General features: G+C 38.3%; 37 protein-coding genes, 2 tRNA genes and 4 pseudogenes (2 of these 43 running past the window's edge). 12 read left to right on the top strand and 31 right to left on the bottom strand.

The features are described from left to right. From ACYIAR_RS04270 to ACYIAR_RS04310, 9 genes and pseudogenes are all read right to left on the bottom strand, one after another. Positions 1-2,883, bottom strand: partial view of a SusC/RagA family TonB-linked outer membrane protein gene (locus tag ACYIAR_RS04270; protein WP_480332293.1) — the 5' portion only. 138 nt of this gene lie to the left of the window's left edge; the window shows 2,883 of its 3,021 coding nt (coding positions 1-2,883); its start codon is at positions 2,881-2,883; its stop codon lies off the left edge, out of view. A gap of 301 nt (positions 2,884-3,184) precedes the next feature. Further along, on the bottom strand, positions 3,185-3,619 hold the full coding sequence (rpiB, locus tag ACYIAR_RS04275) for a ribose 5-phosphate isomerase B (protein WP_480332294.1): 435 nt from the start codon (positions 3,617-3,619) through the stop codon (positions 3,185-3,187). After that, positions 3,619-5,646, bottom strand: coding sequence for a transketolase family protein (locus tag ACYIAR_RS04280; RefSeq protein WP_480332295.1), 2,028 nt, complete (start codon positions 5,644-5,646; stop codon positions 3,619-3,621). Before ACYIAR_RS04280 ends, rpiB begins: the two co-directional genes overlap by 1 nt. A gap of 80 nt (positions 5,647-5,726) precedes the next feature. Further along, positions 5,727-6,419 (bottom strand): NUDIX hydrolase, encoded by a 693-nt coding sequence (locus ACYIAR_RS04285; protein ID WP_480332296.1) that lies wholly within the window; start codon positions 6,417-6,419, stop codon positions 5,727-5,729. Positions 6,420-6,586: 167 nt separating this feature from the next. Then, on the bottom strand, positions 6,587-7,738 hold the full coding sequence (galK, locus tag ACYIAR_RS04290; RefSeq protein ID WP_480332297.1) for a galactokinase: 1,152 nt from the start codon (positions 7,736-7,738) through the stop codon (positions 6,587-6,589). Between the two features lie 211 nt (positions 7,739-7,949). Further along, positions 7,950-9,221, bottom strand: coding sequence for an MFS transporter (locus tag ACYIAR_RS04295; RefSeq protein ID WP_480332298.1), 1,272 nt, complete (start codon positions 9,219-9,221; stop codon positions 7,950-7,952). Between the two features lie 70 nt (positions 9,222-9,291). Next, positions 9,292-9,855, bottom strand: a pseudogene (locus ACYIAR_RS04300) (aldose epimerase family protein); the annotation flags it as partial. Further along, positions 9,856-10,626, bottom strand: coding sequence for an IS5 family transposase (locus ACYIAR_RS04305; RefSeq protein WP_270592782.1), 771 nt, complete (start codon positions 10,624-10,626; stop codon positions 9,856-9,858). It lies immediately after the preceding pseudogene. Positions 10,627-10,717: 91 nt separating this feature from the next. Next, positions 10,718-11,248: pseudogene (locus tag ACYIAR_RS04310) on the bottom strand (aldose epimerase family protein); the annotation flags it as partial. 455 nt (positions 11,249-11,703) lie between these two features. On the opposite strand from ACYIAR_RS04310, the gene ACYIAR_RS04315 reads away from it, so the two are divergent. The 3 genes and pseudogenes from ACYIAR_RS04315 to ACYIAR_RS04325 all read left to right on the top strand — a co-directional run. Then, positions 11,704-12,483: a hypothetical protein gene (locus tag ACYIAR_RS04315; protein WP_480332299.1), complete on the top strand. Its 780-nt coding sequence runs from the start codon at positions 11,704-11,706 to the stop codon at positions 12,481-12,483. Continuing rightward, positions 12,458-12,838, top strand: coding sequence for a GtrA family protein (locus tag ACYIAR_RS04320; protein WP_480332300.1), 381 nt, complete (start codon positions 12,458-12,460; stop codon positions 12,836-12,838). Before ACYIAR_RS04315 ends, ACYIAR_RS04320 begins: the two co-directional genes overlap by 26 nt. Before the next feature lie 19 nt (positions 12,839-12,857). Next, a pseudogene (locus ACYIAR_RS04325) lies at positions 12,858-13,085 on the top strand (helix-turn-helix domain-containing protein); the annotation flags it as partial. 26 nt (positions 13,086-13,111) lie between these two features. Here ACYIAR_RS04325 and ACYIAR_RS04330 read toward each other — a convergent pair. The 12 genes and pseudogenes from ACYIAR_RS04330 to ACYIAR_RS04385 form a co-directional block, all read right to left on the bottom strand. Beyond that, the gene (locus ACYIAR_RS04330) at positions 13,112-13,552 is read right to left on the bottom strand and encodes a hypothetical protein (RefSeq protein ID WP_480332301.1); all 441 of its coding nucleotides are present in this window, start codon (positions 13,550-13,552) and stop codon (positions 13,112-13,114) included. Between the two features lie 84 nt (positions 13,553-13,636). Further along, positions 13,637-14,272 (bottom strand): hypothetical protein, encoded by a 636-nt coding sequence (locus ACYIAR_RS04335; protein WP_480332302.1) that lies wholly within the window; start codon positions 14,270-14,272, stop codon positions 13,637-13,639. 180 nt (positions 14,273-14,452) lie between these two features. Beyond that, positions 14,453-16,078, bottom strand: a complete 1,626-nt coding sequence (locus tag ACYIAR_RS04340) for a hypothetical protein (RefSeq protein ID WP_480332303.1) — start codon at positions 16,076-16,078, stop codon at positions 14,453-14,455. Positions 16,079-16,295: 217 nt separating this feature from the next. Then, positions 16,296-18,608: pseudogene (locus ACYIAR_RS04345) on the bottom strand (GH92 family glycosyl hydrolase). 136 nt (positions 18,609-18,744) lie between these two features. After that, positions 18,745-18,817, bottom strand: a tRNA-Lys gene (locus ACYIAR_RS04350). A gap of 22 nt (positions 18,818-18,839) precedes the next feature. After that, a tRNA-Lys gene (locus tag ACYIAR_RS04355) sits at positions 18,840-18,915 on the bottom strand. 102 nt (positions 18,916-19,017) lie between these two features. After that, positions 19,018-19,821, bottom strand: coding sequence for an MBL fold metallo-hydrolase (locus ACYIAR_RS04360; protein ID WP_480332304.1), 804 nt, complete (start codon positions 19,819-19,821; stop codon positions 19,018-19,020). 36 nt (positions 19,822-19,857) lie between these two features. Continuing rightward, the gene (locus ACYIAR_RS04365) at positions 19,858-20,913 is read right to left on the bottom strand and encodes an asparaginase (RefSeq protein WP_480332305.1); all 1,056 of its coding nucleotides are present in this window, start codon (positions 20,911-20,913) and stop codon (positions 19,858-19,860) included. A 99-nt stretch (positions 20,914-21,012) separates the two neighbouring features. Next, complete coding sequence (locus ACYIAR_RS04370) at positions 21,013-21,621, bottom strand: trimeric intracellular cation channel family protein (protein ID WP_480333552.1); 609 nt, start codon at positions 21,619-21,621, stop codon at positions 21,013-21,015. Between the two features lie 379 nt (positions 21,622-22,000). Next, complete coding sequence (eno, locus tag ACYIAR_RS04375) at positions 22,001-23,281, bottom strand: phosphopyruvate hydratase (RefSeq protein ID WP_480332306.1); 1,281 nt, start codon at positions 23,279-23,281, stop codon at positions 22,001-22,003. A 233-nt stretch (positions 23,282-23,514) separates the two neighbouring features. Then, positions 23,515-24,120, bottom strand: a complete 606-nt coding sequence (locus tag ACYIAR_RS04380; RefSeq protein ID WP_480332307.1) for an OmpH/Skp family outer membrane protein — start codon at positions 24,118-24,120, stop codon at positions 23,515-23,517. 20 nt (positions 24,121-24,140) lie between these two features. Next, positions 24,141-24,359, bottom strand: coding sequence for a hypothetical protein (locus tag ACYIAR_RS04385; RefSeq protein ID WP_480332308.1), 219 nt, complete (start codon positions 24,357-24,359; stop codon positions 24,141-24,143). Between the two features lie 298 nt (positions 24,360-24,657). On the opposite strand from ACYIAR_RS04385, the gene ACYIAR_RS04390 reads away from it, so the two are divergent. From ACYIAR_RS04390 to ACYIAR_RS04415, 6 genes are all read left to right on the top strand, one after another. Beyond that, positions 24,658-26,115 carry an aminoacyl-histidine dipeptidase gene (locus ACYIAR_RS04390; protein WP_480332309.1) on the top strand — a complete coding sequence of 486 codons (1,458 nt, stop codon included), beginning with the start codon at positions 24,658-24,660 and terminating at the stop codon, positions 26,113-26,115. A 164-nt stretch (positions 26,116-26,279) separates the two neighbouring features. Next, positions 26,280-27,764: a hypothetical protein gene (locus tag ACYIAR_RS04395; RefSeq protein WP_480332310.1), complete on the top strand. Its 1,485-nt coding sequence runs from the start codon at positions 26,280-26,282 to the stop codon at positions 27,762-27,764. A 7-nt stretch (positions 27,765-27,771) separates the two neighbouring features. After that, on the top strand, positions 27,772-28,800 hold the full coding sequence (locus ACYIAR_RS04400; RefSeq protein ID WP_480332311.1) for an endonuclease/exonuclease/phosphatase family protein: 1,029 nt from the start codon (positions 27,772-27,774) through the stop codon (positions 28,798-28,800). A gap of 173 nt (positions 28,801-28,973) precedes the next feature. Beyond that, positions 28,974-30,710: a M23 family metallopeptidase gene (locus tag ACYIAR_RS04405; RefSeq protein WP_480332312.1), complete on the top strand. Its 1,737-nt coding sequence runs from the start codon at positions 28,974-28,976 to the stop codon at positions 30,708-30,710. A gap of 84 nt (positions 30,711-30,794) precedes the next feature. Next, entirely contained in the window at positions 30,795-32,543 is a 1,749-nt protein-coding gene (locus tag ACYIAR_RS04410) for a phospho-sugar mutase (protein WP_480332313.1), read from the top strand. Between the two features lie 225 nt (positions 32,544-32,768). Beyond that, positions 32,769-33,236: a cytidine deaminase gene (locus ACYIAR_RS04415; RefSeq protein ID WP_480332314.1), complete on the top strand. Its 468-nt coding sequence runs from the start codon at positions 32,769-32,771 to the stop codon at positions 33,234-33,236. Here ACYIAR_RS04415 and ACYIAR_RS04420 read toward each other — a convergent pair. Then, positions 33,204-34,118: a helix-turn-helix domain-containing protein gene (locus tag ACYIAR_RS04420; RefSeq protein ID WP_480332315.1), complete on the bottom strand. Its 915-nt coding sequence runs from the start codon at positions 34,116-34,118 to the stop codon at positions 33,204-33,206. The genes ACYIAR_RS04415 and ACYIAR_RS04420 overlap by 33 nt on opposite strands. Positions 34,119-34,339: 221 nt before the next feature. Here ACYIAR_RS04420 and ACYIAR_RS04425 point away from each other — a divergent pair, with 221 nt between their 5' ends. Genes ACYIAR_RS04425 through ACYIAR_RS04435 form a run of 3 tightly spaced genes read left to right on the top strand, consistent with a single transcriptional unit; the run spans position 34,340 to position 39,759 of the window. Then, positions 34,340-35,419: an efflux RND transporter periplasmic adaptor subunit gene (locus tag ACYIAR_RS04425; RefSeq protein ID WP_480332316.1), complete on the top strand. Its 1,080-nt coding sequence runs from the start codon at positions 34,340-34,342 to the stop codon at positions 35,417-35,419. A gap of 12 nt (positions 35,420-35,431) precedes the next feature. Further along, complete coding sequence (locus ACYIAR_RS04430) at positions 35,432-38,473, top strand: efflux RND transporter permease subunit (protein WP_480332317.1); 3,042 nt, start codon at positions 35,432-35,434, stop codon at positions 38,471-38,473. Positions 38,474-38,475: 2 nt separating this feature from the next. After that, positions 38,476-39,759 (top strand): TolC family protein, encoded by a 1,284-nt coding sequence (locus tag ACYIAR_RS04435; RefSeq protein ID WP_480332318.1) that lies wholly within the window; start codon positions 38,476-38,478, stop codon positions 39,757-39,759. Between the two features lie 347 nt (positions 39,760-40,106). Here ACYIAR_RS04435 and ACYIAR_RS04440 read toward each other — a convergent pair whose 3' ends face one another. The 9 genes from ACYIAR_RS04440 to ACYIAR_RS04480 form a co-directional block, all read right to left on the bottom strand. Next, positions 40,107-41,372 (bottom strand): cellulase-like family protein, encoded by a 1,266-nt coding sequence (locus tag ACYIAR_RS04440; protein WP_480332319.1) that lies wholly within the window; start codon positions 41,370-41,372, stop codon positions 40,107-40,109. 9 nt (positions 41,373-41,381) lie between these two features. Next, positions 41,382-42,848: a glycoside hydrolase family 28 protein gene (locus ACYIAR_RS04445; RefSeq protein ID WP_480332320.1), complete on the bottom strand. Its 1,467-nt coding sequence runs from the start codon at positions 42,846-42,848 to the stop codon at positions 41,382-41,384. 175 nt (positions 42,849-43,023) lie between these two features. Next, complete coding sequence (locus tag ACYIAR_RS04450) at positions 43,024-44,349, bottom strand: family 43 glycosylhydrolase (RefSeq protein WP_480332321.1); 1,326 nt, start codon at positions 44,347-44,349, stop codon at positions 43,024-43,026. A gap of 218 nt (positions 44,350-44,567) precedes the next feature. After that, positions 44,568-48,509, bottom strand: a complete 3,942-nt coding sequence (locus tag ACYIAR_RS04455; RefSeq protein WP_480332322.1) for a hybrid sensor histidine kinase/response regulator transcription factor — start codon at positions 48,507-48,509, stop codon at positions 44,568-44,570. Between the two features lie 285 nt (positions 48,510-48,794). Further along, positions 48,795-51,380 carry a glycosyl hydrolase gene (locus tag ACYIAR_RS04460; protein WP_480332324.1) on the bottom strand — a complete coding sequence of 862 codons (2,586 nt, stop codon included), beginning with the start codon at positions 51,378-51,380 and terminating at the stop codon, positions 48,795-48,797. A 323-nt stretch (positions 51,381-51,703) separates the two neighbouring features. Continuing rightward, positions 51,704-52,474 carry an acyl-ACP--UDP-N-acetylglucosamine O-acyltransferase gene (gene lpxA, locus ACYIAR_RS04465; protein WP_480332326.1) on the bottom strand — a complete coding sequence of 257 codons (771 nt, stop codon included), beginning with the start codon at positions 52,472-52,474 and terminating at the stop codon, positions 51,704-51,706. A 19-nt stretch (positions 52,475-52,493) separates the two neighbouring features. Continuing rightward, on the bottom strand, positions 52,494-53,882 hold the full coding sequence (locus tag ACYIAR_RS04470) for an efflux transporter outer membrane subunit (protein WP_480332328.1): 1,389 nt from the start codon (positions 53,880-53,882) through the stop codon (positions 52,494-52,496). A gap of 5 nt (positions 53,883-53,887) precedes the next feature. Further along, the gene (locus ACYIAR_RS04475) at positions 53,888-57,115 is read right to left on the bottom strand and encodes an efflux RND transporter permease subunit (RefSeq protein WP_480332330.1); all 3,228 of its coding nucleotides are present in this window, start codon (positions 57,113-57,115) and stop codon (positions 53,888-53,890) included. Positions 57,116-57,156: 41 nt separating this feature from the next. Then, on the bottom strand, positions 57,157-57,671 hold the final stretch of the coding sequence (locus ACYIAR_RS04480; protein WP_480332332.1) for an efflux RND transporter periplasmic adaptor subunit. It continues 697 nt past the right edge of the window; only the last 515 of its 1,212 coding nucleotides appear in the window; the start codon falls outside the window, past its right edge — the gene reads right to left on this strand; it ends in the stop codon at positions 57,157-57,159.

Raw genomic sequence — 57,671 nt, forward strand, 5'->3', positions numbered from 1 at the left:
ACCTACTGTTCCATAAACTCTCAAGTTATTTACCCACTTGGTATATTTACTCATATTTAAAGAATATCCAAGAGTGATAGCATCAATCTTCAAGAATGTTCCATCTTCCAAATAATAGTCGCAAGACTGTTTTTCTCCACGAACTTCATTGAATTTTCCATAAGCATCCTTCAACACGTTACATTCGTCAACACCCTGAATACCGAAATACATATTGATAGTATTGTATACATCGAAGTCGATCCAGCTACGCATGTTGATACCTAAATCCCAGTTCTTGTATGTGAAAGTATTATTCCATCCCAACATTATTTTAGGCACATAATTACCCATATACTGCTTGTCGGCTTCAGTCTTTTCATCTGCAGGAATTACTTCGCCATCCTTATTATAAAGCAAGAAGTTTCCGTCTTCATCAAATCCTGCAAATTTCCAAATATAGAAAGATCCAATAGTAGAACCTTCTTCCATACGGGCAATATCACCAGGGCTACCAGGAGCAGGAAGACCATTACCATTGTAATAAGTATTGTTACCCCACAATGTAAGAATCTTACCTGTGTTGTGGCTTAAGTTCAGATTTGATGTCCATGTGAAATCTTTAGTCTGAATTATATTAGCACCGATTTCAAATTCCCAACCTTTACTTTCCATAGCACCAATATTCTGCCATTGTGTATCAATAGTATGAGGTGGCTGCGGAACTTTAACGCTATAAATCATATTATCGATTTTACGGCGATAATAGTCGAACTTACCATAAACTCTGTTGTCAAACAAAGAATAATCAATACCGACATTCCACTCTTTCTTCTCCTCCCATCCTAAATTAGGATTGATATTTTGGCTCTTGCCATATGAATATGCCCATGTACCATCAGGCAACATCCAATAAACATCAGAGCCTAAAGTATTAGCCATATATGACGAGCTGAAGTTATTGTTACCGGTAACACCATAACCAAAACGAAGTTTCAAGTCATTTACCCATGAAATATCTTTCATAAACTCTTCGTTGGAAATACGCCAACCACCAGACAAAGACCAGAAGTTTGCCCAACGGTTATCGGCAGCAAACTTTGAAGAACCTTCGTGACGGATTGAAGCTGTCACCATATATTTATCTTTATATGAGTAATTTGCACGTGCAAAGAATGATAGCAAACGTTCAGTAATGTTCTTACCAGAGCCCATACTTGCCTTACCATCACTCAAATAAGAACCCTTACCCAAATCCCAGAATTTTACACCTTCTACTTCGAAATTATAGTTTTCTGCAAAGAAATTCTCTCCATTTGTTTCAAAATAAGAATAACCAGCTGTTGCATTCAAACTATGATCTTCCGAGAATGTTTTCAAATATGAAAAATATCCTTCTGAAGTAAGGTTTTCAGTCTTGCTGAAAGCAAGTTTTGCCCAGCCATTACGCTTATTATTAACTTCATCAAGGTGGTATCTTGAACGGAATCCATGATATTCCCATTGCCTGTTTTCATAACCCAATACTTGAGTATATGTTAAACCTTCAATAGGTTTGATATTTAATTTCATTGAAACTTCCGGTTTGAACCATTTGTCAAGCGCTTCATTTGTTGTAAGTTTTGAATTAGCTACAACGTTATAGTCCAAAGTTTCACCAGTCCAAACGTTATATCCGCTTTCACTATCAGGATCATATGGAGAACGTGTTGGATTATTTCTTAGTGCCTGCTGGAAATTAGGATAGTTATCATTTCTCCATGCCTGACGATAATCAATATTTGGACGGATTTCCAACCAACCATCAAATAGCTTAAAGTTTGCATTTACACGACCCCCATAATCCTGTCGTGAATCTTCAATTGCTATACCCTGGTTGTCTTCATAAAAGAAAGAAGTATAAATCTGTGCATTCTCAGTACCAGCTTCCAATGCCAGGTGATGTTTGTGAGAGAAATTGTTATGATTGATCATTTCATCCCACCAGTCAACATTATCTCCATAATCCTTACCGACCTTATATTGGCGATATTCATCAGGTGACAACATTTCAGGTTTACCATAATCCTGTTTTTTACGCAATTCTGTACTATAAGTAAGCTTAACTTTTCCGTTAGTATTTGATCCACTTTTTGTAGTAATCAAAATCACACCTGAAGCAGCACGTGTACCATAGATTGCTCCTGCAGAAGCATCCTTCAATACATCAATAGACTTAATATCATCCTGATTAAGTGAACGAATATCACCTCCAGGGAAACCATCAATTACAATAAGAGGAGATTTTCCGGCATTGATTGAAGTCATACCACGAAGCTGAATTGTTGTACCAGCATTGGCACTACCATTATTCTGAATTAGCAAACCGCTGATACGACCTTGCAAGGAAGCAGTAACATCTGAGCCTCCAACACCTTTCATCATATCTCCAGCAGAAAGTGAAGTTACGGCACTTGTAACCTGTTTCTTTTCCATTGTACCATAACCAACAACTACAACTTCTTCCAAAGACTGTGAATCTTCTGCCAAAGAAACATTCAAAATTGATTTATTTCCAACTGGAACTTCTTTTGTCTGGTAACCAATATAAGAAATTTCAAGAATTGCATTCGCTGGAACATCCTGTAAAGTGACCATACCATTCATATCTGTCACATTTCCATTCGTTGTCCCCTTTACAATTACATTAGCACCAATCAACGGTCCAGCTTCATCAGAGACAACGACCTGAATGGCTTTGTTCTTCTGCGTAACAGACTCATTTACAACAAAATACCCCCCCCGATTTGATTCTGAGGCAAAAGTACTTAAAGACGTAGTTAACAACAATCCTGAGGTTAGCAAGACAGCATTTGTTGCTAGTAATACTTTACGTCCACTCTCTTTTTTACAATAATTTTCCATTCTCTTACTAAAAAATTAGATTTGGATTAACTTAAAAATTTAAGGTATTTTCACAGCATAAATGCTGCACTCTTTTTTGATGCCGCAATATTAGCGAAATTATTATATATGGACAAAACTTTTATATCGTTTTTTTAATAAACTTTTCAATAATACAAGTTAAATATAAGAGTTACAATATATAAGCTTAACAAGTTTAAAAATAAAAAAACACACACATTCAAGGCAAAGCCATTAAATGTATGTGTTTTCTGAAATATTGATTTATGCCCAAAACGGCACAAATTATATCAAGACCTTTTTATTTTACAGGTATCTTATCAATTCTTCTCTGGTGTCTTCCGCCTTCATAAGGAGTCTGGAAAAATGCGTCGACAGCTTTTACAGCCTCTTCGTTGGAAATAAAGCGACCAGGCATAACCAACACGTTAGCATCGTTATGTGCACGCGCCAATCCCGCAATTTCTGCATTCCAGCAAAGAGCCGCACGAACTCCCTGATGCTTGTTCAGAGTCATGCTGATTCCATTACCTGAACCACAGATTGCAATTCCCGGATACACTTCTCCTGCCTCGATTGCAAAGCCAAGAGGATGTGCGAAATCAGGATAATCACAACTTTCTGTAGAATGTGTTCCAAAATCTTCAACTTCTAGACCTCTGTCCAAAAGCAACTGCTTTACATATTCCTTCAGTTCGAAACCTGCATGGTCACAACACAAACCTATTTTCTTCATTACAACATTTCTTTTACTTGTTTATAAACATTTGCAGCTGTGAATCCAAGTTTCTCATCCAAAACTTTATAAGGAGCTGAGAAACCGAAAGAATCCAATCCCCAAACTTTTCCGTTAGGTCCAACCAAACCTTCCATATTCATTGGCAATCCGGCTGTCAAACCAAATACTTTGGCTCCTGACGGAATGATTGATTCCTGGTATTCCTTGCTCTGGCTGCGGAACAAACCTTCTGAAGGAACTGAAACAATACGCAACTTAACACCTTCGGCACGCAACAAAGCTGCACCTTCGAACAATGTTGATACTTCTGAGCCAGAAGCAACCAAAACTACATCAGGATTTGCATCATCGCTAACAACATAAGCTCCTTTTTCGGCTTTCAATGCTTCTGCATATCTGTCGCCTTCGCAAGGAAGGTCGTTTACGTTCTGTCGTGAAAGAATCAAACCTGTTGGAGTTGACATATTTTCCATTGCCATTTTCCATGCAACAATTGTTTCTTTTCCATCAGCAGGACGAAGAACCAGCATTGAGTTATGTCCCTTATGATTCTTAAGTTTTTCCATCAGACGAACCTGAGCTTCCTGTTCAACTGGTTCGTGAGTAGGACCATCTTCACCTACACGGAAAGCATCGTGAGTCCAAATAAATTTAACAGGCAATTCCATCAATGCAGCCATACGGATAGCAGGCTTCATATAATCAGAGAATACAAAGAATGTTCCGCAAGCGGCAATAACACCACCATGCAATGTCATACCGATACAAATACAAGCCATTGTAAGTTCGGCTACACCTGCCTGGAAGAATGCTCCAGAGAAATCACCTTTTGTGAAAGCATGAGTTTTTTTCAAGAAACCATCTGTCTTATCAGAATTTGACAAGTCAGCAGAAGAACAAATCATGTTTTCTACCTGTTCTGCAAGAACGCCCAAAGCAGAAGCAGAAGCTACACGAGTTGCAGCATTTGCTTTTGTTTCAATCTTTGACCAATCAATGTCAGGTAACTTGCCAGAGAACCAAGCTTCAAGTTTTGCAGCTTTTTCAGGATTAGCCTTCGCCCATTCAGCTTTTGCTGCATAACGTTCAGCAACGATTGCTTCGAGTTCTTTTTCTCTTGCAGCATACAACTCTGCAACTTCAGGGAAAATAGTGAATGGAGCTTCAGGATTTCCTCCAAGATTTTTGATAGTTTCCTCAATAGAAACACCAGCAGCTGAAAGAGGCTGTCCGTGTGTAGAAACCTTATTTTCGTAGCTACTACCATCAGCGCCAAGAGCACCTTTACCCATCAAAGTGTTACCGATGATAAGAGTTGGTCTTTCTTTTTCAGCTTTTGCTTCAGTAAGAGCCTGGCGGATTTCAGCGACATCATTACCGTTGATTGTGATTACCTTCCAACCCCAAGCTTCATATTTTAATGCTACATTTTCTGTAGTAATTTCTTCAACAGTTGTAGATAACTGAATATTATTAGCGTCATAGAACATAATAAGGTTATCCAACCCTAATGTTCCAGCAACACGACCGGCACCTTGTGAGATTTCTTCCTGAACTCCACCATCTGAGATATAGGCATAGATAGTCTGACCCATCACTTCTTTACCCAAACGTGCTTCAAGGAATTTTGCGGCAATTGCAGCACCAACAGCATAAGTATGACCTTGTCCCAACGGACCGGAAGTGTTTTCGATACCACGCATAACATCAACTTCAGGATGTCCTGGAGTGACACTTCCCCACTGACGGAACTGCGCCAGTTCTTCCAACGAGAATTTACCTGTCAATGCAAGAACAGAATAAAGCATAGGAGACATGTGACCCGGATCCAAGAAAAAACGGTCACGTCCTTCCCACTTAGGATTCTTTGGGTCGTAGATCATAAATTCTGAAAACAGAACATTTACGAAATCTGCTCCACCCATAGCACCGCCCGGATGTCCGGATTTTGCTTTTTCTACCATTGATGCAGCCAAAATACGAATGTTATCAGCTGCTTTGTTCATTACTTTAATGTCGTTCATCTTGCTAATATGTTGTTTTCTTTTGCAAAAATAGGGATAATTCGTGTGTTTAGCAAAACGATTATATCAGAATTAGCCTATCAAAGTGAAAAATAATATCCTTGCTTAAGCAGTTTCTGGTATTTATCCACATTAAACGTATAGTAGTAAGCTCCTCGTTTTGAACCTGTTCTATCTTTTTCATCCAGTTTTTCCAAAATATCCATCGCATATAATTTCTTTCTGAAATTACGTTTGTCCAATGGAGTCTGATAAATCACTTCGTAAAGACTTTGTAATTGTGGTAAAGTAAATTTTTCAGGAAGCAAACGGAATCCTATTGGAAGTGTTGCTGCTTTTCGACGCAATATAGCAAGAGCATCTTCTATCATATTCTTATGGTCGAAAATCAGTTCAGGCAATTCTGTTATCTTAACCCATTGTGCATTGTGTTCTTTCAATAATTCTTCATTGAAATCGACCATATCTACCAATGCATAATAAGCTACCGATATTACTCGTTCGCCTAAGTCTCTGTTTACTTCGCCATATGCTCCTACCTGTTCCATATACAAATCATGTATTCCGGAACAATCATTCAACACTCTTATTGCTGCATCATTTACACTTTCGTCTGCCTTAACAAATCCTCCCATTAGCGACCACTGGCCCTGCATAGGTTCAAATTTTCTTTTATACAACAGCACATTCAAATCTTTACCGCTAAATCCGAGAATAATACAGTCTATTGCTACATGAAATTTTTCTTCACCTTGATAAAACGCTGCTGACATACTTAATAGGTTTAAATTTAAGTTTTTAAGTTTTAAGTTTGAGATGATGACTAGAGATTAAGTTGACGAGCTGACAAATTGATGTCTCAAAATCTCTATCAACTAAAAAAAGAGGCTTCAGTGTGCTTCTCTCAAAAAGGCACCCTGAAGCCTTGTATTGTTTTAATTTAATGTAGTTTTCTAGCACCGTCGCTAATTACCACATTATATAATTTTGGTTCATGACCGAATTTTTCTTTATATGCACTGAATGCTTTTTCGATGAATGCCTCATATTTGTCGTTCTTAACGAGGTTGATTGTGCATCCGCCAAAGCCTCCACCCATCACTCGTGAGCCTGTAACTCCACACTCTTTTGCGATATCGTTCAAGAAGTCCAATTCTTCACAGCTAACTTCGTAAAGCTTACTCATACCATAATGAGTGCCATACATCTTTTCGCCGACTGTTTCGTAATCACCTTTTTCCAAAGCGTCACAAACGTCGAGAACTCGCTGAACTTCTTCAATCACATATTCTGCACGCATGTAATCTTCTTCGCTTACTTCAGCCTTGACTTCTGCAAGCATTTCCATTGTTGCGTCACGAAGGAATTCTACTTCCGGATGTCTTTTCTTGATTGCTGCAACAACGTGTTCACATGACTGGCGACGTTTGTTATAGGCAGAAGAAGCCAATTCGTGTTTAACAACAGAATCCAGAAGGACAAGCTTATATCCTGCAGCTTCAGGATTAAATGGGAAATATTTGTATTCCAAAGAACGACAATCCAAACGGATAAGGCTACCAGTCTTTCCGAACACAGAAGCGAACTGGTCCATAATTCCACAGTTCACACCTACATAATTATGTTCTGTTGACTGACCTATTTTTGCCAGTTCGAATTTATCTATATTTAATGAGAACAAATCATTCAAAGCAAAAGCATATGTGCTTTCCAAAGCTGCTGAAGATGACATTCCTGCGCCAAGTGGAACATCACCGGCAAAAACAGTATCGAATCCTGAAATTTTTCCCCCGCGTTTAATTATTTCACGACAAACTCCGAATATATATCTTGCCCAACTTGCCTTTGGCGCATCTTCTTCATTAAGGCCAAATTCTGCATAATCATTCAAATCTACTGAAAAAGCACGAACCTTGTCTGTTCCATTAAGTTTGATTTCGGCAATCATACCCTTGTCAATTGCTCCAGGGAAAACAAAACCGCCATTATAATCAGTATGCTCACCGATTAGGTTAATTCGACCTGGTGAAGCATATACACTTCCTTCACAATTAAATAACTCCTGGAATTTATTTCTTATTTTCTTCTCCATGGTGTTTTTCTACATTTTTAAGATTAAACATATTGGCAAAGATAAGAAAGTGTTTTGATTTTCAAATAATATAATATGTAAAATTAACACTCGAAGACAACTGTTGAATTATAAACATAAAAAAATCCGGTAACTTTTTGTGTTACCGGATTTTTAGTAATTTAAAGTTGAAATAATTATTTATCTCTGAGAACTTCCAACTATCAGAATATTATTCAACAGGAATATCCTTGTTTACATTGCGGCTTCCTACCAATGCATAATACAACAGGTAAGCCAAACCCAACAATACTACGAAGTAGCTGTTCTGGAAACCTGCAGCATCTGCAACAGCACCCTGAATCAATGGTAGAATACCACCACCGCAAACCATCACCATGAAGAAACCTGATGCAGCAGCAGTGTATTTACCCAAACCTTCAACTGCAAGGTTGAAAATACCACCCCACATAATTGATGTACACAAACCGCAAAGTGCCATGAACATGATTGATACAGGAACTTCAACCATACCGAATGAAAGGCTAGCCAAGAACACAGGCATACTTACTGTAACATCTGTTGGAGCGAAAATTGCGATAAGAATAAAGATCAAACCTACTGTTGAAGCAGAAGTCAACATTGTACGGCTTGAAACCTTAGCACCAATTGAAGCACCGCACAAACGGCCAATCATCATCAAGAACCAGTATGTACCAACCAAACTACCAGCAATTGTCGGGTCAATACCCAAATCTGATGTTGCAAACAAGTTCATAAAGTTAGGAATACCAACTTCAACACCTACATAGATAAAGATACCGATTGTACCCAAGATGAAGTGACGGAATGAGAAAGCACTGTGTGTATCTGGTGTAGCTGATTTTTCTTCCTTAACCATGTGAGGTTCCGGAATTTCCATTGCAAACAAAACAACAAATACCACTGCGAAGATACCCATTGCAAGGAACAATGCTGGACTAGCGTCATTAATAGTTGCTTTTGCAGCATCACCCATCAAATAACCAACCAATACAGGAACGATTGTTGCACCGATTGAGTTTACAGAACCTGCAATCTGGATAAGCTGGTTACCTTTGTTACCACCACCACCAAGAGTGTTCAACATTGGGTTTACAACTGTATTCAACATACACATTGAGAAACCTGAGATAAATGCACCTGCAAGATAAACAGCATAGCTACCTACCTGACCTGACAAATAAGAAATTGCCACGCCAACAAAACCTACAATAATAGCAGCCAAAGCTGTTTTCTTGTAACCAATCTTCTGCAAAAGCATACCTGCAGGCATACCCATAAATGCATAAGCAATGAAGTTAGCAGCATTACCCAACTGAGACATAAAGTTGCTGGCTGCAAACTGATTCTTAACAATGACCCCCATTGGGTTCTGCAAACCCGTTACGAAAGAGATCATGAAAAACAATGCCACCATCATAATGATAGGCAATGTGTAATTTTTCTGATTTGTTGATTCCATGTTTTTAGGTTGTTTTATGTTTATATTTATAATTACTTATTCTTTACTATAGTTAACCGTCAACTTACGCTTACGCTTCGTTAACCGAAAACTTATACACTGTCTGGCTTTCAAATTCTTCGCCCGGACGCAAAATTGTAGAAGGATATTCAGGTTTGTTAGGGCTATCCGGGAAATGCTGTGTTTCAAGACACAATGCCGCACGTTCAGGATAACGCTGTCCATTCTTTCCCTCGAAGTTTCCTGTCATCCAGTTTCCTGTATATAACTGAACACCTGGCTCAGTTGTATATGTTTCCATAACAATACCTGTTTTCGGAGACTCACAACGAGCGCAGAAAGAAAATTCATTTCCTTTCTTATTTAATATATATGTATGGTCATATCCTTTTCCAAAAACAAGCTGTTCGAAAGAATCATTTATTCTCTCACCTACAGTATGTGGAGTACGGAAATCCATAGGAGTTCCTTCCACCTTTTCTTTTGGTCCGTAAGGAATTGCCACATCATCAGTCGGGAGATAATAATCTGCATTAATAGTCAGCAGGTGGTCGCCAATATATGGATCACCGGCACCAGACAGATTAAAATATGAATGATTTGTAAGATTCAGAACTGTAGGTTTAGAAACTGTTTAAATTTTATTCAAAAATAATTTTATGGCAGCGATATGCATCATGGCTTCGTGCGTATCGGCCCTGTATTCATAGTCAATGGTCAGTCTCCTGAAGTTCTCGAGCCATGAGAAAGTGCGCTCGACAATCCATCTTTTTGGCATGGGGACAAATCTGTCCGTCCGTTTGTCGGACCTGAGTACGACATCCAGGTCGCAATGCAGCAGTCTCTTGACCGTGTTCCTGACAGTCTCGCCCCTGTAACCTCCGTCCGCCAGAATCCGTTTCAGCCCCGGGAATTTGTATCTCATGGATTCGAACACCTCTTCCGCCCCTACGCTGTCATGGACATTTGCCGGATGGACTCTCACTGACATGGGCAGCCCCAGTGTGTCAACCACTATGTGCTCCTTCCTGCCCTTTATCTTTTTGTTTCCGTCTATTCCCCTTTGACCATCAATATGATGGGAGGTCCTGACACTCCTTGAGTCGATGATCCCAAGGCTGGGACTCTCCGCCCTGCCCGAAAGACGGCGGACAATGCCGCGGAGGGTGTCGAAGATCTCTTCAAGCAGGCCCTCGTTCTTCCACTTGCTGAAATAGTAATACACTGTCTGCCACGGAGCGAAATCCGATGGGAGCATTCTCCACTGCACGCCGGTCTTCACGATGTACAGGATGCCGTCAAAAACAGAGCGCAGTGAATATTTTCTGAATCTTTCTTTGGGGTCTAACATATTTTTTATAACTTGCCACTGTTTATCAGTCAGGTTGGTTGGGTACTTATGCATAACTTTAATGTCTTGATAATCATAAAGTTACGAAAAAAATTCCAATTAACCTACTGATTTACAACTAATTATAAATAAATTTAAACAGATTCTTAGTAGTAGTTGCCTTATAACGTATATAAACTTCGTTATCATCTGAGAGATGATATACAACAGTTACAGAAAGCTCACCAGGAAAACCCTCTTCACCATCAGCAGAGACATAATTAAGTTCTACTGTCTGTGCATCAATCTGTTTCATATCCCATACCACGGCGTTGAAACCTTTCAATCCACCATGCAGACTGTTAGGACCGTTGTTTATGGCCAGCTTATCATACACAACACCATCTATTTCAAAACGTCCTTTTGCAATACGGTTACCATATCTTCCGCAAATCGCACCGAAATAAGGTTCTTCTGATGTAAGATAGTCGTCAATTGAAGCATGTCCTGTAACGACATCAACCATTTTACCATTTTTGTCCGGAACCATCAAAGACACTATCTTTGCGCCATAGTTAAGGACTGCGACTTCAGCCCCGGCTTTATTTACCAAAACACATAATCTGGTATCCTTGCCATCAATATGTTTCTCATAATTTGCCAATGACAAACCTGAGTTTGTATATTCGTTTTCCATGTATATTACCTTAAGTTATTTCTAAAATTGTGTGTAAAATTAATAACTTCCTCGATTATGCAACAATTAAAAATCATGTTTTAGAGCATTATTTTCACAACATCACGAGCCAACGATACAGTAGTAAATACATAAACAAGCTGATTTTAGCTTAGATACAATATACATTACACTTGAATAAAAAAACACGTATTTTCTATGATTTTTATCTAATTCCAAAGAAAAACGTATCTTTGTTATGAATAATTATACTATAACTGAAGTTTCGTAAGCTCTACTTACAGCTAACGAGTTGGCAAGATTACAAGTTTACTATATTTCTTATATAATTATGTAAGGAGTAATAAGTGTTTACCTTGTCAACTTTTGAATCAAGTAACTTGCGAAAATTAAGTTAACTTCTAATATAACTGCTGCATGTCATATAATATGCAGAACTTAATATAATAATATATATGTCAGACCAGGAATATTCTTTCAAACGTTTCAACGAACTATTCTCAAAAGAGAAGCATATACACATACTGGAGCGTCGTGTTTCTTTGGAGACACAAATGGATTATTTCAAGCATTCAGAGATTACCAGAATTGAGGCAAAAAAAATTCCTTTTCCCGACAGCCAATGCGAAGAGTTGAATAAAGAGTTGTATGATGAGCTTGAAATAAAACCTCCATATACAGAAATAGATCAAGAATACATAAAATGTATCTTATCGGAGCTTGCCATATCCAAAAATCCTTTGGCATATAATTTTATCAAAGAATTTCTTAAACATACTGATGACGATGAAATTCTGGACTGGGGTTCTCTTGCCTTGATGGAATGTAAAATAAATCTGGCATCTGACTTGACCGGAGAAAAACAAGTGTACATATCAACAGGACTGGGCGGACGAGGCAAAAGCCTCCGCTTCTGTATATTACTTATGTCTGCCGACAAAAAAGATTTACAGGATTACGAAATACAGATTGTGGAACGTGAAGCTTCTTTTGCAATGAACCACGCTGAGTCGGAAATCGAATATATAAGAAACGGACAAAAATATATTCTTATCATGGCTCTGGTTTCATATAAGGTAAACATAAAAACGTTGGTTGAAAATCTTATTGTTGAATGTAACCAGTATGGAAATTTCCTATCAAATATATTCACTATAACCAATGTGAAAGAATTTACTGACGAAGAGATTGAAGAAATAATCAACAAGAATGAAGACAAAAACGGAGATAATTAAATACGCCATTGTTGGATTAAGCAACACAGCTGTTACAGCAATAACAATCTGGATTCTTACCAAATGTTTTGGAATATCAGAGACTACATCAAATTTCACAGGTTATATCGCAGGCCTTGTGAACAGCTTCGTGTGGAACAAACAATGGACTTTCCGCTCTGATGCTGCATGGCTAAAAAGTGCTGTCCGCTTCGCTTTTGCTTTCGCATTAAGTTATATTCCACAATATTTCCTTCTTATTTATCTTAACAAGACACTTTCCATTGATCCATATTACAATCAGCTTATTGCAATGGCATTTTATACGGTGATAAATTTTGTGCTTAATAAGTTTTTTGTGTTTAAGGGTAAGTGATATTATTTAAGTAAAACCTCCTACGCATTTTTCCGTTCTGTTTAAAGACAAAACAGGTTATTCACCCATAAATTATTTCAATCAATTAAAAATCCAACAAGCTTGTCGCCTGTTGGATTTTACAGATATGAAAATTAACCAAGTTTGTTTCAAAATAGGAATAGATGATCCATATTATTTCTCCAGACTATTCAAAAAGGTAATGGGGGTTTCGCCTGTTGAATATAAAAATATGGAGAAAGGATAATCTTTCATTTATTGATTATTCTATATTCACAACTTAAAACGATATCCCAAAGAAACTCCCAAATATCCATTTTCTTTATTGTTATTTACCATATTATGAAAATATGACGCTCCAACAAAAACATTACTGATATCGAAACCTGCTGTGGCTGTCAAACCAGTCCTTGAACCTGAGAAAACTCCACCTTCAAGTCTTAAAGCAAGTTTATCCGGAGATAATGGGATTTGGAAAGAGGCATATATTGGTACTAACAAATCCAGAAAATCTGTCTTTGAATAATAAAGACCTCCACGCAAGGAAAATTTTTCAGATAATGGCAAACCTACCAACATTGCGGCATGAGTTCCACTCTCCACAGAAAGGCTATAACCCATACGAGGTTCAATCTCCACTCTCTTAATTGCCGACGCTTTAAACGACGCAGCTGCAAACAACACTGTTGAGAATAAAATAACAAATCTCTTCATCTTCTTTTCTTTTTAGTAATATTGATTCATTTACAAATTACAAACGAAAGACAAGGTGTTATATTATTTCTATTCTACAATAATTTACTTCAATGAAAACGGAATATAAACAGACAACACTACATCCGACAAACTTCCACGTCGTCCCATAGCAGGGCCATCATTAAAATATTTCATAGTATTAAGACATCCATATTTATATAACAAGCCCAATTCACAACGGTTACTTATCCGATATCCCAATTTTGCTAATACACCCAAATCAAATGCTGCATTAGGAGTAACATACAATGTTGGTGATACGCCCAATCCGACATGAAACCTGTCTGTGACCCTGTAATTCCAGCTGGCTGAAACAGAAATAGGGAGAACAAACTCTATGCGGCTTTTCCCTGGAGCGATACCATAACCGCCTTCCGGTATCTTATCTATATCTTCCAGAGCCGGGACTTTATATTCATATACTTTCATTGCCTGAAAATCCACATTCGCATCCAAATCTATAAAGTTTACCTTCTCTGGCATAAAACGGAAACGATAACCCAATTTACCGATAGGTCTTGCAAAATACTCATATCCGAAACGTTCCTCAATAGTAAACTCCGGCTTATTTCGAGTAACATAACCTACTCCTGCACCAACTAAAACTCCATGCTCAACCTTCTGCGCAAATACTTCAGAAGAAATCAATAATAAGAATAAGAATATAATCTTTTTCATAATTGTATGTATTTGTTTGACTTTTGAATTAGTGCAAAAGTAAATATATAGCCCATATATCCAATAAAATTATACTCTTTTCAATAGGATAGCCCAACTCTGATTATCAATCAATTACAAAACGACCAATAGGATAAAAATCAAAGCGACAAACAACACAACCATCTGTTTATAAACTCCTTAACACAAAGATGCTATAAACTCATAAATTTCCGTATTTCTATCATTTATTTGAAGCTTTTTACGTAAGGTTTGGCGGTATTTATTGATGGAACCGATAGGCTGATTCATCAATATGGCTTCTTCATTTGCTGACAGCTCGAACATGGAAAGGTAACAAACCGTGGTTTCCTTCTCACTCAGTTTACACGATTCCACTAATGACGGAACTATCGGATAAACCCAATTAACTAATTCAACTGCCACCTCCCAATCTTTGGCACTCAATGGTGATTTTGTAGAATTAGGTATAATCTTTGCAGCAAGTTTTTGCAACCGTTTAGTTATAGCAGCGTTCTGCATCATCTCACGATTCTTTTGCTGAATCTGACTGCGTATTTGATCTACCTCTTTTATTTTCTGATTATAAAGTTCCTGCACTTTACGGTTCAACAAATCCTGTTGCGCTTCCTGCCTAGCTACCAAATCCGAAAGTTCTTTTTCTCTATTATATAATAAACTTCTCAACTGATATAATTCATTTTCCCGTTCCTTTAATTGTAACTGACGAGACTTTAATCGTAAACGATATAATACAACTACTATTATTAAACCTGAAAATAAGATAATAACCAAAGTAAAAGAACGTCGGTATTTTAATTTTAAGCGGAAGTGTTCTTTTTCTATATTGATATAATTATACTTCTTCTCCAAACTTAAAACTTCTGTCTTATTTTTTATATCCCTTGAAGAAGTAAAAACATCAACAAATCGTTCCAAAGCTGATAGTGCAGCCTCTGTATTTCCCAACTGTTTTTCCAAATTGAATAGTAAATAAAGTTGAGCTATAGGGACTTCTTTATTCAAAGAAGGAATCTCTATAGATTCAGTCAAATACATCTTTGCCAAATCCAACTTACCTTGTAATAAGTACAAATTACTCAAAGCCAAGTAGCTAGATGCATCTTTTAAAGATAAAAAATCTTTACTTTTCTTCAAATAACTTTCTGCTAACTTATAATCGTTTTTCTTTGTATAAATATTTCCATAAGCATTCAGAACTGCCTGTTTATCTTTCACTTTCCCATACAAAACAATTAAAGAATCAGCTTTTTGTACATAGTACAAAGCTAAATCTAACGAATCTGCAAAGGCATAACTTCTACTCAATTCAAGAAAAGAAATACCTTCACTACGAAAATTTTTAGCTCTATGAAAATAGTTTGCTGCTATTCTATATTTTTCTATTGCCAAAGATTGAGTTCCTTGATAATGATAAGTATCAGCTATATAACCTGAGATATAGCCTAACAATCCCCAATTACAATCTTTTAACGCCAACTCCTGAGCCTGTAAATAAGTTGACAAAGCCTTTTCCGGATTCTTGTCTTCCATATAAGCACGGCCAAGATAAAGTAAAATCCGAGCTTCATCGGAATCTGAACCATGACGATGATAATATCGAGCAGCACGCTCAAGTTGGAAGCTATATGGCAAATCAGTTTGTATGGAGTCTGACAGCAACCCCATAAGCATGCAACGACGTGCAGAACTGCCGGCACTCAAAGTAACAGAACTACCAAGACTATCCAACAAGGCATAAGCTTTCTCCGGAGCAGTTTTATACAACCGTTCCGCCTGTTCCAATTTCGACAAATCTTCTGGGATATCTTTTTGGCAACTAAAGAAAATAGAAATCAGAAACAGCAATAATGTGCAACTGTATGTTTTTGAATATGTCTGCATACTGAGACAAAGATAGACTTTATTTAAATATTATAAAGACCAAAAACAAAAATCCTCATAAAAAACCGAAGGTGTGCCAATTCCATGACACACCTTCAATTCCTATCAACTATAAATTCTATTTATTTGCCACAAAAACTTTAGTTTTTCCTTTTTCAGAAACTGACGCAGGAATATCCGAAGCCTTTGTTCCTCTCTTGTAATTAGGCTTATTGCTCATCACAAAATGAATTTTTACACCATTCTTTATATCATCATAATTAATATAAGACTTAGTATATTTTTCACCGTTGAGATACATTTCCTTTATATATACATTCTCTTCAGACCAGTTGTCAGTCGTCATCTCAATATATTTTCCATTGCTCAATCTCACAGTAAGACCTTTAAGACAAGGAGAACCTATATTATATACATTGCTAGACGGAGCTACCGGATATATACCAAGACAATTGAACATATACCATGCCGACATTTGTCCGCAATCATCGTTTCCGCTCAAAGATCCGGGCTCAGTTCCATAAAAACGTTTGGCAATTTCTCTTACCCATTTTTGGCAATTCCATGGCTCGCCCAGATAGTTATACAAATATGTTACATGATGACAAGGTTCGTTGCCATGCCAATATCCGCCGATACGTCCCTGAATATCATGCGCACCTGGAATATCTTCCGGCAATTAAAGAGTAAACAACTCATCCAGATTCTTCTTGAAAGTCTTTTTTCCGGCAATATTAATATAACCTTGCACGTCATGAGGCACAGTCCATGTATATTGCATGGTGAAACCTTCTGTTATATCACCCCAACCGTTTACGGAGCCAGGTCCTTGATATGCTATCGGAGCAAAAGGAGTACGCCAGTTTCCTTCATAGTCACGTCCTCTCATAAACTTCGTTTCCGGGTCGATAAGAGTCTGATATCCCATGGAACGATTAAGGAAATATTCATAATCATCTGTTTTTCCCAAAGCTTTGGCTGCTTGTGCAATGCAATAATCATCATATGCATATTCCAGAGTTTTGGAAACAGACTCAGCCTCACGGTCAAAAGGAACCCATCCGTTCTCACGGTATTCCGGCAAACAGTCATAATGCTCGTTCATTGCCGTAGTTTTCATAGCCTCATAAGCTCTTTCGTAATCGAAGCCTTTCACTCCTTTCACAATCATATCAGCAAGGACAGACACGGCATGATAACCAATCATACACCATGTTTCATTTCCATAGAACGACCATATAGGAAGCATTTTCTCAACACTCTTGTCATAATGCGCAAGCATTGAATTTGCAAGGTTGGCATTCAACTCCTGATTCACAAGATTCAACCACGGATGGAAAGCCCTGTATGTGTCCCACAATGAGAAAACCGTATAGTTTGTAAAACCTTCAGCCTTCTCGATGTTCTTATCCAAACCTCTGAAACTTCCGTCAGCATCCTGGAACAGGAACGGATGCATAGCTGCACGATATGCCGAAGTATAGAAAGTAACTTTGTCGTCATGGCTTCCTTCCACTTTATATTTGCCAAGTTCTTTTTCCCATAAATCTGCACCTTTCTTTCTCAAAGCATCAAATGTCATTCCATCCAATTCCTTAAGATTGTTCTTTGCGCCATTAGTGCTGACAGCAGAAATTGCAGTCTTTACAGTAACCTCTTCGCCGGCTTCTGTCTCAAAAGATATACAGGCCATCAGATTCTTTCCCCAAGCCTCATTGCTGCTGCGGAATCTGCTAGTATTATAAATTACAGGTTTCTTGTCCTGCATTATTCTGAAATTCTTCAGTTTTTTTGAGAAAACAGCCGTGAAATAAACATGTCTTTCCGGTCCCCAACCTTTGACAAGCTTGTAGCCTGTAATAGTTGAATCATTCTCCATTCTCAGATTTGCCCATTCACAATTTTGCCACAAAGTATGGTTCATATCTATCATTATGAATGCTTTCTCTGATTTAGGATAAGTAAATCTGAACATTCCGCTTCGCAAGCCGGAAGTCATTTCAGCTTTCAAACCATAATCCAGCAAATCTACAGTATAATAGTTTGGTTCAGCATATTCCTTATCATGAGAATATCTGGATCTGTAACCGGCATCAGGATTTTCCCGCGTTCCAGGCTCAAGCTTCATCTCTCCTGTTCCGGGAATAAACAGGAAGTCTCCCAAATCAGGGATTCCCGTTCCGCTAAGATGGTTAAGGCTGAATCCTAGTAAAGAAGTATGATTATACTTGTATCCGGAAGCAGCATCATAAAATTTTGCATCTGTATCCGGACTTATCTGTATACCACCAAAAGGAATCTGAGCTCCCGGATATACATTTCCATAACCGTCAGTACCAACAAAAGGATTCACATACTCGGTAAGTTTTTCTGCATTGGCTGCAGAAGACAATAACAACACAGAAGATGTTACCGTCAATATACTTCGCATTATTTTCATAAAAAGTTATTTTAGCAGACTAGCTGCATTAAACAATTAATCTAGTTTTAAGGCGTACACAAAAATAAGCAATTTTTCAACATTAATAAACGAAAAAAGGAATACGCTTCCGGCATATTCCCTTTCGTGACCTCGGAGGGGCTCGAACCCTCGACCCAATGATTAAGAGTCATTTGCTCTACCAACTGAGCTACGAAGTCAGTATTTCATAATTATTAAGTTTGGTGACCTCGGAGGGGCTCGAACCCTCGACCCAATGATTAAGAGTCATTTGCTCTACCAACTGAGCTACGAAGTCATTCTTAACAACCGTTTCGTTCTCGATTGCGGGTGCAAAGATACGACTTTTATTTTTCTCTGCAAACTTTTCCCAAACTTTTTACTAAAAAAATTTCTATCATTACTCCAGTTCATACATATCAGAAGGGTTTGTCCTCTTCAATGCAACCAGAGAAACATCCTTCCCCACTCTGATACCTTCCTGATACAGACGTGTATCCACAGTCTTGTAGGCAAGTTCCGGATGGTTGTTGTCGCGGCTAAGATGACAAAGCCAAATATTTTTAAGTTCCGGAGTATAATGCGTAGCAATAAATTCAGCAGCTTCCCTGTTGCTCAGATGACCAATCGGGCTTGCCACACGTTCCTTAAGAAACGCCGGATAAGAGCCTTGAACAAGCATTGTTTCATCATAGTTTGCCTCAATGACAAGATGATTTGCCTGGGCTATATATTTACCTACAGTATCAGTGATATGTCCAACATCTGTTGCTATGGTGAATTTGTGATTTGCATATTCAATAAAATAACCGACACTGTCAACACTGTCGTGAGGCACCTGAAACGCAGTTATCCTGAAATCCTTTATCATAAACGGTGTTTCCTTCTCGATAACCCTTCTCGACGTATAAAGCTTATCTTCCACATAGCGGCTTCTGTTGATACCGAAATGCACTCCTTCGGTTGAATATACAGGGATATTCATTCTTTCACCAAGGATTCCTACAGTTTTTATGTGGTCGGCATGGTCGTGAGTGACCAGCACGGCTATTATTTTTTCAATTTCGATACCTTTATCTTTAAGAGACTTCTTTATAGTTCTGAAGCCTATACCGGCATCAATCAGTATTCCATATTCAGATGTGCCAAGATAATAGCAGTTTCCACTGCTTCCACTCGCCAAACTAAAAAATAACAATTTCATTATTATCCTCTCATATTTTTAGCTATGCGCAACAACCTATCGCAAGGCTGCCGGTAGCGTAATTTCACCAATCAATGAGCAATTCATATGCTCTTTCACCTCATCAGGAGTCAAACCGTGTCCGAACAGGAACATTAGTTTTGTCACAGCACTTTCGGTTGTGCTGTCATATCCCGAAACAACTCCGATTTCGAGCAGCTTGTGTCCCGTTTCATAACGGTGCATCTCAACGCTACCGGCACGGCATTGTGTGACATTGACAATCACAATTCCTCTGTCAACCGCATCTTTCAGCATAGAAAGGAACCACTCGTCCATTGGAGCATTCCCGCTTCCGAAAGTTTCCATCACCACACCCTTTATTCCAGGAATATTAAGTATGCTTTCCACCACCTGAGGTGAAATTCCAGGGAAAAGTTTCAATATGGCAATATTTCTGTCAAGCAGATAATGAGGTTTCAAAGGCTTGCGTGAAATCGGCCTGTATATCTGCGACTGGTCATATTTAATATGTATTCCGGCTTTTGCCAGCGAAGGATAATTATATGAACGGAAAGCATTGAAGTTATCAGCATTAGCCTTGCATGTTCTGTTTCCGCGCATAAGCTCGTTCTCAAAGAATACGCAAACCTCAGGAACAATAGGTATGCCGTTTTCCTTAGCAGCCGCAATTTCAATAGCTGTTATAAGATTTTCCTTTCCATCCGTACGCAACATACCTATCGGGAGCTGTGAACCGGTAAGAATCACAGGCTTGCTCAGATTCTCAAGCATAAAGCTGAGAGCCGAAGCTGTATAGGACATAGTATCCGTTCCGTGCAAAACAACAAATCCGTCAAATTTGGAGTAATTGTCAGAAATTATCCGTACTATTTTCATCCACGAATCCGGTCCCATTGCAGACGAATCCATCGGTGGTTCAAACTGTATGGTCTCAACATGGTGACCTAGTTTCTTCAATTCCGGGACATTCTCAGCCAAATGCTGGAAATTGAAAGATTCAAGAACTCCTGTTTCCGGATTCTCCGTCATTCCTATTGTTCCACCGGTGTATATCAACAGAATGGATGCTTTATCTTGCGTAGTGTTCATTTCCTTGTATACATTATTAATATTTATGTCTTGCAGACACTGGTTTCAACCACTAATTCGGAAAATACAAAGATAAATGATTAGCTCTGTTTTGACAAGTTATTCTCCTTTTAAAACCGGCAGACTTATATGATACTTCACAGCAATGGCACGGGTTACAAACACCGTGGCGGCCGATATGAACTGTGTTACCGGAAGAGAAATATTTATCTGTAAACATATATAATATATAATACCGCCTATCACGCATGCCGAAGCATATATATCTTTTCGGAAAATCAACGGTACTTCGTTTATCAGCGTATCACGTAGCATACCACCAAAAGCACCGGTAACAGTGCCCATTATTATAGCTGCCCAAATCGGGAATCCATATTCAAGAGTTTTTGCAACTCCCACGACAGTAAACAAGCCCAATCCTATGGCGTCGAAAATAAATATGGTATTATTCAGCCTGATAACGTATTTCCTGAAAATGATTACGAACAAAAGGGCAAGACCTGTCACAATAAGATAAGAAGATTGTGTCATCCAAAACGGTGTGGCTCCCAAAAATACATCTCTCATTGTTCCACCACCAACAGCTGTCACACCGCCCACCACATAGGCTCCGAACCAGTCGAATTTCTTTGCTGAAGCCAAGCGTATACCACTTATGGCAAAGGCAAATGTTCCGACATAATCACATAAAGTTATGAAATCTATCATTTGTTTTTTCCGGCAAAGATATGAAAAAGAAATATTCTGTTCAACGCAATCTTTTCCTATATTCATCTTATCCAATATCTGCTAAGCTAAGTGCATAAATCGAAAGGGTAGTATATTTTCTTGCAACTAAGCCTTAGTTTGTAAAAACTTAGCTTTAGTTTTTATAAACTAAGACTAAGATTGTAGAAACTAAGTCTTAGTTTTAAACTTAAATAGTGAAGAATGCATTTATTAAAAGGTATTATTAAGAATTCAAGATATACCAGTTCAACGTTCAATTTACTATTGTCACGAAAACAAGAAAGGCTCTTCCTCCCGGAAAAGCCTTCCCTTTCATATCTTACATAAATTAGCGATTATAATGTATCTAACAGTCAAGTTATTTTAAACGTTTATAGCCATATACAGCTCTTTCACCCAATTCTTCTTCGATGCGAAGCAACTGGTTATATTTTGCCATACGGTCTGAGCGGCTCAACGAACCTGTCTTGATTTGTCCGCTGTTGGTTGCCACTGCGATATCTGCAATCGTAGCATCCTCAGTCTCACCGGAACGATGAGAAGTAACCGTTGTGTATCCATGGCGGTGAGCCATTTCAATAGCATTCAATGTTTCTGTCAAAGAACCAATCTGGTTAACTTTGATAAGGATTGAATTGGCACAACCTTCCTGAATACCGCGTGAAAGGAATTCAACATTTGTCACAAACAAATCGTCGCCAACCAGCTGGCAGCGGTTTCCGATTCTGTCAGTAAGTTTTTTCCATCCTTCCCAGTCGTTTTCGCTCATTCCGTCTTCGATTGAATCGATAGGATATTCGTTGATAAGTTTTTCAAGATAATCTACCTGCTCATCCGAAGTACGTTTTACACCTTTTGCTCCTTCAAATTTTGTATAGTCATAGATTCCGTCTGAATAGAATTCAGAAGAAGCACAGTCCATTCCAATCATCACGTCTTTTCCAGGAACATAACCTGCCGCCTTGATTGCTGCAATGATTGAGTTCAAAGCATCTTCTGTACCGTCGAGAGATGGAGCAAAACCACCTTCATCACCTACAGCTGTGCTAAGTCCGCGGTCGTGCAACACTTTTTTCAATGCATGGAACACTTCTGCACCCATACGCAATCCTTCACGGAAAGAAGAAGCGCCGACCGGACGAATCATAAATTCCTGGAAAGCAATCGGAGCGTCGCTGTGAGAGCCACCATTGATAATGTTCATCATCGGAACAGGCATTACGTAAGTGTTAGTTCCGCCAATATATCTGTAAAGAGGAATATCAAGATAGTTGGCTGCTGCCTTTGCCACTGCCAGAGAAACTCCTAGGATAGCATTTGCACCCAAATTAGATTTGGTTTTTGTTCCGTCCAGTTTCAGCATAGCATTATCAACACCGACCTGGTCGAGGGCAGACATTCCTTTCAAAGCTGGAGCAATCTTTGTGTTGACATTTTCAACTGCCTTCAGCACACCTTTACCGCAATAGCGTGATTTGTCGCCATCACGAAGTTCCAAAGCCTCGTTTTCGCCGGTTGATGCTCCTGAAGGAACAGAAGCACGTCCCATAACACCTGACTCCAAAATCACATCTACTTCTACTGTCGGGTTTCCACGTGAGTCCAAGACTTCGCGTCCGATTATCTTTTCAATTTTCATACTTATTCTTGTTTTTGATTACATCGCAAAATTATCCACATTAGTAATAGTATGCAATAACCATAACAAGGTATTCTACACCCAGTAAATATTCTTTTTATAGCTATTTTCAGGTATAAAAAAGGCGTGCCGAAATATAATTCCGGCACGCCCCAACTTAAACTATTAATATATTATAAAGTTATTCAGGTTTTAGTTTCCTGTAAAATTATTTTCCAATCCTTGTCTATTACTTACTTTGAAGCATTTGAATAGTTCTTATTCAAATATTCAAGCAATTCGGCAGTGATATCATATCCGTCCTGAGCATAAAGGATATTATCGCCCATTGTATTACTATATATAATATGGTATCCTTTATCTTTGTTATAGACTTTCAACTGAGCAACAACTGTATCACGAAGCTGTTCGTTCAGTTTCTGCTGCTCTGTAAGCAATTCCTGAGACAAACGAGCATCAAGTTCCTGCAATTCCTGCTGTTTCTGCAACAGACGCTGCTGTTCCTGTTCTGCTCTTTCACGAGTTAGAAAAGCGTTATTCTCAATTTTTCTCTGAAATTCCTGCATTTCAGTGCGTAAGCTGTTTGCTTTCTGGTTTACGCTAGCACGGGAGTTTTCAGATTTCTTTAAAATAATTTCATTCAAATCTTTTGCATAATTGTAGTTCTCAAGCAGAGAATCCACATTTACATAAGCAACAGGCATAGTTCCGTTAGACGCTTCTCCTGAAGAAATGCTCTTTACGGCCTTAGTTTCATTCTTACCTGAGAACTGCATAACAAACAGAATGATAACCGCAATAGCCAGCACTCCGTTAACGACGTAGTTAATGTTCTTCATAAAGTGTTTATTATTATTTTTTATTTTATTTGCTCATTCAGTCTGTCAATCAAATTCTGCTGCTTGCGTTGCAAACGGTCTTCCGTCTTTGCGCAATATATTCCTTTTTTTGCCAGCTCTTTGTTTCCTTCAATATGTGTATTAGGAAATCTACCGTTCTTTTTGAATATAACTTTGACAGACAAAAGAACAACGCATATTAGAATTATAATGACTGTTATGAATAATACTTTCAACATTACAATATTAATTTAGATGCGACTGGCATATCAAAATCAAAAACAAGTTTTATTTTGCTCTGCACTCGCCTTTCACTATATTTGGATAATATAGGATGCGGCTCGGCATATCAAAATCAAAAACAAGTTTTTTATTTTGCTCTGCACTCGCCTTTCACTATATTTGTGGACGCAAAGATAAGAGTTTAAGTGATTACAAAGTAGATTTTACACGTATAATTCTACTTTTTTTGCTAGAATTCTTGTTTTCGCTCTTTATTGACACTTATTATAATCATATTTTAACACAAAAAAGGATATGAACATTACAGAATTAAAACCGGAAATCGTATGGAAGTTTTTCCATGAAATCACTCAAGTTCCTCGCCCATCAAAGAAAGAGGGAAAAATTATAGCGTACCTGGAATCTTTCGCTAAAAAATATAATGTAGATATTAAAAAGGACGAAGCAGGAAATATCTTAATGAGCAAGCCTGCAACAAAAGGTTTTGAAAATCTGCCAACTGTTATTCTTCAGTCACACATGGATATGGTGTGCGAAAAGAATAATGACACTGTGCATGATTTTGAAAATGACCCAATCGAAACTGTTGTTGACGGCGACTGGTTGTGCGCAAAAGGTACTACTCTCGGTGCAGACAACGGTATCGGTATGGCTGCTGAACTTGCTTTGCTTGCTTCAAATGATATTGAGCATGGTCCGATTGAATGTTTGTTCACTGTTGATGAAGAAACAGGACTGACAGGTGCAAAGGCTTTACAGGCAGGATTTATGACTGGAGGAATTCTTTTGAACCTCGACAGTGAGGACGAAGGCCAGATTTTCATGGGTTGTGCCGGAGGAAAAGACACTCAGGCTGTATTCCATTACAATGCTGAGAAAGCTCCAGCAGACTATCAGTATTTCAGAATTGATGTAAAAGGTCTTAACGGTGGTCACTCAGGTGGTGAAATCCATAAAGGACTTGGAAATGCCAACAAGATTCTTGTCCGCTTCCTTTATCTGCTTAAAAAGCAGTCTGAATTTGTTCTTGCATCAATCGACGGCGGTAATTTGAGAAATGCTATCGCACGTGAAGCTCATGCAGTTATCGGTGTAAAACCGGCAGACAAAGAACCTGTTCGCATTTTGCTTAACCACTTTGCAGCTGATATTGAAAATGAATTGAAACACGTTGACAAGAATGTTCGTCTGACTATGGAATCAGAAGACAAACCTTCATTCATCATTGACAACGAAACTGCAACTAAGGTTATCTATGCAATGCATGCTTGTCCTCACGGTGTTATCGGTATGAGTCACGACATCGAAGGCTTGGTTGAAACATCAACAAACCTTGCATCTATCAAGATGAAAGAAAACAATACTATTGTTGTTGGAACAAGCCAGAGAAGTTCTATCGAATCATGCAAGATTGCTGTTGCAAATCAGGTTGCAAGCACATTCCTGTTGGCTGGTGCTGAAGTTTCTCATGGCGACGGCTATCCTGGTTGGGCTCCTAATCCAAACTCAAGCATTCTTAAGGTTGCACAGGAAACATACAGAAAACTGTTCAACAAAGATGCTGAAATTATGGCCATCCATGCGGGTTTGGAATGCGGTCTGTTCCTTGAAAAATATCCTCATCTGGATATGATTTCATTCGGTCCTACATTGCGTGACGTCCACTCTCCTAACGAAAGAATTGAAATCTCAACTGTTGGTTTGTGGTGGAGCCATCTTTTGGAACTGTTAAAAAATATTCCTGCAAAATAATTTGAGGATACATACGTTATAATAAAGGGAGTAAAGTTAGTGAAATCAAAATTTATAAGATTTTCTTAACTTTATTCCCTTTAAATTTGTATAAAAAACTTTTGTTTTGTATTTTTGTATTAATAAAACCAAAACAAAAGATATTTTTTCAATTTACAAGTTGTATGAAACGTATAATATCTCCATTGATACTAATTGCACTGATTATTTGTTCAGCAATATTTTCAGCTTGCAACAGATTGGATGACAACTTCTCAACCAATCCTAACCATCGTTTGTCATTCTCTACTGATACCTTATCTTTCGACACGGTGTTTACCAGCATTGGCTCAGCCACAAAACAATTCATGATATATAATAAAAACAAAGAGCCACTGAATATTGAAACTATCATGCTTGCCGGAGCTGAAACTACCGGATTCAGAATAAATGTAGATGGAAGAAAGGGTGACTACTTCAATAATATTCCTATTCTTGAAGAAGACAGCTTGTTTGTTCTTGTTGAAGTTACGGTTGATCCGAACGGCAAGAACCAGCCTATGCTTGTCGAAGATTCAGTTGTGTTTGTCACAAACGGTATAAAACAAGTTGTAAATCTTGAAGCATTCGGACAGGATGTTCACCTTATGAAAGGTGGAGTACATATAAATAAAGACACTGTTTTCAAGGCAGACAAACCTTATCTGGTGTATGACAGCATTGTGATAAATAACGGCGCCACTCTGCAATTGGAGAAAGGTGTTTCAATGTATATGCACGACAAGGCAAACATAATTTCATATGGAACATTGAAGTCTTGCGGAACTATGGAGAATCCCGTTATAATCCGAGGTGACCGCCTGGATTTCATCCTCAACGATGTGCTTCCTTATGACAGGACACCAGGACAATGGGGAGGTATTTTCCTTAAAAACTCAAGTTTCAACAACTCTCTGAGTCATACGATTATCAGAAACGGAACTACAGGTGTAACCGCCGAAGCATCAAATCCAGACAATCTGAAACTGACAGTGAGCAATTCGCAAATAACAAATATGAGCGAGAATGCTTTCAGTGCAATCAACTGTAAAATGGTGGTATATAATTCTGAAATCACAAATGCCGGGGGCAGTGTTGTAGCTCTTGTTTCAGGTGATTACAATTTTGCACACTGCACATTGGCTAATTTCATCACTCTGGTTCAGCGCACAACAGTTTGTCTGGCATTGGCAAATAATTACAGCAAAGACGGCAACACGGTGAATGCCGACTTGAATGCAAACTTCGACAATTGTATAATTGACGGTAGTTATGGTGCAGGAACTGATAAATTAAATGGTGAAATAGCTATGTCGGAGAATGACGCGGCACAATTCAATTATTTGTTCAATCACTGCGTTGTGACAACTAACGGCGAAAACAACGAACATTTCAAATCCGTAATTTTCGCTAACGACGAAAGCAGACCTGTATATAAACTTAAAGGCGGAGAAAAGAATAAGTATCAATATGATTTCCGCATTGCCGAGGAAACATCTGTTGGTGTAGGAAAAGCTGACCCTGCTGTTTCAGCCTCCTATCCTATCGACAGACTGGGCGTAAAAAGGCTTGAGAGTGTTGCCGGACCGACTATCGGAGCATATGAGTATGTTCCGGAGGAAGAAAAGTAATTATAGCATGAAATTTCACTCCATTATTTTTATATTTATCATAAGACTTCTTGTCCCCGACATTGCGAAAGGACAAGAAGTCTTTCGTGTTTTATTCTATAATGTGGAGAATTTCTTCGATACGGAAAATAATCCGGAAAAGTCTGACGATGATTTCACTCCTGAAGGAATAAGGCATTGGACCAACAAAAGATACAACCTCAAGCTTCAGCAAATTGCCAAAGTTATTTTGTCGGCTTCCGACTGGAATCCCCCGGCTATAATCGGGCTGTGCGAAGTTGAGAACGAAAGCATACTTAAGGACCTTACAGAAAAAACACCATTAAGGAATTTCATGTATGAATACAGGATAACAGACGGAAACGACGTTAGAGGAATAAATGTTGCTATCCTGTACAGAAGAGATATTATAAGAGTCCTGAATCAGGAGAATATTGATGTATTCACGGGAAAAAGACAAAGACCTACTAGGAAGATTCTCTACCTGAATGCACAAACTTTACATTCAGCTTCAATGGATATTTTCACAGTTCATTTTCCTTCGAAATATGGAGGAGAGAAAGAAACGGAAGACGCAAGGCTTAATGCAGCATCCATGATAAAAGAAAAGGCGGATTCAATTATGAATAACAATAAGGAGTCTAACATTATTATAATGGGCGACTTCAACGACACGCCTCAAAGCCGCACTCTTACAGAAGGTCTGAAGGCAAAAGATATGCCGGAAAAAGTTTCAGACAGCAACATCGAAGGTAACAGTTTATACAATCTTTTCACTAATGCCGGAGGAACGCACAAATATCAGGGAAACTGGAGCCAGATTGACCATATAATTGTAAACACTAATATTATATATGGTAAAAGCCGGATAAAGTTTATTGAAGGTAGTAACAGAGTCCATTCTCCATCATTCCTGTTAAAAGCAGACAGGACATGGAAAGGGAAAAGACCTTTCAGAACTTATTATGGATATAAATATGAAGGAGGATTCAGCGACCATCTTCCTGTCATGGCTGATTTTGTAATCGTTCCATAACCGGTTAATGCGATATTCCTGTAAATACATAATAGTGTTTCTTCTGAAATATCTGTTGTTTTAAACGAAATGTCAAATATTTTCATAGCGTCAATGATAAGTTCATGGCTGAGAAAAATCATTTGACTTATAAAATCTAAACATTACCTTTGTTATCACAAACTAAGATTATAATGAAACTAAAACAAATACTAGCTATTTCAATATTACTTTCGGCAAGTGTAGGTGCAGATGCTACGGCACAGACAAAAAAACAATTGCCCAACCCTTTTGATTTTCCAATATTGCTGAGTGGCAATTTCGGAGAATTGCGTGCAAATCATTTCCACTCAGGAATTGATTTCAAAACTCAAGGAGCTGAAGGGAAACCAATAAAGGCAATCCAGGATGGATATGTTTCAAGGATTTCAGTAAGCCCCACAGGATACGGGAATTGTCTGTATATCGACCATCCGGATGGAACTACAACCGTCTATGGACATCTGAAAAAGTTTCCTGCCAAAGTTGAGAAATATATCAAGGAGCAGCAATACGCCAAGGAATCATTCTCTGTAAATCTTTTTCCCAAATCAGATATGTTTCCGGTGAAGAAGGGAGAAATAGTTGCTTATTCTGGAAATACTGGAAGTTCCGGTGGTCCTCACCTGCATTTTGAAGTGAGAGATACAAAAACTGAAGATGTAATGGACCCGATTCCTTATTTCAGCAAGTCGATAAAAGATAAGACTGCACCGCAGATAAGAGGAATAAGGGTATATCCCGTTGAAGGAGGTGGAATTGTAAACAGTTCGTCCAAGAAGCAGAATATTAAAATCATAAACGACGCAAAGTCAAAGAAACAAAAGGCTGAAGCTGTTGAAGCATGGGGTGAAATTGGTTTTGCCATAAAATGCTACGACAAAATGGATGGAACGCCCAATATATATGGAGTTCGCTCCATTTCTCTTTCAGTGGACGGAGAAGAAATTTTCAACAGCGAGATTGACCGTTTTGCATTCAGCGAGACAAGATATCTGAACAGCCTGATTGATTATGCAGACTGGAAGAACAACAATTCTTTCTATATTAAAAGTTTTGTTGACCCAGGAAACAAGTTGAGATTCTTATCTGCAAGAAACAGGGGAATAGTAAATATTAATGAAGAAAGGACATATAACTTCGTATATACGCTGAAAGATTATTTTGGAAATACGACTACTCTGAAGATTCCGGTAAAAGGGAAAAAACAAGATATTCCAACGGCAGAAACAGAAGGAAGAGAATTATTTATATGGAGCAAGGACAACCGTTTCGGAGCAAAAGGTGTGCGTATGCATATTCCTAAAGGAAACTTATACCAGAGTGTTTACATAAAATACTCTGTCCGCGACGATACAACTCTGATGGCTCCAACCCATTATCTGAACGACGAGCCTGTGGCACTGCACAAAAAGGCAATGTTGTCTCTGAAAATAAATTCTGATGCCGATACTTTGAAAAATAAAAAGCAATACGGTATCGTGCAATGGAACAAGAGTAAACAAAGATGGATTGGCGGAACATATAAGAACGGTTGGGTAAATGGAGAAATAAGGGAACTGGGAGCATACACAGTAAGGAAAGACACTAAGAAGCCTTCAATTATCCCTGTCGGCAAGGAAACATGGAACCAGAAAAAGAAAATAGTTTTCCGCCTTACGGACGACCTCAGCGGTGTGGAAACATACAGAGGAGAAATTGACGGGAAATATGCTCTGTTCACAATGAACAATAAATCTGTGATAACATATACCTACGACAGCAAACGTCTCAAACCAGGAAAACATCATCTGAAATTATATGTTAAAGATGCCTGCGACAACGAATCTGTATATGAATATACATTCAGTAATAATTCTGAGACACTTACAAAAGTCAAAAAAAGTAGATAAAGCTTTTGTTATTAATATTTTTTCGTAAATTTGTTATTGTAATAAAACTTATTGGACAACAATAAAACACAATATAATAAAAACATGGAAAACAACGAACTTTTAGAAATGGTAAGAAGTAAGGCACAAGGATGGCTTACTGAAAGTTATGACGCAGAAACTCGTGCTCAAGTTCAAGCATTGCTGGACAATGAAGACCCGACAGAACTAATCGAATGCTTCTATAAGGACTTGGAATTCGGTACAGGTGGTTTGCGTGGTATTATGGGTGTTGGTTCTAACCGTATGAATATCTATACTGTTGGTGCTGCAACACAAGGTCTTTCAAACTATTTGAAACAGGAATTTTCTGAATTAGACGAAATAAAAGTTGTTATCGGTCACGACTGCCGCAACAATAGCCGTAAGTTTGCTGAAATTTCTGCAGATATTTTCTCTGCAAACGGAATCAAGGTTTATATTTTCGAAAGCCTTCGTCCAACTCCTGAAATGTCATACGCTATCCGTAAACTTGGATGCCAGAGCGGTATTATCCTTACTGCATCTCACAATCCTAAAGAATATAACGGATATAAGGCATACTGGAACGATGGTGCTCAGATGATTGCTCCTCACGACAAAAATACTATTGCTGAAGTAAACAAAATCCGTAACGCAAGCGATATCAAATTCGAAGGTAACAAAAAGCTTATCGAAGTTATTGGTGAGGAAATTGACAACATGTATGTCAACGATTTGAAAACAATTTCTTTGTCACCTGAAGCTATCTCACGTCATAAAGACATGAAGATTGTCTACACTCCTATCCACGGTACAGGTGTGAAACTTGTTCCTCAGGCTTTGGCTGCTTATGGTTTCACTAACATTATCCATGTTCCGGAACAGGACGTTGTAAGCGGCGACTTCCCAACTGTAGTTTCTCCAAATCCTGAAGAACCTGCAGCTTTGGCAATGGCTGTTGAGAAAGCAAAAGAAACTGATGCTGAATTGGTTCTTGCTTCAGACCCTGATGCAGACCGCGTTGGTGCTGCTGTTAAGAACAACGAAGGCGAATGGGTTCTTTTGAACGGTAACCAGACTGCTTTGATGTTCGTTTACTATTTGATCACTCGCTGGAAAGAACTTGGCAAAGTTCAGGGTAAAGAATATATCGTAAAAACTATCGTTACTACTGAAACTATCCGCACTATCGCTGAACGCAACGGTGTTGAAATGTATGACGTTTACACTGGCTTCAAATGGATTGCTAACGTAATGAAACAGAACGAAGGCAAGAAGAATTACATCGGCGGTGGCGAAGAAAGCTACGGTTTCTTGTGCGAAGACTTCGTTCGTGATAAAGATGCTGTTTCTGCATGTGCTATCCTAGCAGAAATCGCTGCTTGGGCTAAGGACCAGGGCATCACAATGTATCAGCTTTTGCAGAAGATTTATGTTGAATATGGCTTCTCAAAAGAAAAAGGTATTTCTGTAGTTAAGAAAGGTAAGAGCGGTGCTGAAGAAATTGAAGCTATGATGAAACATTTCCGTGAAAATCCTCTTACTGAAATCGCTGGTTCAAAAGTTACATATATGTATGACTTTGCAACTTTGAAAGGTAAGGATTATGTTGAAAATGAAGTTATTTCATTGGATATGCCTACAACTTCAAATGTTATCCAGTATTTTACTGAAGACAACACAAAGGTTTCAATCCGTCCTTCAGGAACTGAGCCAAAAATCAAGTTCTATTGCGAAGTTCACTCTAAAGTAAACAGCGTTGACGAACTTGAAGCTGCTGAAAAGGCTGCAAACGAAAAGATTGAAGCAATCAAGGCTTCTCTAGGAATTTAAGCCCATAAATTTTTAGGAGTTTTTGAAATTGTATGAGTTGTATATGCAACCATGCATCTCAAAAACTCTTTTTTATTTATTAAAGTTTCGCAAGTTGCTCTACTTAAAAGTCAACAAGGCTTCAGAGACAAGTTGACAAGGGCAAAACACCTGTAACTTTACAATTTATTATCCAAAAACTCTTGTCAACTTGTTATCTGGAAGTTAAGCTTATTTATTATAGATATGAAATCAAATACCATTCAAATCCAATATGAACAGCTCCATAACAGCGAATTGGGCAAATCAGACAAACAACTGTTTGACTTGGCTGTTGATGCAGCAAAGAAAGCATACGCTCCTTATTCCAAATTCCACGTTGGAGCAGCCGTATTGTTATCCGACGGTACAATTGTATGCGGAAACAATCAGGAAAATATAGCATATCCTTCCGGACTATGCGCGGAAAGAGTGGCTCTTTTTTCTGCCAGCGCGCAATATCCGGACAAAGCAGTCATTGCCATTGCCATAGCTGCAGTATATAATGATACGATAACTGATACTATTTCTCCTTGCGGTTCCTGCTGCCAGGTTTTGCTAGAGACAGAACAGCGCTTCAAACAGGAAATAAGAATTCTCCTATGCGGTAAAGAGGAAACAAAAATATTGAAATCAGTTTCTTCACTGCTGCCTTTCTCTTTCGATTCTTTCTGAAGCAACTCCGTCAACAACTGATAATTTCATATCGGCTAACTGTTCCCTATACATCTTTGGAGACACACCGAGATGTTTCTTCACATATTTTCCGAAAAATGAGATATTGGGGAAATTCTGTTCGTTCACTATTTCCTTTATACTTACATTCTGTTTCTTCAGCAAATATTGGATATCATTCATAACATATTTGTCTATCAGGTCAGAAGCAGTCTGACCTGCCACTTTCTTACATATCACTGATAAATATTTCGGTGTTATATTCAGCTTGTCGGCATAAAACGATACACGCCTTTCTTTTGGATAAGTAGCCATAAGCAAATCTATGAAATCACGGAAAATAGTTTCAGAAGTTGTATAAGTAGGAGCGGAAACACTTATGAAGCGTTCCAATATATCGGTAAACTCATACAGGAAAGCCTGAAACAATGCATCTATCAGCTCACGCTGGTGCGTGCGCTTCTTCCCTACAAGTTTTGAGTAAAGAAGATCATAATAATGACAGAGCAAACCAACCTCTTCTTCTGACAGCGACAAGACCGGAGTATTTTCCAGAAACTTCTTCACTTCCCACGAATCGTTTGACAGCATAGCCCACTGACGTATATACTCAGGAGACATAATAATGCACCGGCAAAAGAAATCAAAACTCACCATACTTTTCTCCAATATTATATTAGGATGGCAAATAAGCAAATCGTTTGCTTTAATCTCATGAGCCTCACCATTTATATATAACGAAGCTTTTCCACGAAGGCAAAGAACAGTCACATGCGACTCAAGTTTAACTACGTCTTCAGAATTCAAACTTTGCAAATCCTCAATTATGGCAAGTCTGTTGTCCATAAAAGAAAGCACTTTTGTCATTATTTCCTCTTTCATATCAGTTTTTCTTTTTCCTGTTGCGAAATAACGAATAAAAAGCCAAAACACAGTGTTACAAATCACCTCATTATTGTCCTGTATTTCCTTTTTAGAAATACAGAAGAAAAAGAGAACACTTATATGGAAAATCGTGTAGCCATATATTGTTCCAAATCTCCTTTATTTGCATCGAAAAAGAAATAAAGACTAGAATTTATAACTATAATTTCAATAATAAAATGAAAAAAGAAATCTTACCTCAGTTCTTGAAACAAGGAAAATTGATTTGTGTGCTTGTTGCCGGCAGTCTGGTGTCATGCAGCCAGCCTCAGGTAAAAGACCATAACCCAAGACCGGTGAAAGTAACCGAAGCCGTTTCTCTTGGAATAGTCGAAAAATCATTCAGTGGAGTTGTTTCGTCAGACCAATTAAGCGACTTAGCATTCAAGATGTCCGGCCCGCTAGTTTCCCTCAATGTTGATGAAGGAGAAAAGGTAAAAGCAGGACAGGTAATTGCCGAAATAGACCCACAGGATTTCAAATGGGAATATGAAGCAAAGAAATCTTCTTTCCAGACAGCCAAAGCTCAGTTGGAAAGAGCAAAACGACTTCTTGCAAAACAGGCAATATCAAAACAGGAATACGAGTCAACCGAAGCTGCATTCTCCAATGCCGAAGCTGCATTCAACTATGCCGGGAATATGCTGGAACAGACAAAGCTTAAAGCTCCTTTCGAAGGCTTCATACAGAAAAAATATGTAGAGAATTATCAGAAGGTTCAGGCAGGTCAGGGAATCGTTTGCCTTATCAATCCTAACAAATTGCTTGTACAATTCACCATGCCTGAGACAAATATGGTCTATTTCTCCACCCCACACGAACTGTTTGTAGAGTTCGACAACTACAAGGGGAAGAAATTCAAGGCTAGCGTAAAGGATTTCGTAGAGGCTTCGCCTGACGGTTCCGGTCTTCCTGTTTATCTGACAATTGACGATAAAGATTTCGACCTTGAGAAATATAAGGTTGCCGTAGGTTTCTCCTGCCGTGTTATACTGAATATCAAGGAGGGAACTTTCGACAGCAACACTGTGCTTGTTCCATTATCGGCAGTCGTGGCAGATACAAAGAGCAATGACAAGTTTGTATTCATCTACAACCAGGGAACTCAGAAAGTTGAGAAACGTAAAATCAAAGATGGCGGACTTGTATCCAGAGACAACGTAATCGTTGCCGAAGGCGTAAAAGCCGGAGAGAAAGTTGTTGTTGCCGGTGCTACAAGACTGGTGGACGAACAGCAGGTTAAATTACTAACAGACTAAAATCATAAAGAAATGAATATACCTAAATATTCTCTTGAGAACAAAAAGGTCATATACTTCTTCCTTGCCATAATGCTTATAGGTGGCGTCATCGCCTTCTTTAAGCTGCCTAAGAAAGAAGACTCTCCTTTCGTTATCAAACAGGCTGTGCTGATGACACAATACCCTGGAGCTGACCCTCTGGAAGTAGAGAAACTGGTAACCGAGCCTATCGAAAGGGAAATCCAGTCAATGTCTGACGTTTTCCAGATTAAATCCGAATCATATTTCGGTATGTCAAAGATTACTATCGAACTTGACCCTACTATCCCACCGGAAAATATGCCTGTTAAATGGGATGAATTGCGAAGAAAAGTCAGCAACATCCAGCCAAAGCTTCCTTCAGGAGCTTCGTCAATCAGTGTGAGTGATGATTTCGGTGACGTGTTCGGTATCTACTACGCTCTCACCGCCGATGACGGTTTCTCCTTCAGGGAGATGAGAGACTGGGCTCAGAAGATAAAGACAGAGCTTACTCCTATCAACGGAGTGCAGAAGGTGTTCCTTTATGGCGAACAGACTGAAGTGGTGAATGTTTCCATTTCCGTTCCAAAACTTGCCAACCTCGGTATCGACCCAAATATGATTCAGCAGACACTCCAGACACAGAATCTGCTTGTCAACACCGGCGAGATAACAACCGGAGCATATCAGCTAAGAGTCCGCACCGAAGGCACATACAACAGTATCGACGACATTCGCAACCAGCTTATAGTCACTAAAAACGGTAATGAAGTCCGCCTTGGCGACATTGCCGAAATTGAACGAGGTTACCTTAATCCTCCTAACAACCTTATGCGTGTGAACGGTATGCGTGCCATAGGTATAGGTGTTGCCACAGGAGCAAAAGATGATGTCGTAGCCGTAGGTAATGCAGTTGAAGAACGGTTGGGAGAAATGAAATCTCTTTTCCCTGTCGGCATGGAACTGGAGTCTATCTATCCTGAAAACCGAATTGCTCACGATGCAAACAACGGATTCATCATAAACCTTATCGAATCCCTGCTTATCGTTATCGTCATTATATTCATGGTGATGGGAACACGTGCCGGAATGCTTGTCGGCAGCTCCCTGCTCTTCTCCGTTGGCGGGACATTGCTCATAATGCTTGTTATGGGCGTTGGACTTAACAGAACCTCACTCGCTGCCTTCATCATCGCAATGGGTATGCTTGTGGACAATGCTATTGTTGTAACCGATAACGCTCAAATAGGAATAAAGCGAGGTATGAGCCGTTATCAGGCGCTGATCGACGGGGCAACAAAACCTCAATGGGCTTTGCTTGGAGCTACGTTTATCGCCGTATGTTCGTTCCTTCCGATGTATATGGCTCCTGCTTCGGTGGCTGAAATCGTAAAGCCGTTGTTTATTGTTCTTGCAGTGTCACTCGGGCTTAGCTGGATTCTTGCCCTCACCCAGACTACAACTTTCGGTAATTTCATACTGAAAGAAGCTTCTCCAGGCGAAACAAAGAATCCTTACGACACCAAGCTTTATCATAAGTTTGAGTTGTTCATACAGAAGCTTATCAAACGCAGATTTGTCACACTTACAACGGTCATAACAACTCTGGTTATCTCGTTCGTAGTAATGGCACTGATGCCTCAGAGCTTCTTCCCGATAATGAACAAGCCATATTTCCGTGCCGACCTGATTTTCCCTGAAGGATACAGCATCAGAGAGGTTGAGAAGAATGTTCTGAAAATCGAAGAATATCTGAAGAACAACGAAAATATAAAGTCTTATTCAGTTACTATGGGCGGTTCTCCTGTCAGATATTATCTGGCCAGCTCGGCAATGGGTCCGAAACCGAATTTCGCCAACATCCTGATTGAGACTAAAGAAGCTGAAGATGCTCCGGCAGAGGAATCAAAGTTCTACGATTATATGGTCGAGAATTATCCGGATATCCTCACCCGTTCGTCTCTATTCGCCTTGTCACCTGTCCCTGATGCAGCAATAGAAATAGGTTTCATAGGCGACAACATCGACACTCTTGTCTCACTCACCGAACAGGCAAAAGCGATTGCCCGCAAATACGACATGGTGATGGAAGTGCGCGACAGCTGGGGAAACAAAGTCCCGGTATGGAAGCCAAACTTCTCTCAGGAAAAAGGTCTGAGACTGGGAATCACACGCCAGCAGGTAGCCTATTCGCTTCGTTCCGCAACCAACGGAATACCTCTTGGAGAATATCGTGAAGGTGATTTGTTCATGCCAATTCTGATGAAAGATGCAGAACTGGATTCAATGAACCTTAACGACGTGAAAACTCTCCCGGTATATAGCGCAAAGGGAAAGAGTGTAAAAGTTGAGCAGGTAATAGACAATTTCCCTCTTGAATACGACTTCAATGTTGTGAAGCGTTACAACAGACAGCGTGCGATGATGATGCAATGCGAAGCCAAACGCGGAGCAAACACAATGGAAGCCTTCTCACATCTGTGGAAAGAAATCCAGGAAAATGTGAAAGTTCCCGAAGGATACAAACTCCAGTATTTCGGAGAACAGCTGGAGCAGGACAAGGGAAACAATGCCATAGCAGCAAACATACCTCTGATGTTCGGTCTGATTTATGTAACCTTGCTGTTGCTTTTCCCTCAGCACTATCGCAAGCCAGTTCTTATCATGCTGATGTTGCCTCTGATATTCATAGGCGTCGTATTCGGTCTGATAGTGTTCGGCAAGTCTCTCGATTTCTTTGCCATGCTCGGTCTCCTCGGACTTATAGGTATGAATATAAAGAATGCCATAGTCCTTGTCGATGAGATTGGCCTGCTGCAATCAGGAGGAATGGAACCTCTCAAGGCTGTAATTGAAGCTACCAAAACGAGAATCGTCCCCGTTACGATGGCTTCAGGAACAACCATCCTCGGTATGCTTCCTTTGCTTGGCGACGCAATGTTTGCCGGAATGGCTGCTACCATAATGGGCGGACTGCTCATATCCACAATATTGACAATATTCGTATTGCCAGTGGCTTATTGTATATTCTTTAAAATTAAAATCTCATAAATATGAAACTCAATATAATTGCCGGATGTATGATACTGGGAAGTCTTTCTGCCTTTGCGCAGGAAGCTCCCGTCACTCTGGATTCATATAAGGAAAAAGTTCTGGACTATAGCCGCCAGATAAAGCAGAGTTCCGAACAGCGTGTTGCAATGCAGGAAGCTATGCGCACGGCAAAGACAGCCTTCTTCCCTGCAATTGATTTCTCAGGAAACTATCAGTACAGGATAAACAAATACGACCTTGCCCTCGGCAGCACCGGCATCGAAATGGACCATAACACCTACAACCTCGGAGCCACAGTGAGCCAGCCGATTTACATGGGAGGCAAAATCTACAACAACTACAAGGCTGCACAGATACAGAGCGAGATTGCAGGCAAATCAGAAGAGCTGACAGTGGATAACATCATATATTCCGCAGACATGAACTACTGGTCTGCCGCTGCACGCAAAGGAATGTACGACGTCATGTGCCAATTTGTTGACATCGTCAAAGAGCTGGAAAAAGTGCTTGAGATGAGATTCAACGACGGTCAGATAAGCAAAACAGACCTTCTCCAGGTGCGTTCCCGTCTGAAAGAGGCTGAGCTCAACAAAAGCAATGCCTACAAGGAATATCAGATTGCCCTGCAAAACATGAATATTCTTATGGGAAAATCTCCAATGGAGCCGGTTAGTCTTGCCGACTCAATAACCCAGGTGATAAGTCTCCCTTCGGTTAAGGACGATGCCGAAAACATACTGTCCAACCGTCCGGACTACAGCATTTCACAGCTCGAGATTGAATATCAGAAAAGAATGGTAAACATTGCAAAATCAAAATACAATCCTTCGCTCTCCATAGGTTTCCAGGGATCATGGGGAACTCCTATGCTCAACGTCAAAGGTTCCGAGCAAATATGGACTCCAACCCTTATGGCAACCCTCAAGATTCCTATTTTCCACTGGGGTGCTCGTTCAAAGGAAGTGAACTCACAAAGAGCAATTCTCCGAAGCAAGGAATATGCTCTCGACCAGACAAGGGACAGAATCTCACAGGAAGTAGCAAATGCATGGACAAGCCTGAGCGAAAACACCAAGCAAATTACCCTGGCTAAAGAAGCCTGCCAGATTGCTGAAGAGAACCTCGAACTGAACACCTTCAGCTACAACGAAGGAAAACTCCCTATCCTTGATGTCCTCTCGGCACAGCTCTCATGGATTCAGTCATACAGCAGCCTGATCCAGACATGGTATCAGCAAAAAGCTGCATTGGCTCAGTATAATAAGGCGGTGAGTTGTAATTGATTGATGAATAAATAAAAAACATATACACGGAATCACTCTGTTTCACTATGATTTCGTGTATAATTTTATTTTATGGAAACATGAATATTTCTTTTATGAAAATTGGAAGAAATAAAGTATTACATATTCACGACTGATTATAAATCATTTATACTTATGTATGAAAACAGAATCCAGATATAAGAAGGAATTTTCAAATGAATCTTGTTCCCTTTACATAAATTTAGAACAGTATCAAAAACAAAATACGTCCGTAAATATTGATAAATATATACGGACGTATTTTAGATTACTTCTATATATATCTGAAAGCTGATATATAAGTATTTTTTTTTGACAATTATATGCTATAAGCGTCGAAGGAACTTCTGTGCAATAGGATCCGACAAGATAGATTCATCTATAACAGAATCTTTAATTATCCTTGTCATACGCTGATGCCATTTAATATCACGCCACATCCCAACAAACTGAGGAGCACAAAAATTGCTCGTAGCTATTGCTCCCCATGCTCCTGTTTGCGAAGCCTTTATTGTTCCAATCTCACAAAGTTCCTTTACCCAATCCCATCCAAGCAAAGGCCAATCTTTATAATCAACAATACCCCAACATTCTGTTGTAGCTAACGGACGCTTCAGTTTTTTTGCAATATCTGCAACGAGCTCAATCTTATCTGTAAGCAATTTCTGCCAATATTCAGGTTTTTCGCGATACAAAGGTTCTGCTTTCCTAACAACCTTTTTATATGCTTCCGGAGAGAAACGCCCGTCACGATAGTCAACTTCTTTATAGAATTCATTACCATTTTGCTGTACCATCCAAATATGATGTTCAAACAAGTCGAGATAATCTTTTGCAAACATTTCTTCATATTTATCAACATCAGCATTATCGAACGAAAACAAAAATGGTATATCTGGATATGACTCTTTCATCATTTTCAAAGCACTCTTAATCCATTTCCAGGACGCTTCTTTATGCCATTGACCCCAATATACATCCGGATGTAATTTTTCGAAATAAGGAGCCCAGATGTTTCCCGGCCACTCATTGCATAAATCAACATACAGAACCGTATCCAACAGACCTCCTTCCTCTATAGATTTCAGAGTCTTGAGCCAATTGTCTGCCATCTTTTCCGGTGAATCAATTTTCATCACCGTGCCTTCTGTATCTTGTCTATACCAGGAAGACAAACCTACTTTAATATCACGTTCACGGCATTTCTCAAGAAATTGATTCAACATTGGCTGAACCTGAACAATATTCAAGTCCGGACTTCCCCACATTTGCTGATTCCAAACCTCGTTCAATGTCCATTTCTTTGTCGGACCGGCGGCAACCAAATGAGGATATGCATCTATTCGGACTGCATTATACCCCCTTACCACAAGTTCGTCTAGTACAGAGTCCCAATCTTCAAATCCTGCGCCGTCCCATCTTCTTTCAAGCCATGAGAAATCCCACATTGTTATTGCCCTAGGACGAACCCGCGCCAATGTTTCTTTAAAATTATCGTTTGATGCTATTTGCTGAGTAGCATTCAAAGCTGAAGTTCCGACAGCTGAAAAAGCAACTGCTGAACCTTTAAAAATAAAATCTCGCCTATTCATGGTATTCTATTATTTTATAATAATATTAGCATTATCAACATCTAAAACAAATTCTTTTCTTTCTTCTGTATTTTCTGCATTGACTTTCACATTATCAAAACAGATATTTTCAGAATGTCTAATAAAAAAACCAAAAGCAGGCAGACCATCAACATTAAACTGATGAGCATCCGGATATCCTGCTGTATTCTCCGGGACTTCACGTTTTGCCATTTCTTCAATTCCTCCACCAATCATACCCAAAGCAATATCTTTCAGATATACATCTTTTATTCTATGTCCCGGTATTCCTGAAATCATAGAACCTTGGCGCAGATTTCTGCTGCCATCAACTGATTTAATAATTATATTCTTCAAATATCCGGGAGAAGGTTTGCTCTGTCCGGGCATCACACGGCATCTGTCACCTATCCTGATAAATATCGGGCATCTTGACTGATTGATTCTTATATCCTCAATCAATATATTTTCCGCATTTCCTCCATCAACTGTTGCTAAAGTAAGACCTGTACTGGATTCGTGACCGGAAATAGACACCATATCATCAGGAACACCACCAAGTGTAACATTTCTAATAACAACATTTCTGAAATCGCCCTGAGTGTCAGTTCCCAGCTTAAAAGCATTGCATGTTGATACAAAAGTAGAATTTTCGATAAGAACATTTTCTGTCGGCAAACCACTGCCTCCTTTCAAACACATTGCATCATCTTCTGAATTGATAAAGCAATTACGGACTATTACGTTTCGACATCCATCAGGATCAAGACCATCATTATTAAAATTTGCCTGATTGATTACTTTTATGCCATCAAAAATCAAATTATTACAAGCTATATAATTCTGCATCCACGAAGCTGAATTATGCAAAAATATATCTTTAACAACAATATTTTCACATTCAACCATTCTTATTCCCATCGGACGGTCTTTGATGGGACCTACAGTTTGAGGGCTTGAGAAATGTTTCTTTTCTCCTCGGAAATAGATTTCACCTTTTCCACAAATTCCAATATTATTAGCTTTCTCTGCAAAAATCAAAGATTGTCTGAAACGGTGATTTTCACTCATCACACTTTTGAAATCTTCGATCATATCCGGATAATCTTTTATATCAGTGCTTCCCAACAATCGGGAGTTCTCTGAAACTTCAAGCATTACACCTGATTTTATGATTATTGTTCCTGTTACATAATCTCCTTTCGAAAGAAGAACTGTTCCTCCTCCGCTATTTGAACAAGCATCAATTGCTGACTGAATCTGAGCTGTATTCAAAGTAACACCATCAGCTTTTGCACCATACGTCTCAACCGGAAATACTGAATCCGGCACATTCCATGGTTTTAAATTACAAGTCAGACTGTCAGCCATATTCTCCAACCGGGTTTCCATATCTGATGTCCATGACGGAGATGTATTTTTTTGTACACAGCTTGAGAAAGCCATTAATATCGAAAGTAAAAATATATTTTTCATGTCTTATTCTGTTTTAAATAATACAATTTTGAAAAAAGGGTTAAAATCGATAATCACATCGACCTTAACCCAAAACCACAAAACTACTCAGCAACTTCCTTTAATCTATACATTACTTTGTTATAATAATAAACTTACTAAGATAGCACACACAAAATGGAAAGTCACTTTCTTACTATAATTGTTCAATTTTAAAATAGTCTATATCTAATCCTCCGGTTCCATTATAAATTCTTATTTCATTATCACCTTCTTGAAGTTCGATAATACCTAAATCAAGTTCTTTAAATTCTGATGACTGAGGGAAAACTATATCTTTAATTTCTGTTCTAAACCCAATCAAAAGATTATGTTTTTCGTCTTTATGAGGAGCAGCATAAGAAACTTTCAATCTGTACTTACCTTTCTTTGCAACTTGTGCAAGAACTTCTACATAATCATTTTTACCATCAAAACCAGTCACATACCCATCACCTGAAAAACCTTTCCTATAGTTATCAACGTAGGTACGATTAAGAGTTCCTCCTGCTGCTCTTCCATTTTCAGCTTCAAGCCAAATCGTAACATTTGTCTTTGGAGCCAAACCTAAACCTTTTTCTGTGGGTATTATTTTTTTGATTTTACCATCTTTATCATACTCCAGATAATCCATCATCACACTTCGGCATGTGCTGTTACCTTCAGACAACCATGAAGAATGATAAAAAGCCAGCCATTTATCACCATATTTTATAACAGAACCATGGTTAGTTCCAGCCTGTCCATCAAATTTTCCGATATATTCTCCTTGGAATTCATAAGGGCCCAGTGGTTTGTCTGCAATCGCATAATACATAACCTCCGGCCATTCACCACCCGGAAGTCCCGGATATGTCATATAGTATTTTCCATTATATTTATGACACCACAAACCTTCGAATACATCCTTCAGCTGTGATGTAAGCTCAACCATTGTTTCTGATTTGATCGACATCAAATCGTCATTCAACTCAGCACCATAACCTTTTCCTCCGCATCCCCAAAACAAGTAAGGTTTGCCATCATCATCTATAAACAGAGATGGGTCCTGTCCCCAGTCAACACCTTTGATATACCCTATATCTTCAAACGGACCTTGAGGTTTATCACTAATAGCCATTCCTGTTCGGAATATACCTGAACCCTTTTCTTTCATACAATAAACCAGATAAAACTTGTTTCTGTATTGAACAGCATCAATAGCCCAAGCATGATTCTCAGCCCAACTTACATCTTTGAAATGTAACACACGTCCATAATCAACCCAATTTACAAGGTCTGTTGTTGAAAAAACATGATAATCCGACATTGTATAATGTGAATTAGTTCCAGGTTCATCATGCGAGGTGTACAACCATAACCTATTGTCTCCTTCCCAAACGTGAGCTGAAGGGTCTGCAGTATATAAATGTGTAAATACCGGATTCTGTCCGTAAACAGCTCCCACACAAAATAAAGCTAATAGTAAAAGATTACGTTTCATTTTAAAGTAACATTGTTTTATTTTTAAACATTGCAAACCGGATCAGTTTTATCATGAAAAAGAACTATTAAAATCCGGTCTGCATCTGTTTAAAAAGATGAATAAACAAATCTCAACTTTTTGATACCTTATTCATTTAAGTTAAAAGTCCGAGAGCAAAGGTATGGCTTTCAACAAAAAACGCTTAACACTTATGTTACTTATAAAATTATACTATGTTACATTTTTTCTGAATTCTCTTTAGAGGCATATACACTAGGCGAAACTCCATAAGTTTCCTTGAAACAATTGGTAAAATATTGCTGCGAATTAAACCCTACAGCAAATACCACTTCTGATATTGATATATTTTTAGTACGCAACAAATAGGCAGCATGTTCCAGCCTGATGTTTCTCAAATACACACTTGGAGATTGCTGATACAATTCTTTCAATTTTCTGTGAAGATGCACTCTGCTTATTCCGCACTCAGCGCTCAATTCTTCTATTGAAAGAGAAGAATCACCAATTCTTTCCTTTATTTTCGCATTCAATTTTTCTATCAGCTTGTCATCTGCACTCTTCACATCATATGTTTCATCTATTTTGCGATTATTCTGAACTTCTGATTTTTGTACTTTATAATGAATGCTTCTTTGTAGCAAATTATTTATCTGAGCTATCAAATGTGACAGCTCAAACGGTTTAGCCAAATAAGCATCTGCACCTTTCTGCAAACCACTTACAAAATCCTCAACACAAGCCTTTGCCGTCAACAGAATAACCGGAATATCACAAACATTAGGATTACTTCTAAGTTTCTTCATCATTTCCAAACCGTTTATTTCCGGCATCATGATATCTGAAATTATAATATCCGGCAGCTCTTTTACAGCCATATCATATCCAATCTTACCATTCACCGCTGTAAAAACCTGATAATATTTCCCCAGTTCAAGTTTCAAATAAGAACGTATATCCTCATCGTCTTCAACAATCAGAACCTTATATTTTTTCTTTCTTCCTATAGTATTTTCATCAAACGGAATAGCTATATCCGATTCAATCATTGTCTTTTCCGAAAATAATACAGACTCTTCAAATCTTGCATTTTCTTCATTATGCTTTTTCTCGCTTTCGTTGTAAGATTCCTCTTTAAAAGGTAAAACAAACATAAAACATGAGCCTTTACCCAATTCGCTTTGCACAGAAATCTCTCCATGATGCATCTCAACAAGACTTTTCGTAAGATGTAGTCCTATTCCTGAACCATTATTTCCTACGCCCGTTTGATCCTCAACCCTATAAAAACGATTGAAAATACTGTTTATGTTTTTCTTTGAAATGCCAATACCCGTGTCTTCTATCTCAAATTTGATAAAATTCTCATCCTTTCTATACACTCTGACATTAACCTCTCCTTTTGCCGGCGTATATTTTACAGCATTCGACACTAGATTATATATTATCTTATCAAGTATATCAATGTCAAAATAAGAATATTCAGGTAAATCATTCATCTCCAGATGAAGCTGTAAACCTTTATCTTCAACCATACCTCGGAAAGAATCAATAGTATCTGAAATAAAATTATCAAGGTTAACTCTTTCAACCTTCAATGACATTTGCCCTTTCTCAAGTTTCCTTAAATCCAAAAGCTGATTTACCATTCGAAGAATACGCATTCCATTCTTATACATTATATGATATGAAACTGCAGTATGAGAATTATGCTCGTTTGACATTAATTTTTTTAATGGAGAAAGTATTAATGTAAGAGGTGTTCGGATTTCATGAGAAATATCTGTAAACATCTGCAAACGTGCCTGCGAAATTTTCTCCCTTTGCTGTTGCTCCAAAATTTGTCTTTTTTCCTTTATTCTGGATTTTATAATCTTAAATACCAAAACAACAATAAGAATAAGGATAATAAAATATATGGTTTTAGCCCAAAAAGACAACCAAAATGGAGGTTTCACCAATATATGTAAACTTTTCTCAACAGCAAGAGATTCATCTCCAATGAAAGCTCTGACTTTAAAAACATAATCTCCGGGATGAAGATTAGTATATACAGATCTCTGTAAATCTCCAATTGTTGTATTCCATGTTTCATCAAACCCCTCTAATTTATATTTGTAAGTTACAATTGACGGATTTGAAAACACGAATGCATCATAATCTATTGAAATACTATTCTGTTTATACGACAAAACTATTTCTTCAACTTCATTCAACGATTTATTCAATATTACGTTTCCGGCAACAGTATCATTAATTCCAATCTTTTTTTCTGCCAGATAAAGATTGGAGAACGTAATCTCAGAAACTTTTTTCTCATATTTTAATTTTTGAGGATTAAAGAATATTATTCCTTTATTTCCTCCAAAATACATGATTCCATTATCGGCAAATACAGAAGATCGCTCTTTATATTGTATATTTTCCACTCCCTGGCGTTCATCATAGTCAATAAACTCTTCTTTCGAAACATCAAAACGTGCCAATCCTCCATTTGTGCTAATCCAAAGACCTGTAGAAGGATCATATTCCATACTCATTATGAAATTATCAGGAAGACCATCTTTATCCGTGTAAAATCTAATTTCTTTTTTCTCTAAATCCAAACTATTCAAGCCACTTCTGGTTCCTGCCCACAATTTCCCGTTTCCATCAAAACAAACCACCATTATTTGGTTATTTACAAACTGGTGGAACATAGGGTTATTAATAACAACTCCCGTTTCAATGTCAATGCAGTTAACACCATAACCCGTACCAATCCACAATTTATCATTATCCAAAGCTAAGCTATTAATAAAGTTATTGCTTATCCTGAAATCATCATTTTCTGAATCTGAAGCATAAAATATCAAGCGGTCACTATCGGCACATTTCTTTACCAAACCACCGCCCTGAGTCGCAAACCATATATTTTTATACTTGTCCTCAGCTATGTCTACTATATGATAATTAAGCAAAAAACCATCTTTTTTCATTGGCAACTGTTTATATTGGTCTTTAGCCGGGTTGTAAACATATACGCCATGTAAATATGTTCCAATATATACCATACCTTCCGAATCTTGAAGAATTGAGGTAATGACATTTTCGTCAGGCAGTATTCGTTTCACAACACTATAATTCCCCTGTTCTTGTTTCATAATGTATAATCCACCACCATTTGTTCCAACCCATAATTTATTATCAGAATCAACAATAACAGACAAAATACTGTTATCGGAGATATTACGCTTGTCAGAGAAATAATCATTTTCGATAGTCCTTATACCAGAAACATTTCCTGGTATAACAACTAAACCCTTTTCTATATAAGGAACCCATATATTACCATTCTTATCTTCAAAAAGGCATGATATTTTGCCTTTTCTGTGGTTGAAACCTGTGTTTCCTATCTCAAACCGTTCTATAGAACCCTCGTCCTCATCAAGTTGCCACAATCCATATCCTTCTGTTCCAATCCATATTCTTCCCTTTGAGTCCTTAATTATAGAATGAGACATTTTTATTGCAGAGCGAGCCTCACCTGCTACATGTATCTGATTAAACTCATAAGTTAATGTATCGAAAGAAAAAATCCCGCCGTCAAGAACCGAAAGCCATATTTTCCCATTGCTGCCATTACACATTGAAACAATTCTTTTTCCACGAAATCCTTCAATGGAATATTCCCGAATTTCATTAGAATCAACATTATAGCTAAGCAAAACACCATTGTCCCCTCCTATCCATAATTTATCTCCCACAAGCATGCAACACAGAGGAACACAATCAAATATTTCATCCCGGAAACAATTAGCAACCTGAAGATTTAAAGTATTGATTTTATAAAAGCCTTGTCTGCTCAAAACCCATAAAGAACCATTATCCCGGTCTTCCACCATAGCCACCAAAGACAAACCTCTATTTTCGGCATTCGACAACGAAAACTCTTTGAAACTTTCTGTCTGTTTATCATATAGAGATAATTTCTCTCCTCCCATTATCCAAAAATGTCCATTCCCGTCTTCTAAAGAGGATATTACATAATTGTTGGGGATAGATAAACTATCTGCATAAGAATGCATATATGATTTACCTAATTTACCGGACAAACGGTTCAATCCATAATCCGTTGACAGCCAAATATAATTATTACTATCCTGATATATATTATGCACACTTTTCCAATTCGACAATTCCCCGCCAATAGGTATAAAACGAATATTAGATGCTTCTGAACAGGGGAATATTATTGCAAACAAAAAAATATACAAAAGACGAAATATATTCATAACCAATATCTCTAATTATTTATGAATTCAAAGTTACACTTTTAATCATATAACTTGCAAGCGTATATATCTTTATACTTAAAAAACGGGCCAACAACTGTTTTTTTAATGAATTAAAAACAGTGTCAACCCGTCAATTGATGAACTAAATATAAAACCCCAAAATCAATTTTACTTATTGAAGAATATTTGATTATCACCCTTAGGTGTAATGTCTATTTTATCCAATTCAACATCATGAACATCATCAAAAACAAACGCAGGTCTGAAATCTTTATCTTTCAATGAGACTTTGATATTTTTCATCTTCAATCCCTTTGTATGCCTAACATAAAATGCCCATGAAGGAAGTTCTCCAAACATCGAATATTCCGGATAATGATTTATGTTTTCAGGAACACTTTCAACTCTCCATGTAGGTATATAAGCAATACCCTTCGAAGCTCGTCCCGGATAAACAATCTCTATATCCTCGATAGTAACATTCTCAACATAGTTTCCCGGTATTCCCGTAATAGATGAAGGTATCGGATTATGAGGGAAAGACAATCTCGGACCTTTCATATCATAGTTTATGTCTGCATCTTCATAAGGCACTTCAACTTTCATCTTTCCGATATATACGTTCTTTATTGAACCAGGTTTTCCTCTGCGGTTACCAACACGTATAAATATTGCATTACCTGTATTTTCAGCAACAACATTCTCAACATGAACTCCATCAATGAATCCTCCGTCAACAGCTTCAATAGCTATAGCAGAACGATATGTGTCTTTTACCTTTATCCTTTCTATTTTCGTATTTTTGAAACCACCCCACGAAGCCGTACCGAACTTCACCGCACTTGCGCTTGTCACAATCTCACAATCTGCTATATAAATTGAATCATTATAATATCCCGGATAGTAAGATTTAAGGCATATTCCGTCATCAGCCGTATTCACATAGCAGTTCGTAACCCTCACATTCCGGCAATCTGTTATATCCATTCCATCGTTATTCCAGTAAGCACGGCTTTCTACTTTCAAACCATCAAGAACCAAGTTTCTGCATATCTCGTATGTCTGCACCCAGCATGCCGAATTCTTTATGTTGATTCCACGCACTTCAACATTATTACACATCATGAAATTAATAATCTTCGGTCTGAATCTTTCACCCATCCTGCTGGAATAGTTGCTGTCAACCCTTTCTCCAATATGATGAAGGCTGTCACCATACAAAGCTAACTCACGTCCCTGACCGTCAATAGTTCCTTTACCTGTTATTGAAAAATTTTCTGCGCCATAAGCCAAAAGCAAAGCCAGTTTGGAATTATCTGTACTGTTTGGTGAAACCGGCGCTCCTTCAGGTTCTAAAGTAGTATAGTGATATGGGTTAACACTGCCCAGCAATACAGCATTCTCTTCCAGACGAAGATGAACATTATTTTTCATCACCAAACTGCCGGACAGAAATTTACCTTCCGGAATTACAACTATACCACCATTCGAAGCTGAAGCTTTATCAATAGCTTTCTGTATGGCTTCAGTATTCAGTGTAGTTCCATCACCTTTGGCTCCAAAATCTCTTACATCAAAAACTTTGCTTTTTTCAGGTGAATCAAAGAAACGTTTTCTATATTCTTTCATTTCACTTTCAAAAACACTTGACGGATAATCATACATCTTCACAAAGTCTTTGATAGCCTTATCACTGTTATCCTTTTTCATTCCCTTATATGGGATATATGGAGATCCTGAAAGGTCATTTTTCCAGTCTGAGTTATACCAACTGGCAACCCATGCCACACGTCCTGCTTCCGGATTATCCACCAATATATCCCACACATACTTAGTCCAAAAGTCAGGATATAGCTGGGGATAACGTGGAACACCGTCGTCCGTTGGTCTGCAACCTACCTCCGTCCATGCAGCAACTTTATCATGCTCTGCCGCATAGTTACATATCTTTGTAAGATTCTCAATTAATTTTTCTTTTGGGTAATAATCTGTCAATCCAGGCTCATAAATATCCAGACCAATTATATCAACGTAATCATCACCGGGATAAAACGAAAAATCAGCATACTTATCCGGTGCCCAGCAATACAACACATTGTCAACTCCATTCTTTCTCAAATAGTCAACAGTCAGTCTGAACAGTTTCTTATAATTTTCTGCGCCAATCTGCGCGCCCCACCAAAACCATTCTCCAGTCATTTCGTGAAATGGTCTGAACACAACCGGACAACCGATTTCTTTAAATAAAGGTATAGCATACTTATCATATCTGTCGAGATACCAATCCAGAATTTTGTTTGTATTTCTGTCCGGATTTGAAAGAATTTCTGAAGCCAAATCATAATCCGCACTTTTCTGCCCATTCTTCATTGCATAGAATGAATTTGAATGCGGGCCTTTCAAATGCCAGCAGTAACCTATCACCGCACCTCTTTCCCATGCAGCCTTCATAGCCACAACATCATATCTGTGGAAAGCTGTATCTTGCTCATACCACATAAAATCACTTTCATGAAATGCCGGATGATCACCAGTAATATCCTTGCAGTCGGAAGTATTATAATTACTGTTCAATGGTCCCTCTGTAAATCCTATTGTCGTAGGATTTGCCATACCAAACATTATCTTTCTCTCATCAACCATTTGCTTCAGCATGGCATACAATTTTTCTGTTTCCCCATTCTTCACAGAAACAGTCTGTGCACACACATAATCGGCAAAACAACAAAGCAGAATAAATATCAGTCTTTTCATATATTATTATTTTTATAAATATAAGACGAAACAAAGTCAGATAATAACAATACATATACTATCAATACAACTTAATCAAGTCTGATAAAATATTAACGTTTAATATCATTCATATAAAACTCAAAAATCATATAATAGAATCTATGCAAAGATATTATATATGACAATAATAAAAATTACAACTTCAATTCTAAAACTATTAATTATATTCCTAATATTACACTACAGGTAACAAAAGTTTAAATATATGTAACAAAAAAACAAGAGCTGGAATCTTGTTGCTAAAACAAGCTCCAGCTCTCATACATAAATATATCAGTATTTTATTCTCTAATAATACCAAGTTTTGATTCCTCTACAAACTTAACTATATGTTCTATTTCCTCGCTTGAAGGAACCTGATCCTTTATCATAAGAAGAGAATCAAATATACTAGCATTACTCTGATAAATAATTCTGTAAGCATGACCAATATGCTTGATAATCTTTTCATCAAATCCTTCGTGCTGCAATACATAAGCATTGACACCATAATATGATGTTGGCTCTTTTGCCGCAACTATATAAGGAGGAATGTCCTGACGGAAACGGCATCCTGTCTGAATCATTGACCAGCAACCTACTCGACATCCCTGACTCATCAGCACATTACCGCAGAAGATAACATAGTCCTCAAGTACACAATTTCCGGATAATTTACTGCCATAGCCAATAACACAATTATTACCTACAACAGTATCATGCGAAACATGTACTCCTTCATGAATAAAATTATTATTACCTATTTGAGTTTTACCTTCTGCAAAGGTTGCTCTATTGATAACAACATTCTCACGTATGACATTATTGTCTCCGATGCAAAGCAAAGTGTCATCACCTTTGTATCTGAAATCCTGAGGTTCTGCTCCCAGCACCGCATGCTGAAAAACCCTGTTGTTTTTCCCCAAACGTGTACCACTCAAAACGCTGGCATAAGGCATAATCTCACAATTATCTCCAATTTCAACGTTTTTATCGATATAGGCAAAAGGATGAACTTTTACATTCTCCCCAATTTTTGCGCTAGAATCAACATAAGCTAATGGACTAATCATAACATTATTATTTTAAAGGTTATTCTCTGCCACCACCTAATGCGCTATACAGGTTTATTACAGCCTGCATTCGCTGTATGTTGTCAGAAACTTCTGTTAATTGAGCACTTAACAAACTCTGTTGAGCTGTCAAAATCTCAAGATAGCTTGCGCTTCCGCTCTGGAAAAGGTCTTTTGTATATACAGCAGCTTTTTCCAACTGTTCAATCTGAGCTTTGTCCTCAACAAGTTTTTTATTAGTAGCATCATAAAGATGAAGAGCATCACTCACTTCTTTGCCAGCTTCAAGAATAGTTTGCTGATAATTCATCTTAGCAATTTCCTCTTCAGCTTTTGATACTTTCAAATTGGCAATAAGTTTACCGTTATTGAAAATTGGTTGTGCCAAAGAAGCTAAAGCTTGGAACATAAACTGACCAGGATTTGAAACAGTAATTCCTGAACCATTTGTCCAACCGGCTGTTGCAGTAATATTAAGTCCCGGATAAAATGCAGCTCTAGCCTTATTTGTAGTATAGTAAGCACTTGCCAAGGTCATTTCAGCAACCTTAACATCCGGACGATTTTCAAGGAGTTGCAAAGGAACACCTGTTGTCAAATCTTCAGGCATAACCTGTTCTTCCAATGTGCCTCTTTCAATTCTCTGAGGAGCTTTTGCCAACAATACAGACAATGAATTCTCAACTTCACGCACCTGTCTGTTGAGCTCAATCAAAGAAGCTGAAACCTGATGATAAACAGCGCGGATCTGAGCTACAGCTGCTTCAGTTGTCATTCCTGCTATTTTCATAGCTTCCATTGCGCGTACATTCTCCTTATAGATATCAACTGTTTTAGAAGTTATATCAACCTGCTTGTCAAGCATCAACAGCGTAAAATAAGTATTTGCTATACCGCAGATCAATTGTGAACGAACCGCCTGCTGCGCATATTTACTCTGCAAATAGGCTGCTTTCTGACCTCTGCTGGCATTCAACAGCTTACCAAACAAGTCAACTTCCCACGAAGCCGCAGCCGGCAATGTGTAAGCTTTAGCATAATCAGAGTTTCCAATTGTTGTAAGTGAACCCTGAGGAGCAAGATTTATTGACGGCAAGAAAGATAAACGAGCTGATGTAAGCAGCACTTTTGCTTCTTCAACACGCAGCACTGCCGCCTGCATATCAACATTATTTGCCAAACCTTCTTCAATCAGCGACTGAAGAATAGGATCGCGGAACACTTCTTTCCAAGGCAGACTACCAATATTTGCCGTATCAGAAACAGCCAAGGTATCAGTTTGAGATATAGGATCTCTGTAAATACCATCGGCTGTAATATCTTCCGGACGGTCATATGCTTTGTAGATATGGCAACTACTCAAAAGAGCAGTTGCACATACCATATAAATTATACTTCTTTTTTTCATCCTAATCATTCTTTAGTGTGAGCATATTGTTCTATTTCCGTATTCATATCGCTATTATCCAAATCTGTCCATTCTATCGGTTTAATCTTTTCCTGGAGATACTGGAATATAACAAACAATACCGGAACAATAAATATCTGGAATATCATACCTATCAACATACCACCAATAGAAGAAGCACCCAAAGTTCTATTACCATGAGCACCAGCTCCTGTAGCAATCAGCAAAGGTATCAAACCAACAATCATTGCCAAAGATGTCATAAGGATAGGACGTAAACGAGCTGCAGCACCAAGAACTGCTGCCCATGTAATACTCATACCCATTCTACGACGGTCAAGGGCAAACTCAACGATAAGAATAGCATTCTTAGCCAAAAGACCCATCAACATAATCAAGGCAATCTGCATATAGATATCGTTAGACATTGAACCCAATATCATCTTTAATGCTGGGATGCTTCCTAAAGCTCCCATACCGTTAACAAACAAGAAGCTACCAAGCAAACCAAAAGGTATTGATAACAATACAGACAGCGGCAAAATATAACTTTCATACTGTGCACTCAACAACAAATAAACGAAGACAAAACACAATACAAAGATAATAGCTGTTGAACTACCACTAGTCTGAGCTTCCTCACGTGCCATACCACCAAGTTCGTAACCAAAACCGGCTGGCAAATTCTCTTTCGCTACCTCAGATATAGCCTGCAAAGCCTGTCCTGATGTATAACCTGAAGCTGGAGCAACCATCACCTTAATTGAAGTGTAAAGGTTAAAACGACTGATAACATCAGGTCCGTAAACTTTAGTCAAAGAAACGAACTGAGTAATAGGAGCCATTTCGCCCTGGCTATTTCTTACCTTAATAGATTTAAGTGTCTCCATATTCTTCGTAGCATCCGGTTCTGCCTGAATCATTACACGATACATTTTACCGAAGCTATTAAAGTTTGAAGCATACAAACCACCGTAATAACCTTGCATAGTAGACAATATATCACTTGGACTGATTCCTGCTTTCTTACAAGCAGCTGCATCTATATCAAGCATATACTGAGGGAAACTTGGGTTAAATGTTGTTTGAGCACGACCAATTTCCGGACGACGCATCAAAGCATCCATATATTCATGAACGATTTCATTAAATCTATTCAAATCACCACCGGTTTTATCCTGCATATTCAACTCAATATCACTTGAAGCTGAATAACCCGGAATCATTGGAGGAGCAAAGAACAATACCTGTGCATCCTTTACAACTTTTTGAGAACGCATAAACAATGTTCCAACAACAACATCTGAATTCTGCATTAATGAACGTTCTTCCCAGTCTTTCAATTTAATAATGAATGAACCATAAGAAGGACCTTGGCCACCAATGAAACTAAAACCAGAAACTAATGTTCTAGACTGTACTGCTGGTTCAGCAGCTACAAGGCTATCAACACGCTGAAGTATTTCCAAAGCTCTTTCCTGTGATGTTCCAGGAGGCAATGTAACAGCACCCATAATTGTTCCGGTATCTTCATTTGGAACCATTCCTGTCGGTGTTCGCTGCATAAATACAACAAGCAATACTATTGAAGCTATAACAATACCGATAGAAAGCACTTTCTTCTGGATAAAGAATACGATTCTTTTCTTATAACTTGCCAACAAAGTATCATAAGCAGCATTAAATGATGTATGGAAACGAGAAATAAAAGATTTCTTCTTTCCTTCTTCATGTTCATCATGTGGTTTAAGGAAGATAGCACACAATGCTGGAGACAATGTCAAAGCGTTCAATGCAGAGAATCCGATTGAGATAGCCATTGTCAAACCAAACTGACGGTAGAATGTACCGGCCGTACCACCCATGAAACTTACAGGAATAAACACGGACATCATTACAAGTGTAATTGAAACGATAGCACCACCCAATTCACTCATGGCGTCAATTGAAGCCTGTTTAACTGACTTATATCCTTGGTCAAGCTTAGCATGCACACCTTCGACGACGACTATGGCATCATCCACAACAATCGCAATCGCCAACACCATAGCAGACAAAGTCAACAAGTTCAAGCTGAATCCCATCAGCTTCAACATAAAGAACGTACCAATCAATGCAACCGGAATTGCAATTGCCGGAATCAATGTTGAACGCATATCCTGCAAGAAGATATACACCACAATAAATACAAGAATAAACGCCTCTATCAAAGTCTTAACAACCTCATGTATTGAAGCAAACAAGAAGTCATTAGCATTCTGTGCAATATTTATAGCCAAACCTTCCGGCAAAGACTTTTCTGCATTTGCCAAAACTACTTCCAAATCAGAAATTGTTTCGGTTGCGTTAGTTCCAGCCATCTGATAAACGATACAAGATACAGCCTTATGACCGTTTACTCTATTGATAAATGAATAAGTAAGACGGCCAAGTTCCAATTCAGCTACATCTGTCAATCTTAACAAATTACCATCAGGAAGAGCTTTGATTACAATGTTTTCAAATTCGCTAGGTTTCTGCAAACGTCCTTTATACTTAATTGTATATTGGAAAGTTTGATTACCTCTCTCACCAAATTGACCAGGAGCAGCTTCGATATTCTGTTCAGCCAGAACACCAGCAATATCACTTGGAACGAGATTATACTGTGCCATGATATCTGGTTTAAGCCAAATACGCATAGAATAGTCAGTACCAAGCACATTCGCATCACCCACACCTTTTACACGTTTGATTTCCGGGATAAGGTTAATGTTTGCATAGTTTTCAATAAATTCTGAAGAATACTGGTCTGTTTCATCATATATTGAAAACACCATCAACATTGAGTTCTGTCTTTTCTGAGTTGTAACACCGACTTTTGTTACCTCTGCAGGCAAAAGACCTTGCGCCATTGAAACACGGTTCTGAACATTGACAGCAGCCATATCAGGGTCAGTTCCCTGGTTGAAGTAAACGTTAATATCAGCAGAACCTGTGTTCGTTGCAGAAGATGAAATATACATCATGTTTTCCACACCGTTAATCTGGTCTTCCAAAGGAGCGATAACAGAATTAAGTACGGCAGTGGCATTTGCTCCAGTATATGTTGCCCTCACGGAAACAGTAGGAGGAGCAATATCCGGATATTGAGTAATTGGCAAAGTGGCCAAACCAATTATACCCAAGATGACTATCAAAATTGAAATAACGGTTGATAGCACCGGACGGTTAATAAATCTATCTAGTTTCATTCTCTAAAATCCTTTCAATTATATAAAACGATATTGTTTAATTAACTAAAGGCAGTTGCAATATTACCTTCACGCTGGTCTTTCAAAGCTTTCTGATATTTAGCTTCCTTTTGTTCAGGAGTTATAGGAGTAATCTTCTGACCATTATGCAATGTCTGCACCCCTTCAATAACTATTTTATCATTAGGGTTCAAACCTTTAGTAACAATATATTTTTCTCCATCATTCAAATCAGAGATATTAATTTCTGTGTACTTCAAAGTGCTATCAGGCTGAAGAACAAACACGAATTTCTTATCCTGAATTTCAACTGTAGCAGACTGAGGGATAAGAATAATATTATCTATTGTGTATGGGAAAATAACATTTGCCATACCACCACTTCTCAATATATTTGAAGAGTTAGAGAAAATAGCACGCATACTTACAGAACCTGTAGCCTGATCAATAACACCACTAACAGCATCTATTTTTCCTTTTTCGGCATACATTGTTCCATCAGAAAGTTGAAGTTGCACTTCCGGCATCTTTTCCAATTGTTCTTTCAAAGTACCAC

The organism is Parabacteroides sp. KHUB-01 (assembly GCF_056640935.1).

What these genes read in the sequence shown, in the direction of transcription:
- ACYIAR_RS04380 (WP_480332307.1), bottom strand. Translation starts at nt 24,120, where the DNA reads ATGAAGAACATTAACTACGTCGTTAACGGAGTGCTGGCTATTGCGGTT.
- ACYIAR_RS04320 (WP_480332300.1), top strand. Translation starts at nt 12,458, where the DNA reads ATGAAGACAAAAACGGAGATAATTAAATACGCCATTGTTGGATTAAGC.
- ACYIAR_RS04330 (WP_480332301.1), bottom strand. Translation starts at nt 13,552, where the DNA reads ATGAAGAGATTTGTTATTTTATTCTCAACAGTGTTGTTTGCAGCTGCG.
- ACYIAR_RS04315 (WP_480332299.1), top strand. Translation starts at nt 11,704, where the DNA reads ATGTCAGACCAGGAATATTCTTTCAAACGTTTCAACGAACTATTCTCA.
- ACYIAR_RS04295 (WP_480332298.1), bottom strand. Translation starts at nt 9,221, where the DNA reads ATGGAATCAACAAATCAGAAAAATTACACATTGCCTATCATTATGATG.
- ACYIAR_RS04435 (WP_480332318.1), top strand. Translation starts at nt 38,476, where the DNA reads ATGAAACTCAATATAATTGCCGGATGTATGATACTGGGAAGTCTTTCT.
- ACYIAR_RS04405 (WP_480332312.1), top strand. Translation starts at nt 28,974, where the DNA reads ATGAAACTAAAACAAATACTAGCTATTTCAATATTACTTTCGGCAAGT.
- ACYIAR_RS04370 (WP_480333552.1), bottom strand. Translation starts at nt 21,621, where the DNA reads ATGATAGATTTCATAACTTTATGTGATTATGTCGGAACATTTGCCTTT.
- ACYIAR_RS04415 (WP_480332314.1), top strand. Translation starts at nt 32,769, where the DNA reads ATGAAATCAAATACCATTCAAATCCAATATGAACAGCTCCATAACAGC.
- ACYIAR_RS04470 (WP_480332328.1), bottom strand. Translation starts at nt 53,882, where the DNA reads ATGAAAAAAAGAAGTATAATTTATATGGTATGTGCAACTGCTCTTTTG.
- ACYIAR_RS04430 (WP_480332317.1), top strand. Translation starts at nt 35,432, where the DNA reads ATGAATATACCTAAATATTCTCTTGAGAACAAAAAGGTCATATACTTC.
- ACYIAR_RS04365 (WP_480332305.1), bottom strand. Translation starts at nt 20,913, where the DNA reads ATGAACACTACGCAAGATAAAGCATCCATTCTGTTGATATACACCGGT.
- galK (WP_480332297.1), bottom strand. Translation starts at nt 7,738, where the DNA reads ATGGAGAAGAAAATAAGAAATAAATTCCAGGAGTTATTTAATTGTGAA.
- ACYIAR_RS04420 (WP_480332315.1), bottom strand. Translation starts at nt 34,118, where the DNA reads ATGAAAGAGGAAATAATGACAAAAGTGCTTTCTTTTATGGACAACAGA.
- ACYIAR_RS04410 (WP_480332313.1), top strand. Translation starts at nt 30,795, where the DNA reads ATGGAAAACAACGAACTTTTAGAAATGGTAAGAAGTAAGGCACAAGGA.
- ACYIAR_RS04475 (WP_480332330.1), bottom strand. Translation starts at nt 57,115, where the DNA reads ATGAAACTAGATAGATTTATTAACCGTCCGGTGCTATCAACCGTTATT.
- lpxA (WP_480332326.1), bottom strand. Translation starts at nt 52,474, where the DNA reads ATGATTAGTCCATTAGCTTATGTTGATTCTAGCGCAAAAATTGGGGAG.
- ACYIAR_RS04360 (WP_480332304.1), bottom strand. Translation starts at nt 19,821, where the DNA reads ATGAAATTGTTATTTTTTAGTTTGGCGAGTGGAAGCAGTGGAAACTGC.
- ACYIAR_RS04425 (WP_480332316.1), top strand. Translation starts at nt 34,340, where the DNA reads ATGAAAAAAGAAATCTTACCTCAGTTCTTGAAACAAGGAAAATTGATT.
- ACYIAR_RS04285 (WP_480332296.1), bottom strand. Translation starts at nt 6,419, where the DNA reads ATGTCAGCAGCGTTTTATCAAGGTGAAGAAAAATTTCATGTAGCAATA.
- ACYIAR_RS04390 (WP_480332309.1), top strand. Translation starts at nt 24,658, where the DNA reads ATGAACATTACAGAATTAAAACCGGAAATCGTATGGAAGTTTTTCCAT.
- ACYIAR_RS04335 (WP_480332302.1), bottom strand. Translation starts at nt 14,272, where the DNA reads ATGAAAAAGATTATATTCTTATTCTTATTATTGATTTCTTCTGAAGTA.
- ACYIAR_RS04445 (WP_480332320.1), bottom strand. Translation starts at nt 42,848, where the DNA reads ATGAAAAATATATTTTTACTTTCGATATTAATGGCTTTCTCAAGCTGT.
- rpiB (WP_480332294.1), bottom strand. Translation starts at nt 3,619, where the DNA reads ATGAAGAAAATAGGTTTGTGTTGTGACCATGCAGGTTTCGAACTGAAG.
- ACYIAR_RS04385 (WP_480332308.1), bottom strand. Translation starts at nt 24,359, where the DNA reads ATGTTGAAAGTATTATTCATAACAGTCATTATAATTCTAATATGCGTT.
- ACYIAR_RS04450 (WP_480332321.1), bottom strand. Translation starts at nt 44,349, where the DNA reads ATGAAACGTAATCTTTTACTATTAGCTTTATTTTGTGTGGGAGCTGTT.
- ACYIAR_RS04440 (WP_480332319.1), bottom strand. Translation starts at nt 41,372, where the DNA reads ATGAATAGGCGAGATTTTATTTTTAAAGGTTCAGCAGTTGCTTTTTCA.
- ACYIAR_RS04460 (WP_480332324.1), bottom strand. Translation starts at nt 51,380, where the DNA reads ATGAAAAGACTGATATTTATTCTGCTTTGTTGTTTTGCCGATTATGTG.
- ACYIAR_RS04305 (WP_270592782.1), bottom strand. Translation starts at nt 10,626, where the DNA reads ATGCATAAGTACCCAACCAACCTGACTGATAAACAGTGGCAAGTTATA.
- ACYIAR_RS04400 (WP_480332311.1), top strand. Translation starts at nt 27,772, where the DNA reads ATGAAATTTCACTCCATTATTTTTATATTTATCATAAGACTTCTTGTC.
- ACYIAR_RS04395 (WP_480332310.1), top strand. Translation starts at nt 26,280, where the DNA reads ATGAAACGTATAATATCTCCATTGATACTAATTGCACTGATTATTTGT.
- eno (WP_480332306.1), bottom strand. Translation starts at nt 23,281, where the DNA reads ATGAAAATTGAAAAGATAATCGGACGCGAAGTCTTGGACTCACGTGGA.
- ACYIAR_RS04280 (WP_480332295.1), bottom strand. Translation starts at nt 5,646, where the DNA reads ATGAACGACATTAAAGTAATGAACAAAGCAGCTGATAACATTCGTATT.